Source organism: Acinetobacter dispersus (assembly GCF_009884975.1).
Taxonomy (GTDB): domain Bacteria; phylum Pseudomonadota; class Gammaproteobacteria; order Pseudomonadales; family Moraxellaceae; genus Acinetobacter; species Acinetobacter dispersus.
In genome coordinates this window covers 1,785,743-1,843,413 of record NZ_CP041970.1, presented here as the reverse complement: position 1 = coordinate 1,843,413, position 57,671 = coordinate 1,785,743, and the positions used below count along the sequence as shown (strand labels likewise).

Sequence of the window (57,671 nt, the reverse complement as noted above, 5' to 3'; positions counted from 1 at the left end):
ATGGGTCTAGCAAATCAGTAGCAGCACAAAATATATGATAAAGCTGAAAATAATGTAGAAAAACAGCACATTCCTTAGCAAAATAGAGCTATAAGAAAATCACTGTATTTTTGTAATTCAGCTTAAGATTAACTTTAGATCGAAGCACAAAAATTGAGCTGCATTTAAATGAATAAGGAATATTTGTGTTACTGAGCTTAGAGGCGTTTAAACAACAAAAATTTGATCAGATGGCGGCTAAAATTATGGCTGATCCTGAGCATTATCTGACTTTTGATTCGGTTTCAGACTTTTATAAAGCGGCTTGGTTAGATGAGTTTCCGCAAGGGACGATGTGGTCAGCCACAGGTTTGGATGATGGTGCAGAGCAATTTTATGCGGTGATTGAATATGGGGATCATTATCTCTATATCAGCCGTATGGAACGGGTCACGGTCAAATTAGGCATACGGCATCATTACAATAAAAATAACTAATCCGAGCAGTCATCCATTTTTGTCTGATCAGATTTAGAGATACAAATGAGAATGCTATACTTTTGCGCAATGATGAAATCCTAATAAAACGAAATGGACATTTAAAAATGGCACATCAATTTACGGTTAATGAAACAATTCATGGTGTTTCAATTGAGGACTTTTCAAGACTGGTCGCGGATACCTCATTGCATGAAGCAGTGTGTAAGCGTATTCCGGGTGAAAATTTGGAAATTATCGAATCAAATATTCAGGGTGATATTTATACCTTACGCCGTGAATATAATCTGGATGTTAATATTCCAGAGGTAGCGAAAAAATTATTAAAAAATGCGTTCCGTTTAAAACGTGCGGATATTACCCATTTGAAAAACTTAACCTCAACAGTTGAACTGGGCGCAAACCTGCCTTTGGAAGCGAAGGGTGAACGTAGTGTCACTGGTGACAGCGAAAAAGTGAATATCTCTTTAACGTGGACAGTGAAAGTTAAAGTGCCATTGATTGGCGGTATGTTAGAGAAACATGCGGAAGGTGAAATTCGTAAATTCAGCAATCTTGAAATCGAGATCGTTGCAGATGAATTAAAGAAACACCTATAATTTTTCGCAGAAAAGAAAGCTCTCCATTTGGGGAGTTTTTTGTTTTTAGAAGCGCAGGAAATAGGGAATAATCGAAAGCGCCACGCCAATGATACTGATCATGGCTGTGCTATCAATAAAATAGGTAAAGAGCATCAAGACTAAACCACAGACCAAAGGCACGGTCATTTTCTGCTTTTTGCCATACATAAAATAGCCTAAGCCAATTGAGCTAAAGATGACACCTAAAAACAGTTGAGTTGCATTCATGTGCTTTGCCATGCGTTATTTTTTTCGCGAATATATTATGACAAGATTCTTAAATGAAAATTATGGTAACGCGATAAAATATCCAATACGATAATATTCACTATTTGGTCAAAATAACGATAAGGGCGTGGGATGAGTGTAATTCTACCTGTAGCACAACGTGGTGAAGAAGTTTTAAAAATTAAAGCGGCAGCTGTCGCAAACGGGGAATTTAATAGTGAGTGGTTATTGCAATTGGCATCTGCCATGCATGCGACCATGTTGGAGCGTAATGGTGTTGGGATTGCTGCACCACAAGTTTATATTTCTAAACGCTTAATTATTGTGGCATCTCGTCCGAATCCGCGTTATCCCGATGCACCTGAAATGGATGCGGTAGTGATGGTCAATCCTGAGATTTTGGCATTTTCCCAAGAGTCTTGTTTAGGTGAAGAAGGCTGTTTAAGTGTGCCTGATGAGCGTGGGCAGGTCGAACGGGCGCAAGCAATCAAAGTACGTTACTACACCTTACAAGGTGAAGTGATTGAAACTGCTTTTGAGGGTTTTCCTGCACGGATTGTTCAGCATGAGGTGGACCATTTGGATGGGATATTATTTGTAGAACGTTTGAGTTAGTTGTGTATGTAAGCTCATAAAGTCATTACAAAAGCTATAATTTTAATATGATCGGTACTCTGTACTATAAGCGCTTATCTAAATTAAAACTTGAAACATTTAAAGGCTAGATGACCATGAAAACTCCACTTCCTGATTATTTGGCGCATGTGATTGATGCCTGTGATATCGATAACAGTGGGCATCTCGCTGATTATATTCCTGAGTTAGCCAACGCCAATCCCAACCGATTAGCGCTGGCATTGTCTACTGTTGATGGTGAAATTTATTCCGTTGGCGATGATGAAATTGAATTCACCATTCAGTCGATGTCTAAACCGTTTACTTATGCCTATGTGCTGCAACAGCTTGGCATTGATGCGGTATTAGAGAAAGTTGGGGTTGAACCTTCGGGTGAAGCCTTTAATGAAATTTCATTGGGTAAAGATCGCCGTCCTAAAAATCCGATGATTAACTCAGGTGCCATCACTACGCATTCATTGATTCCTGTCAAAGAAGACTTATCAGGTGTAGAGATTTTACGTCGATTTATGAGTGAGTTGGCTGGACGTGAACTGCAATTTGATGATGCAGTATATGAATCTGAGGTAAAAACGGCCTATCGGAACCTCTCGATTGGTTATATGTTGCGTACGGTTGGGATTTTGGAGTCTGATCCTGTCGATATTGTGAATGGTTATATTCGTCAATGTGCGATCTTGGTGACGGTTAAAGATCTGGTACGGATGGGCAGTGTTTTTGCCAATGGCGGGGTTGATCCTAAAACGGGTAAACGCTTATTGAATCGTGCGGTGGTACGTCAAGTTTTGAGTGTGATGATGAGCTGTGGTATGTATGATGCCGCGGGGGATTGGCTCACAACGGTTGGTATTCCTGCCAAAAGTGGCGTCGCAGGTGGAATCTTAGGTGTATTACCAGGACAGGTCAGTATTGCGGCTTTTTCTCCTCGACTTGATGAACATGGCAATAGTGTACGTGGCATTGATATTTTGGAACGACTCTCCCGTGATATGGGCTTGCATTTGATGGAAGGCACACCTTCCGCACAAACTATTGTGCAGAGCCATTATCGAACTGGAAAAGATGCTTCTTTGAGTGTGTATGTACTTCGCGGTGTATTGAAATTCACTGAAGCGGAAATGTTGTTACGGACTTTGCAATGTGAGCCAGTAGATAAAAGTTCTATTGTGATTGATTTAACCCAGATTTCATTGATTCATGATGTCGGAAAACGGATGTTTTTAGAGGGGATTGATCGCTTAATTGATGACGGGCATAGTTTGCTATTGGTTGATCCTGAGCAGCGTTTGGATCATGCGCGAACGCATAAAGATCGAGTATTGCATGTTTATCAGAATCTTGAGGATTTGATTGAGAAGTATAAAGAGCTGTAGGAGTAGAGAGCCTATATTTAATGGTATAGGCGCTAAATCGAGTTTATATTTTGTGCTAGAGATGCTTGAATCAGGTTAAGTATTTGTCTGTTTTAAAAGTAGGTATTAATGAAGCCCTATAATAAAAATTTAAAGCAAGCCTCCCGAAATTTAAGAAGTAATATGACAGATGCTGAGCAGCTGCTATGGCAAAGAATAAGACGTAAACAGGTTTTAGGATTACAGTTTTATCGACAAAAGCCTATTCTAAACTTTATTGTGGATTTCTATTGTCCAGCAGTGAATTTGGTCATTGAATGTGATGGTGGGCAACATTATACCGAAACAGGGTTGGAAGCTGATCAAAATCGTGATCATGCTTTAAGTGAATTAGGACTGATCACTTTAAGATTTAGTAATCATCAGATTTTGACTGAGATTGATGCTGTGGTAGAGCGGATTTATTATGTGGTTCGGCAAAGGTTAGAATCCCCCTCTTACGAGACGTAGTTTCTCACCTTTTTCAAAGAGGGACTTTACCGCGAATTGAATGTAGATATTGGATCCACGATACTCCCTCCTTTTTAAAGGAGGGTTGGGGAGGATTAAAAATTTCCTTCGTATTTTTTTTTAGCTTCTACTGCTTTATCTAGTTTTCGATGAATAAGAGAAATCATTGATAAAATATCAAGTGCATCTTGTTCATTGATCTCCCATGTTATTTTAGGAGCATGCGCTGTAGTGTTTCTAAAAGTTCCAAAAACCCCTTTTAACAAATTCATGAATCCTTTTTGCTCGCTTTCATGACTTGCAGTTGTTAGGTTGTTTAATGCTAAATAAGGAATTTTACCTTTATATGAAAAAGCATGATCTACTAATTCTGAACCGTCAGTAGTTAAGTCAGTTTTTATTCTAATTTTTTCTGCAATACTTTTAGTTGCTTCAAATACAGCATGGAAATAATTATCAACTAATAATTCAGCCTTACAAAAAATAAGAACATCATTGTGAATTTTTCTATCAATTAGAGTTTTCCTTAATTGAAGAGCTCGTTCTTCTGCCTCAGATAGTGTTTTTGTAGCTTTTATTTGTTTTATGAATCCTGTTTCCTCTAACTCTAAGCCTTCAAATGAGAGTATAAGATTTAGTTTTTTACGTATTTCTTTAAACCATTGTTGATCATCAAAGTGTCTTGATGGTTTCATTACATGTTGAATAAAGTTAATAATATTATTTGAGCATTTATCCTGATTTTGTTTAAGTTCAAGGGCATCATACAGTTTCTTTCGTTTAGTAGAATTAAGCTGGGGGTCATGAATATCACATTCAGATAAATATTTAGATATTTGATTGCCTGTTAATCCATTCTCAGTATCACCTAAAATTTTACAGATAGATTCTAAGCTTGCTAACTCAAATTTTTTAATTATTGCCATTTGATCATTTTCTAAAAATATTTATTTTATAAATTATATATTTTTTATTTAAATATCAATTTAATCCCTCCCAACCTCCCTTTTCAAAGGGAGGAGCTGTCACGTAATTCATTTGATACGCAAAAGATCCCCTCTTTTTAAAGAGGGGTTAGGGGAGATTAGAAGTCAAACTTAAGCAATCGAATCATCTAAATTTGGTGCTAACCAACGCTTCGCTTCATCCAGTGTCCAGCCTTTACGTTTCGCATAATCCTCAAGCTGATCTTGAGAAATCTTACCTACATTAAAGTATTCACTTTCAGGGTGCGAATAATAGAAACCACTGACAGAAGAAGGCGGCATCATCGCAAAGTGTTCAGTCAATTTGGTACCGATCTTCGCTTCCGAACCTAACCAATCAAATAACACCGCTTTTTCAGAATGCTCTGGGCAAGCAGGGTATCCTGGTGCAGGACGAATACCGACATACTTCTCTTTGATCAATTCTTCATTGCCTAAAGTCTCATCGGCTTTATAGCCCCAGAACTCTTTACGGATACGCTCATGCAAATGCTCAGCAAAGGCTTCGGCAAAACGATCTGCTAACGACTGAACCAAGATTGCTGAATAATCATCACCTTTGGCTTTATATTCATTTGCCAATTCTTCCGCACCAAAGATTGATACAGTGAAACCACCGAGATAATCGGTATTGTCTTTAGAAGTACTAATAAAGTCCGCTAAAGATAAATTTGGTTTGCCTGTGACTTTGTCTGACTGTTGACGAATATGCTCAAAGGTATGCGTAACCTTTTGGCCAGCTTCATCAAACACACTCACTGTATCCGCACCTGTACGTTGCGCAGGGTATAAACCAAATACAGCACGGGCATCGAAACGGTTATTCTCGATAATGTCTTTCAACATCGCTTGCGCTTGGTTATACAAATCAGTGGCTGCTTCACCCACAACTTCATCTGTCAGGATTTTCGGGAATTTACCCGCCAAGCTCCATGAGATAAAGAACGGCGTCCAGTCAAAATATTCAACCAGTGTTGCCAATGGATAGTTGGTAATGACTTGCGTACCTAAGGTATTTGGAATCGGTGGCACATAGTTGTCATCCACCTTAAAACCATTTTCAATCGATTCGGCATAGCTGAGTTTGGCTGCTTTTGGTTGCTTGTTAGCTAAACGCTCACGAATCTTGGCATATTCAGCACGATGTTCAGCAATAAAATTCCCACGCATTTCTTTCGAGAGCAGGGTAGTTGCAACACCCACTGCACGCGAAGCATCGGCCACATAGATCACTGCATCATTTTGATACTGAGGATCAATCTTCACCGCAGTATGTGCTTTCGATGTGGTTGCGCCACCAATTAACAGTGGAATGTCAAAGCCTTTACGTTGCATTTCTTTGGCAACAAATACCATTTCATCCAAAGATGGAGTGATCAAACCAGACAAACCGATGATGTCACATTTCTCATCAATCGCGGTTTGTAGAATTTTTTCCGCAGGTACCATCACACCAAGGTCAACGATGTCATAACCATTACAACCTAAGACCACACCCACGATATTTTTACCAATATCGTGTACATCGCCCTTAACAGTTGCCATCAACACTTTACCTTTAGACTGGCTACCTGTTTTTTCAGCTTCGATGTACGGATTCAGCCAAGCGACAGCTTGTTTCATTACACGCGCAGATTTCACTACTTGTGGCAGGAACATTTTACCTGAGCCGAACAGGTCACCGACCACGTTCATGCCATCCATCAATGCACCTTCAATTACATCAAGTGGACGCTTGGCCTTTAAACGGGCTTCTTCGGTATCTTCATCAATATAAGTGGTGATACCTTTGACTAAGGCATATTCGAGACGTTTTTCTACAGACTCATTGCGCCATTCAAGGTTTTCAGCTTCGCGTTGTGCGCCACTATGACCACGGAACTTTTCCGCGACTTCAAGCAGTTTTTCTGTAGCGTTTTGACCTGATTCACCTTGGTTTTGATTCAGAACAACATCTTCAACCGCATCTTTTAGTTCTTTTGGAATATCGTCATAAATCGCCATTTGACCAGCGTTCACGATCCCCATGGTCATGCCTTGTTTAATGGCATGGTAAAGGAATACCGAGTGAATCGCTTCACGCACAGGCTCATTACCACGGAAGGAGAACGAAACGTTAGAAACACCACCTGAAATCATAGCATGCGGCAAGTTCTGTTTGATCCAACCTGTAGCTTCAATAAAATCGACACCATAGTTGTTGTGTTCTTCGATTCCTGTTGCCACGGCAAACACGTTCGGGTCAAAAATAATATCTTCAGCAGGGAAGCCCACTTCATTGACTAGAACATCATAAGAACGTTTACAGATTTCACGTTTACGTGCAGCGGTATCTGCCTGACCTGTTTCATCAAAGGCCATTACAATAATCGCAGCACCGTACTGACGGCATAGGCGAGCTTTTTCGACAAACTCGTCATAACCTTCTTTCAATGAAATTGAGTTAACAACAGGTTTACCTTGCACACATTTTAAACCTGCTTCAATGATTTCCCATTTTGATGAGTCAATCATGATTGGCACACGAGAGATATCCGGCTCAGAAGCAACCAGATTGAGGAAATGTACCATCGCATTTTGCGAATCGAGCATGCCTTCATCCATGTTGATGTCGATGATCTGTGCACCGGCTTCAACTTGTTGCTGAGCTACTTCCAAAGCTTCGGCAAACTTTTCTTCACGGATAAGACGCAGGAATTTTTTTGAACCCGTGACGTTGGTACGTTCACCGACGTTAACGAACAGAGAATTTTCATCAATGTTAAATGGTTCTAAACCACTTAAACGGCAGGCAGGCTTGGTTTCAGGAATTTGACGTGGCTGAATATCTTTGACTGCATTATAGATGGCGCGAATATGATCTGGTGTGGTACCACAGCAACCACCTGTGATATTGATTAAACCACTTTCAGCAAATTCTTTGATGAATGCTGCGGTTTGTTCTGGAGTTTCATCATACTCACCGAAGGCATTCGGCAAACCAGCGTTTGGATGCGCAGAGACAAAAGTATCAGCAACATCAGCAATGGTTTTTACGTGTGGACGCATCGCGTCTGCACCCAAAGCACAGTTAAAACCAATTGAAAGTAAATCACCGTGACGTACTGAGTTCCAGAACGCTTCTGCGGTCTGGCCCGTTAAGGTACGGCCTGATGCATCGGTAATGGTGCCTGAAATCATCAACGGCAGTTCATGACCGATTTGTTTGAATACTTCTTTGACTGCAAAGATCGCGGCTTTACAGTTCAAGGTATCAAACACAGTTTCGATCAAGAGGATGTCAGCACCACCTTCAATCAAGGCGTGGGCAGCTTCAATATAGTTTTCTTTGAGTTCATCAAAGGTAATATTACGGAATGCAGGGTCGTTAACATTCGGTGAAATCGAACAGGTACGTGAGGTTGGGCCAAGGACACCTGCAACAAAACGTGGTTTCTCTGGGGTTGAATATTTTTCACATGCTGCTTTTGCTAATCGTGCTGCTTCACGGTTGATCTCAGGAACAAGATCTTCCATGTGATAATCCGACATTGAAACACGAGTGCCGTTAAAGCTGTTGGTTTCAATAATGTCAGCACCTGCATCCAAGTAAGCTTCATGGATGCCTTGAATAATCTGAGGTTGGGTTAGAACCAATAAATCGTTATTGCCTTTAAGGTCTGATGCCCAATCTGCAAAACGTTCACCACGATAATCTTCTTCTTCTAGTTTATGGCGTTGAATCATGGTTCCCATTGCACCATCAATAATCAGGATGCGTTGGGCAAGAAGTGATTGTAGGGTGGTAAGCGTGGACATTCAGAAACCCCAGTCGATGATCAAGATAAAAAGCAGGGGCATTGTAACAGAAGCTACGTCAAAGCGCGTATTTTCAGCAAGCTTGAACAGTGATTCATCGGGTCACTTAGAAAATGTCATAAAATGTTCATGAAGTTGTCACAATTGAATTGAATAATGCTTAAAAAGAAAACATCCAGTTCGAAATGTGACAGTTGAATGTCATATTTCGTAGCGTTTGTTGCAAAATCAGACAAACAGTTCTATCGCTGTTTTTGGTTTTATAATGCATTGTTTTTTATTGATTAAAATAAAAAATAAGGTGGATTTATTACTGAGAAATACAAAAAAATGTGATGAAAACATGAAATTTTGGCTTTATGTGACAGTCCTTTGTCATATAATTGTCATAATTTAATTAAACAATACAGGGGATTTTATTATCCTCTAACCGTCTACATGAATTCTAATCTTCCTCCTGTTTCGGATTCACCGCTTGCCAGCTCTCAGGCAAAATCGACGAATGTACATGTACCAACACCGAAATTCTTTATGCCGGTGTTTTTGACAATTATTGTTGCAACACTGATTTATATCGGTTTTCAGCTTAGTGCTGACTTGGCACATGTACCGCCTTTAAGTTTATATTCAGTTATTCTTTTATCGACGGCACTTTTCATTGCTTTAGGCTTTGAATTTGTAAATGGTTTTCACGATACGGCAAACGCTGTAGCGACGGTTATTTATACCAATGCATTGCCTGCTCCAGCAGCAGTGATGTGGGCTGGCTTCTGTAACTTCCTTGGGGTTATGGTGGCGAGTGGTGCGGTTGCATACGGTATTATTGCATTACTCCCTGTAGAAATGATCATGAATGTCGGCAGTGGAGCTGGCTTTGCGATGGTTTTTGCATTGTTAATCGCGGCAATCCTATGGAATTTAGGAACGTGGTTCTTGGGGATTCCTGCATCAAGTTCACATACCTTAATCGGATCGATTTTGGGTGTGGGCATCATGAACCATATCTTAAATGCTTCAGCTGGTGCGACCAGTAGTGGTATTGATATGGATCAGGTGATTAAAGTAGGTAAGGCACTATTATTCTCTCCATTGATTGGTTTTGCATTTGCAGCAATCCTATTCTTGTTGGTGAAGAAAGTATTTAAACGCCAAATGGAGCTGTTTCAGCCACCAGAAGGCAATAAGCCGCCACCACCGGTGATCCGTGCAATTCTAATTTTTACTTGTACGGGTGTGAGCTTTGCGCACGGTTCAAACGATGGTCAAAAAGGCATGGGCCTGATCATGTTGATCCTAATTGGCTTGGTTCCATTGGCTTATTCATTAAATAAAAACTTGGATGCACAGCATTTACAGTCTTTTGAACAGCTTTCTTCAAAAACAGCAACTGTTTTAAACGTTAATCAAAACGAGCTGACAGATGAGAAAGCGCGTGAAGTATTAACTAAATATATCCAAACCAAAGAACAAACGGCTGAAGTTGTACCTGCGCTCGCAAGTATGACAGAGCACTTGGGTACACGTGTTGCTGGCTATGGCGATCTTAAGGCGATTCCTGAGGCTGCTGTTAGTGAAATCCGCAATGACATGTATTTAAGTACTACAACGTTTAAGCGTTTAGATAAAGCTGAAGCTTTGCCAGAAATGGATAAAGACCAAGCTAAAGTTGTGAAAGAATACCGTAGTAGCTTGGATTCATTCCTTCAATACATTCCAAACTGGGTGAAAGTTGCGGTTGCTCTTGCGCTTGGTCTAGGTACCATGGTGGGCTGGAAGCGTATTGTTGTGACTGTCGGTGAGCGTATTGGTAAGAACCACATGACTTATGGTCAGGGCATGTCTGCTGAGCTTGTAGCGATGAGTACTATTGCAGCAGCGGATGGTCTTGGTATGCCAGTATCAACTACACACGTATTAAACAGTGCGGTTGCAGGTACTATGGTTGCCAATAAGTCAGGTCTAAACTTCGCAACGGTTAGAACAATTCTGTCTGCTTGGATCTTTACTTTACCAGCAACGATTACCTTATCTGGTGGTCTATATTGGTTGTTCTTACAGTTTGTTTCATGATCCTGAATACTTAAAAGATCAGATTTAAAGGCTTTGCTTCGGCAAAGCCTTTTTTTATGTGAGTCGGTTTATATGCCGTGATGAATCGGGGCTGATTTCACGCGTAGGCTTGTTGTTTTATGTTGTAGGGGAAATGCATTGAGCTAACCTTAACGTGCAGATAGTGGTTCCTGAAAGCGTATAGGAGGGTGTGATATTCACGACAAAGGGGAAGCTGAAAGTTGTTAAAATAGTCTCAATAAAATAGCTTTATTCCCCAAATGAGGAATAGTTTTTCCATGAGCTTATCCGTTAGTATCAATAGACAGATCGTGCTAGGTTGTGTTGTTTCATTATTATAATAAGTATCAAGCGTTGTTCTATTTACACTCCGCCATTCTCCGATATAGAGAGTGGCTTTTTTTAGTGTTGCTAAAAGCTGACCCATAAAAAAAGAGCTGTCGAAACAGCTCTTTTTGTTCAATCAAAGCAGTTAAGCTTGTTGAATACCCGCAACAACCCAATCTTGTTGTGAGCCAGCAGGCTTCACAAAATGCCAGATTTCAGCAAATGGTTGAGGCAAGCTGTTTAAGTCTTCACTCACAGTACCTGTAAAGCGTACGCTTACGACGTATTGACCATTTTCAGTAGAGCTTTCCACAACCATTGCATTGAGGTTGCTAAATTCAGCAACGTCTTGGTCTTGGTTCGCCATAATGTCGCTATACATTGAGCTATAAAGCTCAGGTGTTAAATAACGACGAATTTCCTCTACATTACTCGCACTGTTTACCGATTGGATATGGTTAAAACGTTGACGCGCAATACGTAAGAATGCAGCAGGTTCAGTACCATCTGGTAATTGGTTGCCGCTACTCATAGATGCAGCACCAAATGGCGCTTGCGGAGCAGCAGTACCGCCACCTACAGACTGACCAAAGATATTGGTGTTGTCAGTTGCTGTTTGACGTGCCGTAGGCTGAGGTGGAGTTTGACGACCAAAGTTATTTTGACCACCATTGTTCGGTGCATATGGATTATTGGTTGCTAATTTTTTTTTGCGCCTAATTTGCGGAAAACAAAGAAGGCGATCGCTGCAGCAAGAAGAACCCAAAGCCAGCTAGGAATGCCACCTTTTTCTTCCTGTTGCTGCGCTTGAGCATTAGCTTGTTGCTCAGTTGCTGTTGGATTGTGTTGCTTGTCATCTGCTAATGCATTGGCAGCAACAGCACCTACTGCAGCACCAGCTACACCCGCAGCAACCATCGTACCTACGCCTGGACCAGATCTCTGTGGTGCAGTTTGTTGTTGAGGTGCTGGAGTTGCTTGACGAGATGGCTGATAAGATTGGCTAGATGAACTAGATCTGCTCATGCCGTGGCTTTTACCGCCACCTGCACGTTTTGCTTCCGCAAGCGGTGCAGCAACCAAAGTTGCCATTAAAAGAGCTGCCATCAAGCCACGCTGATGTACTTGCATCGAAAATTCCTATTTAAATTCAGTTTGTAAATGTATTTATGCAGGTATTTCGATGTAATTTCAACTAGAAAAGTATGTTTTTTTATGTCAATGCATCAGAGCAACTCATCACTCAACTGCATGGCTTCTGTCAATGCTTCATGTAAACGGGCAACCGCAATGATTTGTACGCCTTCAATGGATTTTTGCGGTGCATTACCTCTTGGTAAGATCACATATTTAAAACCATGTTTTGCTGCTTCTTTCAGGCGTTCTTGACCATTGGGTACAGGGCGAATTTCACCAGAGAGTCCAACTTCACCGAAAACCGCTAACTGTTGCGGCAAGGCTTTACCTCTCAAACTGGATGCACAAGCAAGTAAAACGGCTAGGTCAGAACCTGTTTCAGTAATTTTCAAACCACCGACCACATTCACATAGACATCTTGCCCTGAGGTCTGTACACCACCATGTCGGTGCATTACTGCAAGCAACATATTTAACCGGTTTTGCTCCAAGCCCAATGCGACTCGACGGGGTTGTCCATGTGCATCATCAACCAGTGCCTGTACTTCGACCAGTAGGGGGCGAGTTCCTTCGCGACTAATCATCACAATAGAACCCGGAATGGCTTCATCATAGCGACTCAAGAAAATCGCTGATGGATTGGCAACCTCGCGTAGACCTTTATCGGTCATCGCAAATACTCCGAGTTCATTTACTGCACCAAAACGGTTCTTTACCGCACGTATCATGCGATAACGAGAGTCGGATTGTCCTTCAAAGTAAAGTACACAATCGACCATATGTTCTAAAACACGAGGACCTGCCAGCGCACCTTCTTTGGTAACATGACCCACAAGGAATAAAGCAGTGCCGCTATTTTTGGCAAACCGAGTCAGCAGGGCAGCAGATTCACGGATTTGTGAGACACCGCCAGGTGCTGATTGCAGTGTTTCAGTATATAAGGTTTGAATTGAGTCCAAAATTGCAACAGCAGGACGTTCTTGGGCGAGCACTTCGCAAATACGCTCGACACAGGTTTCTGCCATGACTTTAAGTGAATCTGTGGGAAGATCTAAACGTTGAGCCCGTAAGGCAACCTGTGAAAGTGACTCCTCACCCGTCACATAAAGTGCTGAGCTTTTTTTACTGGCCATGTGCGTTGCAGTTTGTAGCAGGATAGTCGATTTACCAATACCAGGATCACCACCAATCAGTACTACAGAGCCTGTCACCAAGCCGCCACCCAAGACACGATCAAACTCACTAATCCCCGTGTGCAGACGGGTTTCATTTGAGACCGAGATTTGATTGAGTGTGGTGATATTTGCGACTTGACCTGCATAACCGCCACCCATTTTAGGTTGACCACGATGGGTCACCACTGGTTCGACACGGACTTCTAGTAAACTATTCCATTCGCCGCATTCAGAACATTGCCCAGCCCATTTGGGATGATCTGCTCCACATTGTTCACATCTGTAAACGGATTTGATTTTTGCCATAAGATAAAATTGAAAACTTTCTTAAAATTAGATAAAAAAGAGTCAGGACGAAAATTTCTAACAACGCTGATCGTTCTTTATAAGGATAAAACAAGAAGACAGTACGGTTTCGTCACTGGTTGGTTAAAGGGAAGTGCTCAGGAAAATAACATGATATACAACTTATAGACAGTGTGTTTTTAGCATTCATTTTTTTGTTCAATTCACTTTTTCCATGGATGGTGTTGGTGTGTTCACTTATTTATTGTCATAAGATTTTGATCGAATGGCATAGATATTGCTCATGCTCAGACGAATGAAAATTTAGCAGTGACTATCTTTTCAAAATATATAATAAAGGTTGATGTCTATGAGTGCAGCAGAAATTGTAAATTGGGTCAATGGGATTATCTGGAGTCCAGCGCTGATCTATTTATGCCTCGGTGCAGGTTTATTTTTTTCTATTTTAACTCGGTTTGTACAGGTTCGCCAAATTAAGGAAATGGCGAAGCTATTGATTAATGGTTCATCTTCAGCACAAGGGATTTCATCATTCCAAGCGCTATCGGTCTCCTTATCTGGACGTGTTGGTGTTGGTAATATTGCAGGTGTTGCGGCAGCAATTGGTTTCGGTGGCCCAGGTGCTGTGTTTTGGATGTGGCTGGTTGCATTTCTTGGTGCAAGTACTGCTTATGTTGAATCAACACTTGGTCAAATCTATAAAGTGGAGTATCAAGGTGAATATCGTGGTGGTCCTGCTTTCTATTTCGATCGTGGACTAGGGCAACGTTGGTTAGGAATTCTATTTGCCATTGCTGCGATTATTTCTTGTGGTTTATTTTTACCAGGTATTCAAGCCAATGCCGTTGGTAATGCATTTACCCAAATTACGGGTGAAGGCGCTATCGTGTTTGGTAATGTGGGTGCGTATAAATTATTAGCGCTTGTTGTGATTGTAACCTTATTGGCTATCATTATTTTTGGTGGAATCAAACGTATTGCGCGTTTTGCAGAGTTGGTCGTGCCATTTATGGCATTAGGTTATATTCTGATGGCTGTCATTATTGTTGGGATGAACATTCAAGAATTACCTGGAGTAATCAAACTCATTTTTGAAGATGCCTTTTCTCCAATGGCAGGCTTAGGTGCTGCAATTGGTTGGGGGGTAAAACGTGGTGTTTATTCCAATGAAGCGGGACAAGGTACGGGGCCACATGCAGCAGCAGCGGCTGAGGTTCAACATCCAGCACAACAAGGTTTTGTCCAAGCCTTCTCGATTTATGTCGACACATTATTTGTATGTTCTGCTACAGCCTTTATGATTTTAATCACTGGTATGTATAACGTACAAGGTACTTTAGAAGCAGGGCAGTTTATTGTACAAAATGTTGCGGCCACTACTGAAATTGGTTCACCTGCATTTACACAAATGGCAGTGAGCACCGTATTTGGTGGCTTTGGTCAAATCTTTGTTGCATTGGCTGTATTCTTCTTCGCCTTTACGACGATCGTCGCCTATTACTATATTGCGGAAACCAATATTACCTATCTGAGTTATATCACCAAAGCGCCATCACTGCTGTTCATCACCAAATGTTTTATTATGATTTCTGTGGCTTATGGTGTTGTAAGCGCAACAGGTTACATTTGGGGGATTGGTGATATTGGCGTTGGCTTAATGGCATGGATCAATATTATTGGCATTATCGTCACTTATTTTATTTGGAAACCGACCATTAAAGCTTTACGTGACTATGAAGAACAACAAAAAGCAGGAGTTAAGGAGTTTACATTTGATCCAATTAAATTGGGTATCCGTAATGCAACTTTTTGGGAGGAGCGTCTCAAAAATAAACAGAAGTAAACTTCTAATGATTGAATTATAAATCAATATTTTCTCAAGTAGAAAAAGAGTGGCTTAAATTGCCACTCTTTAATTTTGAAGTGCCTTTTTATGACTGATGAGTTGCCCTCATAAGTTCATTGTATTGTTTTAACCTTGTGCGTATGATCGAATTCGATTGTATTTCACTTGAAAAAAATACAGGTAAAACATTTCTTAGCTAAAGCAAGCCAACTCATGAATAACGAGAAAAGATACTAAAAATGGTACGAATCGTTGTTCGGCGTTGTTTCAGCTAATGAACTAAAACACTGGAGAGTTTTTGTAAAATGTCGAATCAAAATCTGAGTGAGGCTGCTGAACAAAGCGGACTTCACCGTAGTCTATCTAATCGACATCTGCAGTTGATTGCGATTGGCGGTGCCATTGGAACAGGGTTGTTCATGGGATCTGGTAAAACCATTAGTTTAGCTGGACCATCAATTCTATTTATTTACATGACCATTGGTTTGATGGTGTTCTTCGTAATGCGTGCATTAGGAGAACTCTTACTATCAAATTTAAACTATAAATCTTTTATTGATTTATCGACGGATTTAATTGGCCCTTGGGCTGGCTATTTTGTAGGTTGGACTTACTGGCTCTGTTGGGTCACGATTGGTATCGCAGATTTATCAGCCATTATTTATTATCTTGAATTCTTCAATGGTGGTGAATCCTTCAGTGCTGCTGGTGGCCTGCTGATTAGTACCGTCGCCATTCTATTCGTACTTGGCTTGAATTTGGTCACCGTAAAGCTGTTTGGTGAAATGGAGTTCTGGTTTGCGATGGTGAAAATCACAGCGATCATTGTCTTGATTGCTGTTGGTTTGTGGATGATCTTTACTGGATTTACCAATGCTTCTGGTACTGTAGCAAGTGTGTCTAACTTATGGACACATGGTGGCATGTTCCCTAAAGGCTTAGATGGTTTCTTGGCGGGTTTCCAGATTGCAATTTTCGCTTTCGTCGGTGTGGAGTTGGTGGGTACAACTGCTGCTGAAACACAAGATCCAAAACGCAATTTACCAAAAGCGATTAACTCGATTCCAATTCGTATCATTATTTTCTATGTATTGGCATTGTTCGTGGTGATGTGTGTGACACCTTGGGATCAAATTAATCCTAAAGTCAGTCCATTCGTAAATATCTTCTCGCAAGCGGGGATTGCATCTGCTGCGATCATTATGAACCTGGTGGTGTTATCGTCAGTGATGTCATCAATGAACAGTGGTGTGTTCTCGACCAGTCGTATGTTGTTTGGTTTATCTGGAGATAATCAAGCACCTAAACTATTCGGAAAACTGTCTAAATCTGCAGTACCTGCAAAAGCTTTAATCTTCTCGTCAATCTGTATCTTTATCGGTGCATTCGTACAGTTCGTTTATAAATTACAAACGGGTACTAATGACGAAGTTACAGCATTTACTTTAGCGACGACTTTATCAACGATTCTGTTCATCTGTGTATGGATCATTATCATGTGGAGTTATATTAACTACCGCAAAAATCGTCCTGAACTGCATGCACAATCTACATTTAAATTGCCTGGTGGCGTGTTTACATGTTGGGTTGTGATTTTATTTTTCCTTGCAACAATTTACTTCCTAGCGTTGGATGAAACGACTTTAGAATCATTAAAAGTCAGCCCAATCTGGTTCATTATTTTGGCCATTGGTTATTTCTTTTATAAGAAAAAGTAAGCTTTTAGCTCAATGATGATGAAAACGTCGACTTTAAAGTCGGCGTTTTTTTATGGTTATTGTTTTATTCATTGAAGTTTAGACTTTAGCCAATCTGATGATCACGCTATACTGCTCCGAATTGTAAAAGTTAGGTGCTCAGATGCTTAAAGTCATTTGTTCAATCAGTTTATTGCTCAGCAGTGTCGTTTTAACTGCATGTGGTCAGTCAGGTGCATTGCAATTGCTATCTGATCCAAACTACGACAATCGTGCAAAATATCTGCTTTATAAAAATGAAGCATCTCAGGCGAAAGCATCGTCAGCAAGCAAAGCAGACGATGTAAAAATGGAAAGCCAAGCGACGTCTTCAATGACTCAATCACAGACCATCTCACCTTAAGTTTGTAAATAAGGACATCTTCATGAGTTTCACTCGCATTAATGGAGTATTGCATGCTGAGCAATGTTCACTGGATCAGCTCGCACAGCAATACGGCACGCCTTTGTATGTTTATTCAAAAGCAACTTTTGAAAAGCATTACTTGGATATGCACCGTGCTTTTGATTTTATCGATCATCAAATCTGTTTTGCAGTGAAGTCAAACTCAAACTTGGCTGTGTTGAATGTATTGGCAAAAGTAGGTGCAGGTTTTGACATCGTGACAGGTGGCGAATTGGCACGTGTACTGGCGGCAGGCGGTGAGCCTTCGAAAATTGTATTTTCTGGTTTAGGTAAATCTGAAGCAGATATCGAAAAAGCCTTAAATGTCGGGATTGCTTGCTTTAATGTCGAATCGCATGCTGAGCTGGATCGCATTCAAAAAGTTGCAGCAAAACTTGGCAAAAAGGCACCGATTTCGTTACGTGTAAATCCAGATGTAGATGCCAAAACTCATCCTTATATCTCAACGGGTTTGAAAGAAAACAAGTTTGGTATTCCAAGTGATACTGTTGATGAAACTTATCAATATGCTGCTTCATTACCAAATCTTGAGATTGTTGGGATTGATTGTCATATTGGTTCGCAATTGACCGAGACCAAGCCTTTTGTGGATGCACTTGATCGTGTGATTTTAATGATTGAGCAATTGAAAAGCTTGGGTATCAACCTCAAACATATTGATATTGGCGGCGGTTTAGGTGTGCGTTATAAAGATGAAACGCCGCCAAGTGTTGGAGAGTATGCCAATTCAATGCGTCCAGCTTTAGAAAAATTGGGTCTCAAAGTATATATGGAGCCGGGGCGTAGTATTTCTGCCAATGCAGGCGCATTATTAACCAAGGTGGATTTACTCAAACCGACTAATCATCGTAACTTCGCCATTATTGATGCAGCCATGAATGATTTAATCCGCCCAGCTTTATATGAAGCTTGGATGGATATTCAGTCGGTTAATCCAAATACTGACGTTGAAGTTAAAACTTGGGATTTAGTCGGTGCCATTTGCGAAACTGGTGATTTCTTGGGTAAAGAACGTGAGTTGGCGCTGCAGGAAAATGATGTATTGGCTGTGTTGGGTGCAGGCGCATACGGTTTTGTGATGAGTTCTAATTATAATACGCGTGGTCGTGCTGCTGAAGTTATGGTCAGTGGTGATCAAGCCTATTTAATTCGTGAGCGCGAAACCATAGAATCCCTTTGGGAAAAAGAGCGTTTGTTGCCTGAGGAGTAAATTGAGATGTATTTAGAATTTACCAAAATGCATGGGTTGGGCAATGATTTTATGGTTGTTGACCTTGTTACCCAACGAGCTTATTTAGATACAGTCACGATTCAGCGTTTAGCTGATCGTCATTTCGGTGTGGGTTTTGATCAACTATTGATTGTTGAGCCACCTGATTTGCCAGATGTCGATTTCAAATATCGAATCTTTAATGCTGATGGTTCTGAAGTCGAACAATGCGGTAATGGGGTGCGTTGTTTTGCTCGCTTTGTACATGAGCGTCAATTGACGACTAAAACCAAAATTCGTGTGCAAACCAAAGCAGGTATTGTTGAACCTGAATTGGGTGCAAATGGTTGGGTGCGCGTCAACATGGGGCCACCGAAATTTCTTCCAGAAGAAATTCCGTTTGTTACGCAAGAGCATGAAGATATTGAAGGTTTATATAAACTGGAACTTGCTGATAGTCAAAGCATTAACATTGATGTTGTGAATATGGGTAATCCGCATGCTGTGACCATCGTACCAGATGTGCTAACCGCTGATGTTGAGCGTATTGGTCCACAAGTGGAATCACATGCGCGTTTTCCTGCACGTGTGAATGCTGGATTTATGCAAATTCTGGATGAAAAGCATATTCGTCTACGTGTATTTGAGCGTGGTGTAGGTGAAACTTTGGCCTGTGGTACAGGTGCTTGCGCAGCAGCAGTCAGTGGTATGCGCCGTGGTTTGCTGGCGAATGAAGTTGAAGTTCAGCTTGCAGGTGGTAAGTTACATATCGCTTGGCGTGAAGGGGATGTGGTCTGGATGACAGGTCCAACCACGCATGTTTATGATGCTCGTTTGGATCTTAGATACTTTCAAGGCTGATGATCTAAGATTTAAAAAAAAGCGCGTTTTAATCAACGCGCTTTTTATTGCTTATCGTTTGCTGAATGCGAGTTTGAGTGCAAATAAAATGAAAATACTCCCTGTAATACGATCCATATAGAGAATGAATTTAGGTTGCTTTAAATAAGCTGAAATGGACTGCATCGTTGAGATCAAGAAGATTGACCAAATAAATCCAATCATGACATGAATCATCACCAGTCCCATAGTCCAGATGACTGGAGATGAGGACTGCGGGATAAATTGAGGTAAGAAGGAAATATAAAAAATACCAACTTTGGGATTGAGCAAATTGCCCCAGAAGCCTTTAATAAACCAGTTTTGAGTCGTTGTAGCGTCATTTAAACCCGCGAGTTGGTTGCGAGGTTTTAAAATAAGATTTAAGCCTAACCATGCTAAATAAATTGCACCCATCCATTTTAAAAGGTTAAAGGCAATATCTGAGGTCATCAATAAGGCACCTAAGCCACAAGCCACGATGATTCCCCACACAATACAACCTAGATTAATACCCAAAGCCGCTTGAAAAGCTTTGGCTTTACCTTCAAGTGTTGCGGTACGGATAATCAGTGTTGTATCTAAACCTGGCGTCAGTGTAAGCAGGGTAATTGCAACAAGATAGGGAATAAGCATTGTTGTCATGATGATGGCGCTACTTAAAACTTGAAATTTATTGTATTACACAGGCATCAATACTTCGATATTGGTTTAACGATAAATCGCAGTAAAATTTGCTAGACTGTAGCAGTAGCTATAGGCATAACACTGGAGAGCAATTTGGAAAGCCCTGAAAAACTGTTATCCATGTGGTTAAAAGAACGAACGATTCAAAATCAATCTGAACATACCATTGCTGCTTATCAACGCGATTTAGCGGATTTTTTTAAGTTCTGTGAATATAAGCAATTACAACTGCAAGATATTGAAGCATCGGATTTGAGAGAGTATCTGGCTAATCGGGTTGAACGAGATCAACTGAGTAGTAGTAGCTTGCAGCGTCATTTGACTTCAATTCGCCAATTTATGAAGTGGGCGAAACAAGGTCAATATTTGGAACAAAATCCATCCGAAGATTTTAAATTAAAGCGTCAACCACGACCTTTGCCGGGCATGATTGATATTGAGACTGTACATCAAATTTTAGATCAAGCAGCACCAGAAAAGCCGATCGAACAACAGTTATGGTTACGTGATAAAACCATACTTGAACTATTATATTCAAGTGGTTTGCGTTTAGCTGAACTACAAGGTTTAACAGTTAAAGATATTGATTTTAATCGACAGCTGTTACGTATTACAGGTAAAGGCAATAAAACTCGGATCGTTCCATTTGGTACTAAAGCCAAAGACAGCTTGGTTGAATGGCTAAAAATCTATCGAATTTGGCAAGGTGGTTTTAATGCTGATTCAGCTGTTTTTATCTCGCAGCGTGGTAATGCTTTAACGCCGCGTCAAATTGAAAATCGGGTCAAACTGCAAGCACAACGTCCAGGTGTGAATGTCGATTTACATCCTCATCTATTAAGGCATTGTTTTGCCAGTCATATGCTATCAGCCAGCGGTGATTTACGTTCTGTACAAGAGATGCTTGGGCACAGTAATTTGTCGACTACCCAGATTTATACCCATGTGGACTTTGAACAATTGGCCAAAGTGTATGATCAAACCCACCCAAGAGCGCAAAAAAGCTAAATTTTGATATATTATGTTGCAAATTTGAGCGTTTAATAGTCGACTACTTTTCCGCTTTATTAACGACATCTGTCGAATTGTTGTTCTTACTTAATTGCCACATTTTTGCAAAACCATAAAGCTGTCAATTTTTACGAGAAATGATCCGTTACAGAACATGCGCGAAAGATTGAAAAAGCCTGTTTTAGATCATTGAATTTTATAAAATATTAAAAAAATCAAAGTTTAATATTCATCCTTCTTGTTAACTAAATTTGTAAAATGAATAACTATTTTCAATATGTGAACTGAGCGTTTCATCTTTTTTATAGCCGTAGCGGAAATTGTGACTTGACCGAAATGCCAAATACATTGCAAGATAGGGCACCTAAAAAGTTTCGATCGAAGAGTTAGAATGCTCTTCATTACATTTACTTGCTTAGAACAGCCGAGGATTACATGAAGGCTCTTGTCGCTGTAAAACGTGTGGTTGATGCCAACGTAAAAGTTCGTGTTAAGCCGGACAATAGTGGGGTTGACCTTACCAACGTTAAGATGTCAATCAACCCATTCTGTGAAATCGCAGTGGAAGAAGCGGTTCGCTTAAAAGAAAAAGGAACAGTTTCTGAAATCGTTGTTGTTTCAGTGGGTTCTAAAGACGCTCAAGAACAAATTCGTTCTGCAATGGCTTTAGGTGCTGACCGCGGTATTTTAGTTGAAACTGCTGATGAAGTTGGCGCTTTAGAAGTTGCTAAAATCTTGAAAGGCGTTGTTGATGCTGAAAAACCAGAACTTATCCTTCTTGGTAAACAAGCAATTGATGATGACTCTAACCAAGTAGGTCAAATGCTCGGTGCTTTACTCGGTGCAGGTCAAGGTACTTTCGCATCTGAAGTTAAAGTAGATGGCGGTAAAGTTCAGGTTACTCGTGAAGTTGACGGCGGTTTGCAAACTGTTGAGCTTGCACTTCCAGCAATCATCACCACTGACTTACGTTTGAATGAGCCACGTTATGCTGCTCTTCCAAACATCATGAAAGCACGTAAAAAGCCACTTGATACAAAATCTCCTGCTGATTATGGCGTTGCAACTGGTACTAAACTTAAAACAATTAAAGTTGAAGCACCTGCTGAACGTAAAGCTGGCGTACAAGTGAAGTCTGTAGACGAGCTTGTTGAAAAATTGAAAAACGAAGCGAAAGTGATCTAATACAGAAGGATAAAATCATGAGTATTTTAGTTATCGCTGATCACAACAATCAGACACTTAACGGTGCAACTTTAAACGTTGTTGCGGCAGCTCAAAAAATCGGTGGTGATATTACTGTATTAGTTGCTGGTTCTGGCGCTCAAGCAGTTGCAGATGCTGCTGCTAAAGTTGCCGGTGTGAGCAAAGTATTACTTGCTGACAATGCTGCTTATGCAAACCAATTGGCTGAAAACGTTGCTGGCTTAGTTGCTGACATCGCGAAAGGCGGATACAAATACGTATTAGCTGCTTCTACAACGACGGGTAAGAACATTCTTCCACGTGTTGCTGCACTTCTTGACGTAAGCATGATTTCAGACATCATTGCTGTTGAATCTGCAAATACTTTCAAACGCCCAATCTATGCGGGTAACGCGATTGCAACAGTTCAATCTGACGAAGCAATCATCGTTGGTACAGTTCGTGGTACAGCATTTGATGCAGTTGCTGCTGAAGGTGGTTCTGCTGCGGTTGAAGCTGTTGCTGAAGCGAAAGACGCTGGTATTTCTACATTTGTAAACGAAGAAATCGTGAAACTTGATCGTCCAGAATTAACTGCTGCACGTATCGTTGTTTCTGGTGGTCGTGGTGTAGGTTCTGGTGAGAACTATCACAAAGTACTTGACCCATTAGCAGACAAGCTTGGTGCTGCTCAAGGTGCTTCACGTGCTGCGGTAGATGCTGGCTTCGTACCGAACGATTTCCAAGTTGGTCAAACTGGTAAAATCGTTGCTCCAGATCTTTATATGGCGATTGGTATCTCTGGTGCGATTCAGCACTTGGCAGGTATGAAAGATTCTAAAGTTATTGTTGCAATCAACAAAGACGAAGAAGCGCCAATCAACAGTGTTGCTGACTACTGGTTAGTGGGTGATTTGAACACTGTTGTACCTGAATTGGTAAGCAAGCTGTAATATTATAGCCTGATACTTATTCAAACAAACGCCCTTGTGCTATACATAGCTCAAGGGCGTTTTTATTTTTCATGGTTATGAGTATTAATTCTTCGGCTTCAATACAGGCTGATTATTTACATCGTTCACTGGTTAAATTAGCACACGCAGATATGGCGCGGGATTATTTGTGTATTCGGGCCAAGAACCAGCATGGACTGTCAAATATTAAAGTGAATCAGCTGCACATGGGGATTATTCTGCATGGGCAACAACGCTTGAATACTTATAATAAGCAAATAGAGCTCAACGCAGGCGATCTTTTTATTATTAAGCCAGATACCGTAGCAGATACGGTGAATATCCCAGATTCAGAGACAGGCGAATATTTGACAATTCTGGTACCGATGTGTGAAGAAGTGATTCATGCTGCATAGATGATTTGGGCCAAGCCGATTACGGATAAAACAGAATCTATCTTAAGATTTTCAATCACGGATTTTGCAGAGTCTCTGCTTGAGTGGCAAACGGCTTTATTTCAACAAGATTTGGTTAAGGCGCGCTTATCTATTGCTGCGATACTGGTACAGTTATGCCAACAGCATTGTGCAGATGTACTTATTCTCCCCCCACTGAAACTGGCAACGCAAATTTACCAATGGGTTATAGATGACCCGCAGCATCAATGGCAATCCAGTGAAATTGAAATGCGTTTAGGTCTAAGTAGTGCCACACTGCGCCGTAAACTGAGCCATGAACAGACTTCTTTGAGAGAAATCATTACTCAGGCAAGGCTTGCTTATGCATTGGAGTTGTTGTACTCAAATAAATTGCCTATGAAAACGATTGCAGCAAAATCTGGTTATCAATCTACTGCAACGTTTCGTGAACGGTTTATGCAGCGTTATGAAGTGGATCCCGCTGTTTTATCTTTGTAATAATCTAAATTGAGCGATTCACGTAGATGATTGAGCGATTTTCGTGACTAAAAATAGTTAGATTTAAATCAATCAAATATCAAGGTGATGAGTGTGAAATTATTAAAGCATATCCTAATAGCGTTACTGTTTAGTACCAGCACGACATATGCTGAATCTAATCCACAGGTACAACAGGTTGATGGGTATTTTTTACAGCCTGTCGGTAATCTAAAAGTTACGGCTTTGTTTGATGGGGAGTTGGGATTACCACGCAGTGATTTGTTGGGTATTTCAACAGAGAAAGCCAATCAGCTATTCAAAGAGAATTTTGTACCTGTCGATGAACATAATCATATTGTGACCGATTTTTCTGCTTATCTCGTACAAACACCAACACAAAATATCTTAATTGATGCGGGCACGGCAAAATGTTTTGGCCCGAGCTTGGGCTATGTCCCTGAAAATTTAAAAAAGGCGAGATTACAACCTGAGCAAATTGATACCATTCTAATTACCCACGCCCATCCTGATCATCTTTGTGGAATTACGCTAGATGGAACAATGGCTTATCCAAATGCCAAAGTTTATCTGGCCAAAGAGGATGTGGACTATTGGACATCGGCTGAGAACGAAGCAAAAGCCACTGATTTCTTTAAACCTTTATTTAAAATGACACGTGATGCATTAAAACCTTACCAGCAGGCTGGACAGTTGATTGCTTTCACCAAAGATTCGTTTAAGGTTCCGAATGTTGAATTAATTACGACACATGGTCATACCGAAGGCCATTCATCTTATTTGGTCGATGGTCAGAATGGACAAAAGTTTCTGGGCTTGGGCGATGTGGTGCATTACGCTGCTGTGCAATTTCCTTATCCTGAAGCCAGTTATAAACCTGATACCAATTCTCAACATGCAATTGCGGTTCGTAAAAATATTTTCGAGCAAGCTTATCAAAATCAATGGTGGATTGGTGCTGCACATGTTGCTTTCCCTGGGATTGGTCATATCGGAAAAAATAGTAAGGGTTACCAGTGGATTCCTACACAATATCGTCCAGACAAATGAATGTTAGATTCTAATGGGGAAGAAGAAGGGAGTCTTGTTCTGTCTTTATTCTTTGCTGAGAGTATGGAGCATCACCGTTTCGTTCATACATGGTTATTCGCTGATGTAATAAGTCTGGATATTGTAGAAGAGTTATATGAAACGCCTTTTATTTTAGCCCTATTCTTTATGGCCTTTTATTTTATGCAACATGATCAAGTCGAAGACCGAGTCAGAAACGCTTCCAATTGAAGCTAAGTCAGGTTCTTATTCTTGAGTGATTTAATGTGGCTCAGCTCAATTTTTGAGCTTGGGCCTAATTGAAATTAGTCCATTAAATTCGTTGTTTTTATCTCATCGTTTGACGATCTTTTGCCCAAAATGGGTAAGAATCGATTTTTATCTGTCGTTCTTGCATTTGATAATTTTAAGTTGTTAATTTATATATACTTTTTATTGTAAAAAAATGCTATTTTTCAAAGTTTAAACTCACAGTTGGTTTGTCCTTTATGCTATAATTTTTCGCTGTATTTTTTATTTTTAGTTCAAGCTCTTGAGCTAAATTTTTGCAATATTTAAGACATAAAAACAGGTAGAACTCTCTATCTGTAAACAAGGAGTATGCATGAGCGTATCGGAAATCAGACCGATTGCCATTGAGGACGAACTCAAGCATTCATATTTAGATTACGCGATGAGCGTAATTGTATCTCGTGCATTGCCAGATGTGAGAGACGGTCTAAAACCTGTTCATCGTCGTGTCTTATTTGCGATGCACGAATTGGGCAATGATTATAACAAAGCGTACAAAAAGTCTGCTCGTGTTGTCGGGGATGTGATCGGTAAATATCACCCTCATGGTGACATTGCAGTATACGAAACAATCGTTCGTATGGCGCAGAACTTCAGCTTACGTTATATGTTGGTTGATGGTCAGGGTAACTTCGGTTCAGTCGATGGTGATAGCGCAGCAGCAATGCGTTATACCGAAGTCCGTATGCAAAAGTTAACCCATGAAATTTTGGCAGACTTAGAAAAAGATACTGTTGATTGGGAAGATAACTACGACGGTTCTGAACGTATTCCTCAAGTGATGCCGACACGTATTCCAAATCTTTTGATTAATGGTACGACTGGTATTGCGGTAGGTATGGCGACCAACATGGCGCCGCATAACATGACTGAAGTCGTGAATGCATGTTTGGCTTATGCCAATAACCCGAATATTTCTATCGAAGGTTTGATGGAGCATATTACGGGCCCAGATTTCCCTACAGGCGGTATTATTTACGGTAAGTCAGGTATTGTTGATGCTTATCGTACTGGTAAAGGCCGTTTGCATATTCGTGGTAAATATCACTTCGAAGAAGACCAAAAAACAGGTCGTACCACGATCGTATTTACTGAAATTCCTTATCAAGTCAATAAAGCAAGAACCATTGAGCGTATTGCTGAATTAGTGAAAGAAAAGAAACTTGAAGGAATTTCTGAGCTACGTGATGAGTCAGATAAAGACGGTATGCGTATCGCGATCGACTTGAAGCGTGGTGAAAATGCAGAAGTTGCAGTAAATAATTTATTTTTACATACCCAATTGCAAAACTCGTTCAGTATCAACATGGTCTGCCTAGATAATGGTCAGCCTAAGTTGATGAACCTGAAAGATATTATTGCGGCATTTATTCGTCATCGCCAAGAAGTGGTGACTCGTCGTACCATGTTCGAGTTGCGTAAAGCACGTGAGCGTGGCCATATCTTAGAAGGTTTAACGGTTGCTTTGGCAAATATCGATGCCATTATTGAAACCATTAAAAGCTCTGCTAATCCAGCTGAAGCGCGTGAGCGTTTACAAGCAGGCGAGTGGGCTGGTGGTGGTGTGGTTGCATTGCTTGAAAAAGCAGGTGCGATTTCTGTTCGCCCAGATGAGATTGAAGGTGAAGATCCAGCACGTCCATTCGGACTGGTTGGTGATATTTATCGCTTGTCACCTACGCAAGTTGCAGCAATCTTAGAATTACGTTTGCACCGTTTAACCGGCTTAGAGCAAGACAAGTTACACGCTGAATATACTGAAATCTTAGGTCAAATTGCTGAATTAACTGCAATTTTGAATGATTTCAATTTGTTGATGAATGTGATTCGCGAAGAACTTGCTTTGATCTTGCAGCAATATGGTGATGGACGTCGCACAGAAATCGTAGAGTCTGGTGTTGATTTCTGCCGTGAAGATTTGATCCCTGAAGAGCAGGTTGTATTGACTGTTTCTCAAACGGGATATGCGAAAACTCAACCACTTTCTGATTATCAAGCACAGCGTCGTGGTGGTCGTGGTAAGTCAGCAACTTCAATGAAAGATGATGACATCATCCAACATTTAATTGTGGCATCAAACCATGCGACGGTTTTATGCTTTACCAATGTCGGTAAAGTGTATCGCTTAAGAGTATTCGAAGTACCTCAAGCGTCTCGTGGTGCGAAAGGTCGTCCGATTATTAATTTGCTTCCATTGGATGCAAATGAAACCGTGACTGCAATCTTGCCTTTGACAGAATTCCCTGAAAACCATTATGTCTTCATGGCAACAGCATCAGGCACAGTAAAACGTGTTGAGTTGGGGCAATTTAGTAACGTGCGTTCAAATGGTTTACGTGCGATCGAATTGAATGAAGAAGACACTCTGATTGGTGTTGCAATTACCGATGGTCAACAGCAAATCATGCTGTTCTCGAACGAAGGTAAAGCAATTCGTTTTGCTGAAACTGATGTTCGTGCAATGGGACGTACCGCGAAAGGTGTCCGTGGTATGCGTGTAAGTTTTGCAAGCAATACCATTGAAGCTGATGATGCAGACGTTGAAAATGATGATTCGGATGATAATGATGATTCGTCAGATTCAAATGTGCTTAGCCGCATTGTTTCGCTTGTGGTTGTACCTGAAACAGGTGAAGTGCTGTGTGCATGTGCTAACGGTTATGGTAAACGTACGCCAGTAGATGACTTCCCGACCAAGAAACGTGGTGGTAAGGGTGTAATTGCAATCAAGACCAGCGAACGTAATGGTGAGCTTGTTGGTGCAGTATCTATTGATGAAAGCAAAGAACTCATGCTGATTTCAGATGGCGGTACATTGGTACGTACCCGTGCAGCTGAAGTTGCAACCACCGGTCGTAATGCACAAGGTGTTCGTTTGATTCGTTTGAGCGATGCTGAAACCTTAGTTGGTGTTGTTTCGATTGAAGCTGTAGAAGATGACGAAGAGTTAGATGCTACAGAAGAAGTAGAAACTACCGAGGTTGGTGAGGTTGCAACTTCTGAAGAAGTGGCTGTAGAACCTAAAGATGATACGCCAGAAGCGTAAATATTCTGATCATAAAAAAGGAAGCTAATGAGCTTCCTTTTTTATTTAAAAATTTTGGTTGATTAGAAATACATCATAGTTGCGGTAATGCAGAACTTTAACGTTGGGATGATCTGGTTTGTAGCCGCCAGGGTTACTCACAACAACTACTGGCTGGTTCTGTTTTAACATGTTTTGGAGCTGCTGCTTATTCCATAAATATTGTTTACGCTCAGGTTCAAATAGCAAGCCATCTTTAAGTTCTAAAGATGAGTTATCTGTTTTTACACTATCCCAATCATTGACAATATAAACTGGTTTTTTTAAGTCTAATAAAAAAGGAATGTCGTAGAAGTAATTGTAATAAAAGACCACATCTGATTTGGGATTCATCGATTTTGCAAAGTCGACTTGGGCAGCATTGTTCTTAGTGTCTAGAACGCGCACTGCTGCTGAAATAGACGTACAAAATAGAATTAAGCTTAAGAAAATTGCGGTTAAATAATCTATTTTCTTCAGTTTAAATAACAGCATTAAGCTAAAAGGAACAATGCATAGAGTCGTGCCAATCATGTAAATTTGAATAGCGTGACTGGTATAAAAAGCATGATTATTCTTTATGAAATGTGGCACTAAAATGATCCCAAGCCCTAAAATAAAGATAAAGGTAGCAGGACCCCAGATTTGAAGTTTGCTCTTATCAAAATTATCTAGAATAGGGCGTACTGTGACAGCTAGTAAAATGGCTAAAGGTGGTACGGCAGGGAGGATATAACCAGCTAATTTTGAAGGGGGGATGGAAAAGAAAATACTCACCGATATAAACCACCAGAGGCAGAGAGCGAGCAAAGAAGAAGGCAGTGATGCTTGAAAAATACGTTTTGAGAATCTAAAACGATTCACAAACAACCACGGTAAAAAGCTTACAAATAGAATGAGATAGTAGAAAAACCAAGGTTGCTTATTATTAAATCCATTCGAACTAAAACGACTAAATTGTTGATCAATGAAGAAATAATGTAAAAATTGCGGGTATTTTAATTGAACCAGATAAACCCATGGTGCTGTCAGAGCAAGGAAGAACAGAATTGCAAATGGGTTGAGTAAGGCTGGAATTTGTTTCCATTGACGCGTGTAGAGTAGCCAAGGCAATAATACTAGTCCTGGGATCAAGACACCGATTAGACCTTTACTGAGAAAGCCTGCTGCAGCAGCAAAGTAGCCTAAAAATAGAACGGTTTTTTTACCTGAAAGGCTAAAGTCAACAAAACTCAGAATACAAACGGTTATCCATGAAGCGACTAGTAGATCATGGTTGATATATTCACTACTGCCATAGAACAAAAGACTGGTTGCTAAGATAATAATGGTTAACTGAGCAATATGTTCCGAAACATGCTTTTTTAAAAAGATAAAAAGACTGATCAGCATTATACTGCCAGCTAAAGTAGGAATAAGGCGTAATACCCAAGGATGAAGGCCAAATATCTCCATAAAAGCGGTAGAGAGCCAATGTAATAAAGGTGGTTTGTGCATAAAAGGTAAGCCGTTAATACGTGGAATCAGCCAGTCTCCTGATTCAAGCATTGCGCGACTAATATCCCCATATCGTCCTTCATCTGGTACAGATAGTGGACGAATCCATGAGCTCATCAATAACCAAACGGGTAAAAAGATAAGTAAAAATTTAGATGATCGTAGCCATTGTTGCATATGTTGAATCCTTATTATTGAAATGCAAAATAACGGTTGAGCAAAAAAGTAAAAATTGAAGTAATGCCAATACTAAAAATAATCAGTATGGAAATAGGGGTATCAAGGTAATGGTGGCTGATTAATAAAACAGATTCATTCAACATGAATCCCAGTCCAGCCACGACGATAAACTTCTTCAGTGTTTCCCTATGCTTAAGGTGTATGGCTTGAAAAGTAAAAATACGATGACCAAAGTAGCTGATCCAGAAAGCCGTGAGAAAGGCGAACAGATTTGCATATTTTAGTGACACTTGGTATTGAGGCCGAATCAGCAATATCACAAGAAAATAGTGTGAAAGTGCTGCAATCAAACCAACAATACCAAAACGAAAAAATTGTAGGACATGAGTTTGCATTAGAGAGAAACTACATTATTTTGCTTATCATGTACGAAAGGTTTAGCATGGCTATGTGAATACTCGGCAGAAACAATATATTTGGGACGGTTTTTAACTTCCGCATAAATACGCCCAATATATTCACCTAAAATCCCAATACAGAGTAGTTGGATACCACCTAAAAGTGTCATTCCAGCAGCCAACGTGGCCCAACCAGGTACACGGATACCTTCAATCATCGTTTCAATAATGATCCAGACGCCGTAACTCATTGCAAATAGTGCAAGTAATGCACCGAGATAAATACATAAGCGTAGTGGTAAATCGGAAAAGCCAGTCAATCCTGACATTGCCAGTTGAAGCAAGGCTTTAAAATTAAAACTTGATCGCCCATGTTGACGCTGTTGCTCCGTAAAGTGGATCCCAATACTCTTGAAACCAACCCATGCATACAACCCTTTCATATAACGGTTCTTTTCAGGAAGTTTTCTTACAGCTTCAACGACTTTTGCATCCAATAGGCGAAAATCACCCGCATTTTCAGGGATGTTGACCGAAGAACTTAAATTCAAAACGTGATAATAGCCTTGAGTAAAGACTTTTTTGAGCCATGATTCTGTGCTTCGATCCCGAATGCCATACACCATGTCATAGCCATCTTTCCAGAGTTGAATCATGGTTGGAATGGCATTTAAAGGATGCTGAAAATCGGCATCGATCAATAAGGTCGCGTCGCCTGTAACGTAGTCCAGACCTGCACTTAAGGCTGCTTCTTTACCAAAATTACGAGAGAGGGTGACTATTCTTAACGGGTAGTCCTCAAGCATATGCTGTAAAATGACTACGCTATCGTCCTGACTACCGTCATCAATAATAATGATCTCGTAGCGTAAATTTTGTTGTTCAAGTTGTTGTGCTAAAGCTGGAATAAACTTTTTAAGGTTTTCTGCTTCATTGTAGGCAGGGACTACGCAAGATAGAAATGGACTGTTTATCATAATAATGTATCCATTGGGCTCAGTGAGATGTGATAGCGCTGACAGTCAGAATGAAATTGGGCTGAATTCAAATAATGGAATTCTTGAACGCGTGCAACTGAAATGGGGTCATGTTGATCAATTACTTGCGTAGCAGGGTGGCACATGATCAGTAAGTTATCCTGAGCCTGCTGCAACCACTGTTGATTTAAAAGGGCATAGTTGTTGGATTCAAAATTATAGACCCCTGCAAAATATCGATTTTGCCGAATGTTCTGTTGCTGGCATATTGAGGCTAGCGTAGCTGCCCCTAGTCGTGACAGTAAGCGAGTTTTAATCAAATAGTGCGGAGCTGTGATTGAGTGTTGTAGGTTTCTAATCCAACCTTGAAAATTTTGTTGTTTAAGGAAAGTAACCAAAACATCCCGAATGATGGGAAATTGGTGAATATGTTGATGTCCATCGATAAAGTCAGGTTGTTTCCCCATGGCCTCAACAAATGCATTCCACTGTTGTTCAATACTTTGTTGAATAAGTCTGTTGTCTAGCTGTCGGCTCCATGCTTTAAGCATTAATATTGGCAATGAGAATATTGTGCTTGCTGAGCTAAATCTATGGGTGAAATTTAGGTGTAAGCCGACATCAATATTATTGGAGATTGGCTTGAGCTGTTGTGCTGCAATAGGCCAATGCTCCGCTTGTGTCATGCAAGAAGTTGCATGTAAAGCACCTGTTTTGATGAGCAATAGAATCGCATCTGAAATCTCAGGATTCATTGCGAAGTCATCAGCGCAATAGCATACTTTGGCCATATCCATGCCTCAATTCAGATGGATTAAAAGGTAAGCCCAATTTGGCCTTACCTTTTAATGTCTACGATTGAAGCAATATGCCAAGAGATCCTTAATATCAACTTAAAGCGAAAAATACTATTTTTTAACCAGACGATAATAAGAAATTGCCAATAATATTGCAGCGACTGTCGTAAGATAAATTAGTTTTGGCACCACAATTGCGGTGGGAACACCCATCTGATTAAGTTGTACAAAGAGTTGTACCCCATGGGTTGAAGGCAGTGTCCATGCAAACCATTGCATCCAATGCGGCATGGCTTCATGTGGCCATGCGGTACCAGTTAATAAGAACAATGGGACAGAGGTCACCACAATTAAATGACCAACCCGTTCTGGCATATCAACCAGTGAACCGACCAACATACCCAAACCAATCACACAGCTGACATAGATTGGTACAGCAAGCAGCATGCCCCAAAAATTGCCCCCATGTGGATATTCATATAACCAGAAGGTAAAGCCAAATAAGTACAGGCAACCTAAACAACCTGTAGTAAAGATGGCTGCAAAAGTGGCCCAGAATTCTACAGGTTTTGCTACCCAGTCTTGTTCACGGTAACTGGCAATCAGCATCGCCAGACCGAGCAGAATAGTCTGGTGAATAATTAAACTGGCCACAGCAGGGAAGATATAACTGCCATAACCAGACATTGTGTTAAACAATGGAATTTGGTGGATCGAAAGTTCAGGCTCAAAAGCAGAGGCATTGCCGAACTTTTCTAAGTGCTCTTTTAGCGTATATTCAATAGAACCTGCTAAACCTACACCTACTTCTTTGGTTCGAATGAAATAAGCCGTGCTCAAGTACAGGCCAATGCCGCCCATTTCACCGCGTTTTAAACTATTGGTCAGGTTTTCTGGTAATAACAAAATACCTTCAGCTTGCTGGTTTTTCACCATGCGCTGTGCTTCAAGAAAGTTATCTGTCACAGTGATGATTTTGATATGCGGACTATTAGACGCTTGGCTAATGATTTTTGAGGTCAAAATGCTCTGTTCTTCATCCACAATTACAATCGGAATATCTTCAGCGGTTTGTGCTTTATAGGCAGTTGGATAGAAAAAACTATAGAGCAAGATTGCGGCAATGAGCGTGGTAAACACCGAGCTATTGGCAAAAATATTTTTAAAGGTCTGTAAGTAATAACTGAAAAATGACTTCATGAACAAAGCTCCTGAGTATTTTTCTTTAACAGACGCACGCTCAACGCAAAGAATAACCCTGCAAAGATCAGTAATATACCAAATGGAACCAATGAAACATAAATATCACTGCCAATAATCCATTGCTCGGTCTGCAATTTAGCGTAAGGCGTGTAAGGAATAATCATCGACCAAAATTGAGTAAATGCGGGTGCATTATTGAGTGGTAATGTAATTCCAGAAAAGCTTGGTGATGATCCACCGTAGAGTGCGATAAAACCAAAGGTTTTAGGTAAATTCTGTGTTGCCAAAACCACAGTACTGCTAATCACGGCATAAGCAAAATACAGCAAAAACTGTGCAACAAGGATCAGTGTAAGTGAACCCGCGATAAAGTAACCACGAATATGTGCGAGCCAGAACATCCAGCACCAAGTCCAAGCGCAAAAAATAAAGACATAGAGCAGGACTTTACCAAGTAGGCTAGAGATAATTTGTTTTGAGTTTACCCATTCACCGACAGTCTTGCGTTTAAATTCCTGCCCGATAGCAAAAGCCACGCAACAGCACAGTAATAAATGTAAGACTGCTGGCACCATAAAAGGTTCCAGAAACAGTTCATAACTCATGCTTGGGTTATATAGAGTTGAGATCTTGATATGCGGTGTGGGCATATCTAAATAGGGAATAGTATTAGCTAAATAGCTTTGCCCCATATAATCCGCCATACCATTCAAGGTGCTGATCAACATAGCAGAGGAAATGGTATTACCAATACTAAAAAAGGATTGGTTATAGGCAATGCTGATCTGAGCATCTTGCGCTTTGACCAGGCGTTGCTCAGCCCCCTCAGGGATCATCACGAATCCCCAAGCTTCGGTTTTATTGATGAGTCGTTCAGCTTCATCTTGGCTGGCAGTAATGGTTTTTACTTTCAAGGTGTGATTGATGCTGAGTGCATGAATCACTTTACGGCTCATTTCACTTTGATCTTGATCAATCACCACAATAGGTAAATGTTCCGCTTTACCAGCGGAAAACATACTGCCAAATAACAGAATCACTAGCAAAGGGGCAATGACCGCCATAAAGAGATCAACTTTATGGCGTTTTAAATAGCGCAATTCCCGCAGCATCACTGCAAACATCGCTTATTTTGCCTCTTCAATTTTAAATAACACACTCATACCGACTTTTAAATCTGGAATACTTTGTTCTGGTACAAGGTGAAATTTGAAACTGCGAATATCATAACCGCCTGTTTGGCGTGTAGTTTTGATGGTTGCAAAGTCACCTTCAGCATCAATATTTTTGACTTTGAACGTTTCTTTACGATTGAGTGCAGGAATAAAGCCTTCAATCGTTTTCATTTTATAAACAGAGCTATACATGTCTTCGCGGACATTTAAGCTGACCCACAAATCATGATCTTCGATAATACTGACCACAGGCACAGCTGTCGCAACCAGTTCAGTCGGTTTGCCATAGGTTTTAGACACAGTACCATCTGTTGGTGAATACAGTTTAGTTTCCTCAGTCAAGGCATTGGCTTCTTTCACCGCTGCTTGTGCCATAGCAACCTGTGCATCAGCCGTTGATTTTTGCTGTTCTGTACTGCCACGTTTGGCACGCGCATATTGTTGGTACGATGCCTCGGCTGTTTCACGTGCAGAGGTTTGTGCTGCAAGCATTTCATCTCGACGTTGGCGAGAAATCACGCCTTGTTGAAATAAGGTTTCACCACGCTTGTAGGTTGTTGCTGCTAATTCAGCTTGGGTTTTCATCGCTTGCCAGTTGGCATAGAGCGTATCGATATTTTCTTGTTGTGCGCCACGATACACGGTTGAATGAAAAGCGGTCGCACTTTGTAATGCGGCTTGTGCCTGTTCTTTTTTAGCCTCTAATTCAGGGCTGACAAAACGAACTAAGGCCTGACCTTTTTTAACGGCCTGACCTTCAGACACATAGAACTCCTCAATACGGCTCGGTACTTTGGTGCTGATATGTACAGTTTCAGATTCAACCCGACCTTGTAATTCAATGGCTTGTGGTTGATAGGCTTTCCATAAACCAAAGGCAATCAGACCTAAAAGCAAAATTAAAATAATCAGGCCGATGATTTTTGCCTTGCCTTTTTTTGGTGGTTCTGTCGGAGGCTGTTGTTGATTTGAGTTTGATGTCTCAGCTTGTGGCTGTGCGACATTCTCAGTCGCGCTCACTTGTGCTTGAGGTGATTCAGATACTTGAGTTTCAGTTTTGTTGTCCACTTGATCTGTATCACGTTCTGAATTGGATGATGATTGATCTTGGCTCATAAATTTCTCCAATTAACGGATATAGTCTGTACGTGGTTGATTAACATAAAGCTTGAACTCATCAATCGAACCATAGCTTTGTAATAAGGTGGCTAAAGATAAGATGTATTTATATGAATTTATCGCCATCTCACTTCTTAATGCACTGAATGCATTTTGTGCATCAATCACTTGAGTCGCCGTGCCCATACCTTCTTTAAATGAAAGCTGTTGGATACGTAAGTTTTCTTGAGCAGCTTTGGTGTTCTGCGTTAATAGTTGATGGCTAGTCTGAGACGCGTTTAATTCGCTATATGATTTGTACAGCACGTTTTCGACTTCTTGCTTGGTACGTTCGGTCATCAATTCTGCTGCATATTTTTTCAGTTCGGCAGCACGGATATTTTTGTTGTTATCAATACCCGAGAATAAATTGTATTTCGCCATCACGCCGACAATCCAATTCTCTTTATTGTCTAACCCATATTCACCAAAGGCAAAAACACTTGGTTTCTTCGCAGATTGTTGAACTTTGACATTTTCATTGGCAAGTTGGGTATCCATTTGCAGCTTTTTAATCAAACTGGAGTTTTGATCATAATTTGCAAGTAGTTTATCCAAAGAATGATTTTGTGCATTATTTACAAATAGTGGGGTGGTGAGGTTTAGGCCTTCTTTAGTCTGTAATAGATTTTTTAGGCTAAACTGGCTCGCTTGCAGATTCGACTGCGCATTTTGATAGGTGCGTTCTGCATTATTCCGCGCCACTTCAAACTGCATGCGTTGCCCTTTATTAATAAAGCCTTGCTTCTCTAATTTAAGTGCATTGTTATAGTGTTCTTGCATCGCATTCAAATTAAACAGGCTAGCGTTGAGTAACTGTTGTTGTAATTGCACATTAAAATAGGATTGAATCATCTCGAAGCGTTGTGAATCTTGTTGTTGTTTTTCGCTGATATTTGAGCGTTGTGCTTGAATCGTCGCAATCTGTTTGGCACTACTAATTTTCCCGCCAGTATAGAGTGGCATCACCATTGAAATTGAAGTGCGCACATCATGGTCTTTCACCGTGACATCCAGATTATTGGGTACCTGATTTAAGCCATCTTGGACAGTTTGATCAAAACCTTGGCTGACTTGATCAATCACTTCTGGTGGAAGCACATTACCCCATTGCGACAATTTATCATCAAAGCCCCGCGTGAGGGAGTTTTCAAGCCGACGTTTACTCGATTCTAAAGGTACGCTAGTTTCGCTATGAAATGAGTAAGCACGTGCATTTAAGTCGATACGCGGTAAACCTAAATGCTTGACGGCTTCCATTTCAAGTTGTGAAGCTTGCTGTAGGGCCTGCTGTGCTTGCGTCCCGTAAGCATTTTCCACAACATATTGTTCAGCTTCGCTATAACTTAATGTTTGTGCAGATAATACTGTTGAAAATAGGGCACAGCTGATCAGGCTTATACTCAAGCTTAACTTTCTGGGAAACCGTTGGACCTTAAAACTCGGTCGATCATGTCGTTTCAACATAGGGGTAGGTCGCAATTTAATAATATCCTGAGGTAGTCTAAATTCTTTTTATAAAATTAAAATATTATGTTTTTAATTAAATAGTTATATCGCTTGGTTTGGTGTAGTGAATTTGTAAAAAGTAGAGTTTTTAATCTAATTAAAACGGGTGAAATTATGGTTTTTTGAACGAGTAAATATGAGCTGGTTATTCAACTAAAAATAAATGTAATGACAAAGACATGATAGAAAAATTAATACTATTTTCTCAATCAAATTGAAATATTTACTGGATAAGCTGCTGCAAGCTTCGCCAATCTATGGTTAAATTCCCATTCCAATTTGTTCCACTTTAACAAGGGAAAACTCATGCGTGCTTATAATTTCTGCGCTGGTCCTGCTGCATTACCTACGGCTGTTTTAGAAAAAGCTCAACAAGAATTGTTGGATTGGCAAGGTAAGGGTCTGTCGATCATGGAAATGAGTCATCGTAGCAATGACTATGTTGCTGTGGCAGAGAAAGCTGAAGCTGATTTACGTAAGCTCATGAATATTCCAGAGAACTATAAGGTCTTGTTTTTACAAGGTGGTGCATCCTTGCAATTCTCAGCGATACCTTTGAATCTGTTAGGTAAAAATAATAAGGCAGATTATATCCATACAGGTATTTGGTCTGAGAAAGCACTCAAAGAAGCAAAACGCTATGGTGATATTAATATCGTTGAAGCGGGAACTTTAATTGATGGTAAACATGCCATTACTGAACAAAGCAGCTGGAATCTTTCGGCTGACGCTGCCTATGTACATTATGCAGATAATGAAACCATTGGTGGTCTACAATTCGCGGGAATTCCAGATGTAAACGCACCATTGGTGTGTGATTATTCATCTAGTATCTTGTCTGCACCTTTAGATGTCAGTAAGTTTGGTCTGATCTATGCGGGCGCGCAAAAGAATATTGGCCCAGCAGGTTTAACTATTGTCATTATTCGTGATGACCTGTTAGATCAAGCAAAACCTGAGATTCCAAGTATCTTAAAATATGCCGATCAAGCCAAGAATGGTTCAATGGTGAATACTCCTGCGACTTATGCGTGGTATTTATCTGGTTTAGTATTTGAGTGGTTGCTTGAGCAGGGTGGGGTAGATGCGATCTATAAAGTGAATCAAGAGAAAGCAAAACTGCTTTATGGTTATATTGATTCAAGTGATTTCTATAACAATCCAATTGCCATTCCAAACCGTTCAATGATGAACGTACCATTCACTTTAGTTGATGAAGCACTGGAAAAGACCTTCTTAAAAGAAGCAGAGCAAAATCATTTGTTAAACTTAGCAGGCCACCGCTCAGTTGGTGGTATGCGTGCAAGTATTTACAATGCAGTCCCATTAGCAGGTGTGCAAGCGCTTGTAGACTTTATGGGTGAGTTTGCAAAACGTCATGGTTAAGCCATAATACGTAGCTAAAATAAAAGCCCTCAACATTGAGGGCTTTTATTTTTGAATAGGGTAGTGGTCAAAAATTTAAAAAAAGCCAATTTGATGAAACATGAGTGCTGCTAAAAACATACCAAGTAAAAAAAAGCAAAAAGCACCAACATCAAGTTTAAGACCTTGATCACTCGAGTGAATCAGACTGGTGGTCGTTTGTTCTGGTATAATTTTCATTAGAACGCCTAAAATGCCATTTATGTGATTTTTTGTCACTTATGTGCAGTTTTAGCATAAATATTCGCCTGAATCCATAGGTTACCGCGAATATATTGGCCAATGTTAAAGTTTTTATACAATTCATTCTTCGTTGCAATACGAATCAGGATTGCGGGTAAATCATCTTCTAATACCAGCGTCACATCATAAAGGGTATATTCTTCCTGCATAAACTGCATAGAAGTTTTACCTACGATATTACCTTGGAACCAAGCTTCATCTTCTTGACCTAATGTTTCACCAAATAAATAGGCCACCATTTTAGAAAAGTCGACAGTGACAGGTTCTTGATCTTCTGGTGTTTTTGGTTGCCAGTCATTAATCAATTCTTGTAAATTGTCTGGGGCAATTCCATTATGTTCAGTCAAAATTGCATTTAATGCGCGGTGATGTTTAATTGAAGCTGGATCATCAACAATGATTTTCTCATCAGCCGAAACCGTTTCTAATTCATATGCCCAAGCATTAAATTGAACTTGATAGGTTTGATTTTTGTCATATTGACAGCTATTTACACTGAATAAATTATCAAATGCATAAATAATGGTGTTTTTATTTAAGTTCAAACGTAATACTGCCTGAGTTGAAGAATCACAGGTAATAATTCGCTCGATTTGCGCATCATATTTATATGGGCTATCAAAACTGGGAAATGCTGTTTTTAATGCACGGGGTTTTTGATCTTCAACCGCAATAATTTGATTAATCGAAACAGCTTCGCCACTCGGACCTTGAATCAGCCAGAATGATTGATCCATTTCATGTTCATCCTGACAGAGACCCATCGGCATTACTGGTGCATCAAGAGCCAATCCTAACCATTTGGGAACATCCGTTTCGGGAGTATCTGTCAGTAAGTTCCAATGCTCGACATGATTACCGAAATTTTGATCTTGAATTTTAATGATTTCTGGACTGTTTTGATTTTTCATAAAGCGTAATGCTAAAAAGATTGAACTTACTCTATTAAATCGAGGGTAACTGTCATATTTCAAGTCTGAATCTGTAATTCTCTACAATTAATTTACTTTTTAGCTCGAAATATCAATATGCTGATTAAGTATGTCTTACAAGAACTGTCGATGTGAATAGTCAGATGATCTTCACTCTACTTTTCCAGTAATCTGTTACACTATATTTTTTACTTTCATGAGCTCTTGCCAACGTGCTGCCATTCAAATTGTGGGTAGATGCTGATGCTTTGCCTAAAATTTTACGTGAAGTTATTCTACGTGCTTCTGATCGTTATCAACTTGAAGTTATTTTTGTTGCCAATCAAAATGTTGGCATTACGCCGTCACTGCGGATTAAATCCATTCAAGTGATGAGTGGTGCCGATAAGGCCGACCAAGAAATTGTAGATCGGATGCAAGAAAATGACATTGTCATTACACAGGATATACCACTTGCAGCACAAGTGATTGAAAAGGGTGGGATCGCGATTCATCCGCGTGGTGAGATCTATACCACTGCAAATGTAAAAGCGCGTCTACATTTGCGAGATTTTATGGATACTTTACGTGGTGCAGGTGTGCAAACCGGTGGGCCGCCTCCGATCTCAGAAAGAGACAAGCGCGAGTTTTCAAGTTCACTGGATCAGACCATTTTAAAACAGAAACGTAAAACAGCTTCTTGAGTTGAATATGCCATCACGTATTAACTTAATGTTCACTTATGGATTATTGGTATTCATTTGGGCAACTACGCCTTTAGCCATTGTGTGGAGTGTTTCTGATTTACATCCCATGTGGGCATTGTTGATTCGTTTTTTTATTGCCTTACCTTTGGCTACAACCGTTTTATTGCTATTAAAAGTAAAATTTCCAACACATAAAATTGCCTTATTAAGTTATGCCGCAGGTTCATTAAGTCTGATCGGTTCGCAAATCTTTACTTATGCGGCAACTGCTTATCTCAGTTCGGGACTGATTGCGTTGATGTTTGGTTTGGCTCCGATTATGGCCGGCCTGATTGGTCGATTTGGCTTCCAGCAAAAACTGGCGGGTTTACAGTGGTTAGGTATGGCGACATCCATTATTGGGTTAGCGATGATCTGTCTCAGTGGCAGTCAAAAACATGTGCAACCGCTGGGTATTGTTTTAATGCTGATCAGCGTTTTTTCATACTCTCTATCAATTTTTCTGGTGAAAAAAATTAATGCTGATTTACCTGTGATGGCACAAGCGACAGGTTCAATTCTAGTTTCAACTATATTGGCAAGTATGTTGTTACCTTGGATTTGGCAATATGCACCCACGCATATCCCATCTGCTAAATCACTATTGGCACTGACCTATACGATTGTTATGGCATCTCTGATTGCGATGTTCTGTTACTTTAAACTAGTTCAAAATCTTCAAGCCACGACCTTGTCCCTGACGACAGTGATGACGCCAATGTTGGCAATCTTGATTGGGGCATACCTGAACCACGAGCAATTGTCAGTTCAGGTATTTGTTGGGGCAAGCATTATTCTCTTTGGTTTATTTCTCTATTTCTTTAGAGATCTACGTGCATATCGTCGATTAAAAGTATAAGCGTTAAGTGATCTTAGCTTGCTTGCTGGCTTTGTTGAACGCTGGCAGCCAATTTTGCACGATCTTGCGGGTTCAAAGTAATGAAATAGGCGCCGATACGGAACTTACCTTGTTCATCTGCACTACTATGTGCCACTTGGGCAGTCGCCGCAATATGGAAGAAGTTTTCAGGGTGACTCAAGGTGATATGAATATAAGTACCTTCATTAATATCTTGTGTACTGAAGAAGCTTAATCCGTTCTCTGAAAAATTCACCTGTTCAGGTACTGGCAACAAGGATTGCACGATATTGTCGTAAAAAGACCCTGTAATCAGATTCAATTTCTGGTTAAAAAGGGATAAGATGCGAGCAATTTGTTGATCTTTTTCATTTAATTGTTCTAATTCGTAGCGAAACGCGTGATCAAATTGATCTAATTCTGCAAGTAGTAGAAAATAGCGCGGTAATACGAAATGAGAGTCATAAGGATCATTCAGCGCAACATCATCTGGAATGATTTGATAGTTGATTCTCAACACGGCATCAATACGAGACATCACTCGACGTTCAGTGTTGTCGTCAACAAGATGATGTTGTGAATTTTCCATAATAAATCACCTCGGACTAGATGGTATGTTTAAGCCAATTTCGCTGTATATAGGGTTGAGATACACTCGTGCTAGGCGGAGTAATCATTTTATTTCTTTTATCGCCTTGGTTTCCATGATTGGTTTAACCCTTGGCGTTGCTGTCCTCATTACAGTGTTATCTGTCATGAATGGTTTTGATCGCGAATTAAAAACTCGTGTTCTAGGAATGGTTCCACAAGCCACTGTTTCTTCTACTCAAATTCTAACAGATTGGCCTGAGCTTGTAAAAAAAGTTGAGCATCATCCGCATGTCACTGGGGTTGCACCGTTTACCCAATTGCAGGGAATGTTAACTGCGCAAGGTCAAGTGGCAGGAATCATGGTCACAGGGATTGAACCAGAATATGAGAAAAAGGTTTCAATCATTCAAAATCACATGGTCTCAGGTGATTTAAATGCCTTGAAGAAAGGTGAGTTTGGTATTGTTCTAGGTAAGGACATGACCGATGCACTGGGTCTAGGTTTAAATGATAATGTGACTTTAGTGTTACCTGAAGCAACACCGTCACCAGCAGGTGTGGTGCCTCGCTTTAAACGTTTTAAAATCGTTGGTATTTTCAGTGTAGGTGCAGAAGTGGATTCAATGGTGGGTTATATCGCCTTGAATGATGCTTCTACTTTGTTACGCTTACCTGATGGTGCGCAAGGCGTACGTTTGAAACTGGATGATATTTTTGCTGCGCCAAAAGTGGCCAATGATATTGTCAGCCAGCTGCCAAGTAATTTCTATGCATCGAACTGGACTTATACCCATGGTAATTTGTTCAATGCGATTCAAATGGAAAAAACCTTAGTTGGTTTATTACTGGTGCTGATTATTGTCGTAGCCGCATTTAATATCGTTTCCTCATTAGTCATGGTCGTGACTGATAAAAAGTCTGATATTGCAATCCTCCGAACCTTAGGCGCGTCACCTTCGATGATTACCAAAATTTTCATGGTACAAGGAACTGTAATTGGGGTGATTGGGACCATTGCAGGTACGATTTTAGGTGTTACGTTGGCGCTTACAATCAGCGATATTATTTCTTGGTTTAATACCGTCTTAGGTTTGAATCTGTTTGATGCTTACTTTGTTCATTACCTGCCTTCATATCTCAGATGGCAAGATGTGGTTGTGATTGTAACGGTATCTTTGTTATTAAGTTTCTTAGCAACAGTTTACCCTGCATTGCGTGCAGCGAAAGTTCAACCTGCTGAGGCGTTACGTTATGAGTAAGATTGTCTTAGAAGCAAAAGATATCTACAAGCATTTTGATGATGGTAGAAGCAAAGTTGAAGTGATTAAAGGTTTATCACTTCAAGTGAAAGCAGGTGAGTTTGTCTCGATTGTCGGTTCAAGTGGTTCGGGTAAAAGTACACTACTGCATGCGTTAGGTGGCTTAGAGCAACCTTCACAAGGGCAAGTGTTTTTACAAGGACAGCGTTTTGATAATTTAGGTGAAGCTGAACGTGGCTATAAACGTAACCAATATTTAGGTTTTGTTTACCAGTTCCATCATTTGCTGCCTGAGTTTTCAGCCCTTGAAAATGTGGCAATGCCATTAATGATACGTGGTGAAAGCAATTTTAAAGATGTGAAAAAGCAGGTGGAATACCTACTGGATCGTGTCGGCTTATCTCATCGTATGGATCACAAACCAGGTGAATTGTCTGGTGGTGAGCGTCAGCGTGTGGCATTGGCACGTGCGTTGGTGACTCGGCCTGCGGTTGTTTTAGCAGATGAACCGACGGGTAATCTAGATCGTAAAACAGCGCTCAGCATTTTCGAATTACTGACAGATTTGAAAAAAGAGCTGAATATGGCCATGTTGATTGTGACCCATGATGAGCAGTTGGCACAGTCGGCTGACTCTGTTTTGCATATGCAAGATGGTTTATGGCTTGATCAATAATAAATATTTTGAATAAGCCCTTGTTAAAGCCCTGAAAACGGGCTTTAATTTTGTCTTTAGAATAATTAAAAAATTAATTTAGTAAAATGCTAAAAATTATTTTATTGGGCTGGATTACAGGAATTGCCTTTATGGGGCTGGACCTTCCTTTTGTGGCTACCACATGGTGGATGTGGTTGGTTCTCGCAATTTCAGTCCTTGCTTATGGGTTTTATGACAGACGACTATATTCTAATAATCCTATTTATAAAGCGCTGATTTTAATCAGTGTTGGTTGGGCATTATTTTGTACTGGCTTTCATTATGCCGATACAGCCTTAGAACAACGGCTGAAGTTTAGAGAAGTAAAGGCGCAGCCATTTGAAGCAGTTGTTTATATTAAAAAATTAGATGAGTTAAGCGATGAAGGACAAAAACAAATCGCTGAGGTACTCAATCGACATGAGCAACCAGTGGATTGGTTTCTTTATCTGAGTAAGGAAAAACAACAAGCGATTCAAGAACAAATTTTAGAGTTGGGTCATTATTATCGAATTGAAGGCGTTATCAAACCTGCACATAGTTATGCCGTTGCAGGTGCTTTTGATAAGGAGAAATGGTTTTTACAACAAAAAGTGATGTCGGCATTTTCGGTAAGACATATTCAGCCATTGAGTCGCGATGAAATTTATCGCCTAGGTTATCAGCAGCATCTTAAGCAGCAACAAAGCCTTCAAGCAATGTTGTTATTAAAAATTGAGGCCATGCGACTGTCATTTCGAAACATGTTTCAGGCTTCGGGGCTTCAACATAAAGGTTTACTTCTCGCATTGTTGACAGGGGATGAAAGTCTTTTATCAACTCGTTTAAAGCAACAATTTCAACAGTTGGGGATTTCACATCTATTGGCGATTTCAGGACCTCATGTGCTGATTTTTGCGTTGCTGTTGACATGGCTACTGAAGAATATCGTACAGCGTTACTGTCCAAAATTATATTTATGGCAACCGCGACAGATCTTGCTGTTATCGCCCTTTGTACTTAGCGTATTACTTTATGTGATCTTTGTCGGTTTTGAAATTCCAGCAATAAGAACATTTTTAACTGTCATCATTGCAAGCCTTTTTCTATTATTTCGTCAGTCGATTCAACCCTTATCGCTGTTGGTTTATAGTGCCAGTTTGTTACTTATCTATGATCCATTTAGCATTTTATCGGCTGCATTTTGGCTGTCTTATGGGGCGTGTTTTATTTTGCTGCGAATCTATCAAACTATTCAACAAGTACCGCAAGAATTGATTCTGACACCGGCACAAAAACTGGTTTTGACCGTCAATATTTTCATTGAATCACAGTGGAAGATCTTTATTGCACTACTGCCATTGCTGCTGATATTTTTCCAGCAAATTTCTTGGGCTGCGCCACTAAGTAATCTCATTGCAATCCCATTACTCAGCGGCTTGATTGTTCCCTTGGATATCATTGCAGCTTGTATTTGGCTGCTGATTCCTGCATTCGGGCAGTTTTTGTTTCAGTGTAATGATGTGCTGTTATCCGGTTTAATGTGGCTGCTAAATATACTTCAACATTTTTCACCCAGCTTATATGGTGTGAGTTACACACCTTTGATGATGTTGAGCTTAATTGTTGGTTTGATCATTTTATTTATATCTAGGGGAACAATCCCAAAGATGTGGGCTGGGATTTGTTTGTTGCCAATCATGTTAGGAGTAAAAGCTCAACCTACTATCTTGAATATCCTTGATGTAGGGCAAGGGCAATCGATCTTTTTACAGCATCCGCAGCAGACTTTGATGATTGATACTGGCGGTTCTTATGATGAAACCAAATTTAGTCTAGGTGAACGGGTGGTGATTCCCTTTTTAAGGCAGCAGGGCATCCGCACATTGGATCACGTCATTTTGTCCCATTTAGATCAAGATCATAGTGGTGCATTTCCCTCTATTCAAAACGCGTTTGATATTAATCAGGTTCAATCTAATGAACGGGGCGAGATGCCGTTCAAAGATAATTTTTCATTGTGTCGGCAAGGTCAAAATTGGTCTTATTCAAATCTAAAAATACAAATTCTATCACCCGATCTGGATGGTTTAGCACTTGCAAAACATCAGAAAAATGAACAGTCCTGCGTGCTATATCTGCAATTCCTCAATGCTCAACCTTATCAAAACTTTCTAATTATGGGTGATGCGGGTTGGGAAACCGAATATAAGCTATTACAGCAGTATCCTGACTTGAAAGTGGATGTACTAGTACTTGGTCATCATGGAAGCAAGAATAGTTCTGCATATGATTTTTTGGCAGTTTTAAGACCCAAACTGGCGATTGCCTCAGCAGGGTTTGATAATCGTTATGGCCATCCGAGTCGAGAGTTGCAAAGTCGTCTTCATGCCTTGAATATTCCTTTGCTGAATACAGCACAGACAGGCAGTCTGAGTTTTGTATTTGACCACTACACAGTAGAGTTGAAACAACAGCGCCAGCAGCGGAAATGGCTGCGACGAGAATAGCCTAAGTAGTTTCTCTTTGTTGTGCTTGCTGACGAACTTCTGCCACTTTTAACAGGGCTTCTTTTTCATCAATATCGTAGATTTTCTTTAAATCAGGGTTAGCCCGAAAACGTTTATAGCTCCAGTGATAATGTTCTGGATAACGTCGAATCAACTGTTCGAGTGTCTGATGAATAATTAAAGTCCCATCTTCTGCTGTACCTTCATAAATCTGAGGATTGATTGGTTCGATGTACATATCGAAACCATCTTGATCATTTCTTTTTGTATAGATGAGGAGGGCCTTCGCCTTGGTTTTTTGAATCAGTTTGGCACTGAGACTGCTAGAGGCAAGCGGAATACCAAAATAGTTGATCATGTCACCGCCATGGTCAGGGGTGTGGTCTGGTAAAATGGCCGTTGTTCCGCCTTGTTTCAAGGCCTTAAATATCTGTCGTACCCCACTTTCATCTGTAGGAACTAGATGGGCTTGTTCGCGACTACGTGCATCACGGACAAACTGGTCAGCATCGGGATTTTTAACTGGTTTATAGAGGATTGTCATTTGAGTGTATTTTGATAACCATGAGTTCATGACTTCCCATGTACCAAAATGAGGGATGACTAATACTAAACCTTTCTTTTCTGCGACAGCCTCATAGAAATAATGTTCACCCTGAATGCGATGAATACTTTTGATATTTTTTTCATTTGTTGAACCCCAAATACTCAAAAACTCGAAATAAGAGGTCAGTTCGTTCTGAATAGCTTGTTTGGTAAGTTGTTGTCTTTGTTGTTGTTCCATTTCAGGAAAAGCAATTTGTATATTCAATCTGATAATTTTTGAAAGCTTGGACAGCGGAAATGTATTGACTAAGGTGGCAACCAGGCGTGCAAAGAACCGTCCCAATTGAATTGGTTGACGACTAATAAGCTTGATAAGACGATAATTTGAACTGGTTGTTTTGGGCTGAGTCATGTATTAAAAGTTAGAAAAATTACAAAGGGAAGTATAAAGCAAAAAATAATTATAAGTTAAGACAAGTTATTTAAACAGTTTTGTGTAAATCCACGTATATAATAAAGCCACTTTAAAATATATTGGATTGGAATCTTATGTCCGATTGGCCACCAAAACCACAAAATGAATCTACAAATAGTAATAATGTGACAGGCAAAGAATGGCAAATTTTAGAAAAAGCTGTTTTAGCTTCTGTTGAAGAACAACGCCGTAGTCGTCGTTGGAGCATTTTTTTTAAATGCTTGGGCTTTGCGTATTTGCTGATTGTATTATTGGCAATGACCAAGAGCTGTACCTCGTCATCTGATAAAGCAACAACCAATATTAGTAGTAATCACTTAGCTGTTGTTGATATTGTGGGAACCATCGATTCATCTGCAGGTCAGTCTACAGTGAATAGTGAAGATACCAACAAAGCTTTAAAACGTGCATTTGAAGCCAGCGGCAGTAAAGCGGTTGCGTTAAATATCAATTCACCTGGCGGCTCACCAGTACAGTCTGATGAAATTTGGCAAGAAATCCGTTATCTGAAAAAACAACATCCAGATAAAAAAGTTTATGCCGTAATTGGTGATATGGGTGCATCAGGTGCGTATTATATTGCTTCAGCAGCAGATGAAATCATTGTGAATCCATCAAGCTTGGTCGGTTCAATCGGTGTGATCATGCCGAATTATGGCTTAAGTGGATTAGCACAAAAGCTGGGGATTGAAGACCGCACACTTACTGCGGGTAGCAATAAAGACATTTTAAGTATGACTAAACCACTTGATCCAGCACAGAAACAACATGTGCAGTCAGTGCTTGATAATGTGCATATTCATTTTATTAATGCAGTGAAAGAAGGGCGCGGTAAACGTTTGAAGTCAAATGACTCAGCTATTTTCTCAGGATTGTTCTGGACAGGTGAACAGGCTGTTGCTTTAGGTGTTGCTGATCGTAGTGGTAGTTTGACGACATTGATGCGTGATCTAAAAATCGAGCAAAAAGTGGACTATACGGTACAACGTAATCCATTAGAGTCAATCTTGGGACGCATGGGGGCACAGCTTGGTGCAGGTATTAGTAGTTCGCTTGCGGCACAGCTAGAAACTCAACAGAACGCAAAAATACAATAATATTTCAAAAAGGGTTGTGTTCATCACAACCCTTTTTTTATTCTAAAAATAACTGGACAGTTATCCTTTTAATTTGCAATACATATGTAGAGTAGGATAATTGACCAATCAGTGAAAATAAAAGACAAGCTTATGAAACCTTTGATTCATTTTGCCCATGCCAATGGTGTTCCATCTAAAGTTTATCAAAAGCTGTTTGATCAATTAAAAGATCAATACGACATTATTTATGTGGCAGAAATTGGAAATGACAAACGCTATCCAATTACCCATGGCTGGACGCACTTGGTCGATCAGATTATTGATAGCATTGTGCAGCAAGCACAAGGGCGTAAAGTAATTGGCTTGGGGCACTCTTTGGGTTCAGTTTTGACACTGATGGCTGCTTATCGTCGTCCGGAGTTATTTTCACAAGTCATCATGCTTGATCCACCACTTATTATTGGTAAAGCATCCTTTGTTTTTCATCTTGCTAAAATCTTTAAGCCGAAACTGGTGGATAAAATCACCCCAGCTGGTTTGTCGGTACGTCGTCGTGATCACTGGGATTCGCGCGAACAAGCTGCGGAACTGCTAGGTTCGAGAGGTTTTTATCAGTACTTTGATAAAGATTGTTTCCAAGCCTATATTGATCATGCTTTGACTAACGATCCGCAAAATGGTGGTGTAACCCTTACTATACCTAAAGATGATGAGGTGGCAATGTTTAGGACTACACCATCCATGTGGTGGTTACCGATGCCAAAACCACCAGTACCAGTGCATCTAGTCGTAGGTCGTGACAGTATTTTCTTAAAGGAAAAGTTTCCGCAAGTGGCGAAAAAGAAATTGGGTATTCCTTTTTCCGTAATGGATGGTGGACATATGTTCCCATTAGAGCATCCGATGGAAACAGTAGAGAAAATTAAAAGTTTAGTCGTTTAAATCAATAAAAAACGCATCCTAGGATGCGTTTTATTTTTTAGAATTGTGCAAACTGAATTGGCCGTTCTAAAGGTTTCTGATTGAAATAGGCTTGACCATTCTGCCAGGTCAGTTGACCTGTACAGAACCATTGTGCAACTTGAGGATAGATAAAATGCTCAAGTTCATGCACGCGTTGCGCCAAGCTTGTTACAGAATCATGCAAACCAACTTGAATTGCCGATTGCGCAATACTTTGTCCAGCATCGAGTTCGGCTGTGATAAAATGGACGGTACAACCATGCAAACGATCACCTGTATTTAATACACGTTGATGTGTATTCACACCTTTATAGAAAGGCAGCAGAGACGGATGAATGTTTAACATTTTACCTTGCCATTTGCTAACAAAGCTTGGTGTTAAAATACGCATGAAACCAGCAAGAATCACTAAATCTACTTGCCATGCTAACAATTGTTGATGCATAGCATCGTCAAAACTTTCTCGATTTGGATAATCTTTATGTGAAATAACAGCGGTCGCAATATTGGTTTCCTCAGCACGTTGCAATGCATAAGCATCTGCTTTATTCGAGAGTACACCAATGATTTGCCCTGACAGATTTGCATCTATCAGGGCCTGTAAGTTGCTACCGTTGCCAGAGACAAGGACAGCAATTCTCATTATGCAAAGATCACGCGAATTTTTTCGTCTGCGCCTTCAACTGATTCAGCATTTTCTTGGATATAACCAATTTTCCATGCTTTTTCGCCTTGGGCATTTAAGAGATCAATGGCTTTGTCCGCTTCACTTGCATCAACCGCAATCACCATGCCAACGCCACAGTTAAAGGTACGATACATTTCAAAACGTTCTACATTGCCTTCACGTTGTAGCAATTGGAATAACTCAGACCATTCCCAGCTAGATTCATCAATGACAGCTTGAGCACCATTGGAAGTACACGTGGTAAGTTACCAGGTAAACCACCACCAGTAATGTGCGCCATGGCATGGACATCAACTTGTTTGCAAAGTTCTAATACTGGTTTTACATAAATACGTGTTGGTTCCATTGCAACATCTGCAAGTGGGCGACCATCAACGATTTGAGTTAAGTCTACATTCTTAACATCTAGGATTTTACGCAGTAATGAGTAACCATTTGAGTGAGCACCGCTTGATGCAACACCAAGAAGTACATCACCAGACTTCACTTTAGTCCCATCAATAATTTTGCTGTGCTCAACCACACCCACTGCAAAACCAGCAAGATCGTAATCTTCGCCTTCATACATACCAGGCATTTCAGCAGTCTCACCGCCAACCAATGCACAGCCAGCTAGTTCACAACCTTTACCAATACCTGTCACTACATCTGCTGCAACATCAACATTCAAATGACCAGTTGCATAGTAGTCAAGGAAGAAAAGAGGTTCTGCACCGCAAACGAGTAAGTCGTTTACGCACATTGCAACAAGATCTTGACCGATGGTATCGTGACGATTGAGGTTTAACGCTAAACGTAATTTTGTACCTACGCCATCTGTTCCTGAAACCAATACAGGTTCTTCATAACCTTTTGGAATTTTGCATAGGGCACCGAAACCACCAAGGCCGCCCATAACTTCAGGACGAGTGGTGCGTTTAGCGACAGATTTGATACGATCGACTAATGCGTCGCCCGCTTCAATGTCGACGCCAGCATCTTTATAGCTTAAACCAGTATTTGGGGTAGAAGTTGAGTTGCTCATAGTGAAGTCTCCGCAGTGGCGGCAGATTATAACCTGAATATACGAAACTCTTATGTTATTTATGCTCGAAAATGCTATCTTTAATTAAATTTTTTTTCTTTTATAACGATTACACAAGAAAAGGCTAGATTTTATGCAAGATCAGGTACTACGTCGTATCTTTATCATCGCTGGGCTCGCATTATTTCTTTGGGTGCTCTATCTATTGAAGCCCATTGTGATTCCTTTTGTAGGTGCTTTTTTTATTGCCTATTTATTTAGTCCACTGGTCGATGTTCTTGTAAAAATTAAATTGCCGCGTTGGCTGGCCATCAGTATCGTATTTATTGGTATTGGTGTGACCTTGACCATGGTTTTGTGGTTCCTTGTACCGTTGATCTGGAAGCAATTAATGTATGCGCGGGATAGTATTCCTGCGGGTATCCATTGGATTAATGCAACTTTCTTGCCGTGGGTATCACATACTTTTAATGTTGTACCCATGGAAATTGATACAGAGCAGATTACCAAAGCATTGATGGATTATATTCAGACTAATTATAGTGCTGATAGTATTCAAACCATGGCATTAAAAGTTGCCCAATCTGGCTTGAACTTTATCCAAATTGGTGGGGTCGTTATCCTGATTCCAATTATTTCATTCTACTTCCTGCTAGACTGGGAGAGAATGCTGCAAAGCTTTAGACGTTTAATTCCACGTCCTTATGAAGCTTCAACTTTAACAATCGTTCGTGAATGCCACAGTGTGTTGGGTGCCTTTGTAAAAGGCCAATTCCTTGTAATGCTTTTATTGGGGATTGTTTATGCGGTTGGATTACAACTAATTGGTCTAGAAGTCGGTTTAATCATCGGTATGATTGCTGGTTTGGCAAGTATCATTCCTTATTTAGGTTTTGGTGTCGGAATTATCGCTGCCGTGATTGCAACATTGTTCCAGTTTGGGTTGGACTGGACGCAGCTTCTTCTGGTTGGAGTTGTGTTTATGATTGGGCAAATGGTTGAAGGCTATATTCTTCAACCATTCTTGTTGGGGGATAAAATTGGCTTATCTCCTGTAGCTGTTGTTTTCGCTGTATTGGCAGGCGCGCAGTTGGGTGGTTTCCTCGGTATGTTGATTGCATTGCCTGTAGCTGCTGTCATTGTTGTGCTATTAAAACATGCCCGTGATAATTATGAGAAAAGTCCCTTATATGGATTACCTGCTGAAGTTGTTTTAGCAGAAGGTGAAACTCAGCATATAAATGTTGAAACTAGTCATGTAGAGCTTGATATTCAAATTAAAAACTCTCAAGATACAGATACTTCAAACTCGAATGACTTAAAGTAATTGAGGAACTCATTAAATATATGCGTCAACTACAACTGGATATAGAACCACAACTCGATGCTCGAATCAGTGATTTTTCGGGTCCGGGTTGGGGACCTGTGGTTGATGCAGTCAGACAGTTACATGCAGGCTTAGTCAGCCGATTTTATGTATATGGTGGTGCTGGTACGGGGAAGAGCCATTTGCTTTCGGCAATTTGTGATTCATACCTAGAACTAGGCCGACCAGCAATTAAGGTCTCGTTATTAGAATTATTAGATGCGCCGATTGAAGCGATTACATCGTTAGAGTTTTATGATTTAGTTGCTCTAGATGATATTGACGCGATCAGTGGGGTTCCGCATTGGCAGAAGGCCGTTTTTCATTTAATGAATAATCATGAAGGACAGTTGGTCTTTTCATCTCGTGTTGCGCCAATCGAACTTAAGCTTGAATTGCCAGATTTACAATCTAGGTTAACCCAAGCCGTTAGTGTCAAAGTACCCAATGGTAGCTCGTATATCGATCGACAAGCTTTATTGCAATCGGTGATGACGCGTCGAGGGATTCATTTTGATCAACAAATTGTAGATTATCTACTCAGTAATGGACCGCATCAGGCATCAGTATTATTACAAACATTGGCTCAACTTGAGAAAATGCTAAAAGGCGAAAAAACTAAGCTTTCAAATACAACACTTAAGCAAATTTATGCCTTGATTGATGAATATCGCCAATAGCATAAAATTTCTTGAGTAATTTCGAGAGCTATGACAAAGTACGCACAAAGGAATGTGGTTGCAAACACCTAGTTTGTAATACGAAGAAAAATGAAAAAAGAAGGAGATCGGTATGCTCAAACGGACGCTTGCCTGCGCTTTATTTGCGATTACTGGACACGCATATTCTGCGGATATTCAAGTCACGACGTTACTCGATGAAGAGAATTATACCGGTTGCTCGTTACGAAATGCTGTAGAGTTTTTGAATCAAAGAAGTAAAAAAGAGTTTGAGAATGGTTATCACGGATGTGGTAGTAAAGATTCTTCTTCTGTGATTATTTTAAAGCGTAATCAGACTTATCAGCTGAACTCAGCATTAAATATTAAAGCTACAACAACTATTCAGTCAGAAGTAAGTACTGACTTTAACAGTACTAAAGGGCTTAATAATGCGACAATTAAGATGGTTGGAAAGGATCGTCTTTTTGTTATTGATGATGGTGATGTAGAAAAAGCTTTAATGGTCGTTAACTTTATAGAATTAGATCTGCAAGGTTCATCTACTAAAGTAAATGATGGGGGTTTAATTCTTAATCGTGAAGCATTATCAATCCAATATTCTAGGTTAGCGGGTGGTTTAGCCAATAAAGGTGGCGCAATTTATAACGTTGGTACTTCTGCTGATGTTAAAAATACTGCTGGATATGTTGCGATTAATAACAGTATCTTACAAGGAAATAAGGCTGATCAGGGTGCGATCATTTATAGCGAAATGCCAAGGTATGTGATCACACAATCTGTGATGCGTGATAATGAGGGGGCTGCAGGCCCAGCAGGTGCATTACTATATGTGCAAGAGGGACTTAATAATGACACAATAGGTGGAGCATTATTAACGGGCTTCGCTAGCATAAAAAATAGTACTATTTTTCATAATAAAGGTGGTTATGTTGCTAATATTCGTGAGGGTATGACTCTCAATAATAATACGATTATTAAAAATGCTGCAGGATTATATTTACAGTCGTTAAAGTGGAAGGTGACTACACAAACAGATGTAGATGGTGTGAAAAAAGATGTAGTAAAAGAGTATCCAAGTGCTTATATATCGAATAGTATTATTGTTTCGAATGGGAATAATGATTTTAGTAGCACATCCGATGATACTAGTATTGTACAAAGTAATTTTACAACATCTGAATGTAAAGGCTTTGAAACGACTAAATGTTTACCCAATGTAATCTGGAATCAAAATGATCCAGAGCAAAAATTGATTGCTGGTGGTACAAACGATGAAGGCTTGTGTGCAGCCCCACCTGCCAAAGGGTTACTTTGCCCATATTACACACCAAAAGAACAAATGTTAGGTTTTTTTAAACCACGATTATTAACATCTTATTTAAGTGCGGCTGACTCTCCGATAGTGAATAGAGGGAGAATTTATAGTGATGGAACAACATATAGTTTAGCGGCCTGTGAAGGTTCTGATCAACGTGGTAAGAAACGCAGTGGACTTGATGAGCTATGTGATTTGGGCGCAGTCGAATTACTGATTGATCGTAGCAATATCCCAACCAATGGTATGGATCTTCTTTATAATCAAATTGCAAAATTTAGTATTGTTGATAGTTTGGCTGATGGTGAACTACTTGATCCGGTTTCATGCGAAGCAAAGTTAGGTAAGCGTGCTGATGGGCAACCTTGGCAACCAGGTTGTTTAGAAATCGTTCAGAATCTTCATATACCTTCAAAAGGTAAGTTGACTCTAGATCAAGATGGCAATGTGACATACGTTCCTTATAGCAATTGGCATGGACAAGACATGTTTAAGTTAAGGGTTATGACAACGATCACACGTTTTAACGATGCGACTAGTTATTATATTGATATTCCGACAAATATTGATCAAGCTCCACCCAATGATTTCCAAAGTAAAACAGTAAATGTTGGTAGCTTTGGTGTGGGGGCGATTTTAATGTTATTAGGGTTAGTAGGAATACGCCGTTTTAAATCGTAATCAGGGATGTGATGAGATGAAACAACATTATAAAAAAACATTATTGGCGACGATGATGCTGGCAACAATGCCATTATTAGCTGCAACGAGTAGTATCCCAATAAAGGTCACAACTTTTGAAGATGAGGATGGCGGGAATCTAAATGCTTGTTCGTTAAGAGAGGCAATAAAAACGGCTGCTGAGCGAGTATCCTTTGGTGGTTGTCCAGTGACAGATATGTCACCGACAAGCCAAAAAGTTATTCAACTTGAAAAAGGAACATATACACTTAATAAAGAATTAACTCCAAGTGTCAATATTTCAATTATTGGAGCAAGCCCTGTGGATTGGCAGGGTAAAAATGTTTTATTAAATGATGTTGTGAATCAATATCCTGCGCAGATTCAATTACAAACAACAATTAAAGCTGAGAATAGTCGTATTTTTAATACAACTATTGGAAAGAGTGCCTTAACGTTAAGTAATCTGATTTTGACTGGGGGCAATACCACGGATCTAGGCGGTACAATTTATGCTGGAGCGGATGTCTTATTGCAAAGTACGCAAATTCTAAATTCACGTGCTAAAGAAGGCGGGGCTATCTTTTTAGCAGGACCATCTTCATCATTAACATTATCTAAAAGCTTAGTTCAAGGGAACCAGGCTGAAAATGGTAGTGTACTTGCCATGAGTTGTAAGAACGACCTTGGGTACTCAACACATGTAATAAGCCTTCTTGCGAATAGTTTTATTAATAACGGTTCTACCAACTCAAAAAATATGTTTGAATTTTGTGGAGTAGCTACAGTTGACGCAAGTAATAACACGATTGCTCAAAATACTGTAAATACAACCACTGGGAATCTCATTAAATTCTCAGGCGATACTAAAGCTGGTACAGATCCTAAACCAGATGATCCTTCTAGTATTTTGAGTGGTACCAGTAAATTGACGCTCACAAGTAATACAATTGTTGAGAATAATGCTTTTACTACACTGCTATACGATAAATTAGGTGATAAGACATTAGCATTTAATATCATTGCCTATAATGGAGGAGATAATAGTTATGCTTGCCGATATTTATTGGGTGCCGCAGCGGAACAAGAAAAAGTAGGTCTGAAGGTTCAATATAATGCTCTTGCATTAAGGGAAGAGAATTCAACACCGTTGATTAAAAACATATGTGATATACCAAAGGAATCACTAAAGGAGAATAAAACCAATATTAATTTGACACCAGTTGAGAATATTCGAACTGTATTGGGACCCTTACAAAAACCGACAGAACATACTGCATTTTTGCCTGTGTACTATCCTGAGAAAAATGCAATTCCTGTGAAGGATGGTGATAAGACAAAATTAGTTGGATTGTTAGACACAGGTGTTTCGAATTGTAGTCCAACAGATCAACGTGGTCTTGCTCGTATTACTGATGGGACTTTATATTATGATCCGAATGCGCGTAATACGTGTGATATTGGTTCAATTGAGTTGATGCGATTTGTTGCTGGTGATTTAACGGATTTATCAAATACCTCAATCAGTAATATGATTTCTGGGTATCAGGAACAATATGATTTCTTTGATAATATGGTGAAAAATCCCAATAATCCTGATTTTTTAACTTATTATAAGTCTCGGTTGGATCAATATAAGAAATTGTTGGATAGTTTTAATATTGAGGAAAAAAGAAAAGAGAGTTTGAAATATCGTGCCATTTATATTGGGTTGCAAAACTATCAATTACCCCTACCAGAAGATGTGAAGCAAACTGATGGGAGTTATAAGCTAAGATTTTTTACCCCTGACTTGTATCGTGTTACGACGGAACCATTGGGGAAAGGCCAAGTTAATGATGCTGTTACTGATATAGATAA

47 protein-coding genes and 3 pseudogenes (1 of these 50 cut by a window edge) are annotated in these 57,671 nt (G+C 40.1%); 30 read left to right on the top strand and 20 right to left on the bottom strand.

The features are described from left to right. The first annotated feature begins 185 nt into the window (after positions 1–185). Both FPL17_RS08505 and FPL17_RS08500 read left to right on the top strand, forming a co-directional pair. Positions 186–476, top strand: coding sequence for a hypothetical protein (locus tag FPL17_RS08505; protein WP_159884482.1), 291 nt, complete (start codon positions 186–188; stop codon positions 474–476). 107 nt (positions 477–583) lie between these two features. After that, positions 584–1,075 (top strand): DUF2505 family protein, encoded by a 492-nt coding sequence (locus FPL17_RS08500; RefSeq protein WP_005190300.1) that lies wholly within the window; start codon positions 584–586, stop codon positions 1,073–1,075. 45 nt (positions 1,076–1,120) lie between these two features. Here the strand turns inward: FPL17_RS08500 and FPL17_RS08495 are convergent, their stop codons facing one another. Continuing rightward, positions 1,121–1,324, bottom strand: coding sequence for an amino acid transport protein (locus tag FPL17_RS08495; RefSeq protein WP_159884480.1), 204 nt, complete (start codon positions 1,322–1,324; stop codon positions 1,121–1,123). Between the two features lie 132 nt (positions 1,325–1,456). Between FPL17_RS08495 and def the strand changes: the two genes are divergently transcribed. From def to FPL17_RS08480, 3 genes are all read left to right on the top strand, one after another. Further along, positions 1,457–1,939 carry a peptide deformylase gene (def, locus tag FPL17_RS08490; RefSeq protein WP_004805557.1) on the top strand — a complete coding sequence of 161 codons (483 nt, stop codon included), beginning with the start codon at positions 1,457–1,459 and terminating at the stop codon, positions 1,937–1,939. 116 nt (positions 1,940–2,055) lie between these two features. Beyond that, entirely contained in the window at positions 2,056–3,333 is a 1,278-nt protein-coding gene (locus FPL17_RS08485) for a glutaminase (RefSeq protein ID WP_159884478.1), read from the top strand. A gap of 108 nt (positions 3,334–3,441) precedes the next feature. Further along, positions 3,442–3,822 carry an endonuclease domain-containing protein gene (locus FPL17_RS08480; protein WP_159884476.1) on the top strand — a complete coding sequence of 127 codons (381 nt, stop codon included), beginning with the start codon at positions 3,442–3,444 and terminating at the stop codon, positions 3,820–3,822. 95 nt (positions 3,823–3,917) lie between these two features. Here FPL17_RS08480 and FPL17_RS08475 read toward each other — a convergent pair whose 3' ends face one another. Continuing rightward, positions 3,918–4,748 carry a TIGR02391 family protein gene (locus FPL17_RS08475; protein ID WP_159884474.1) on the bottom strand — a complete coding sequence of 277 codons (831 nt, stop codon included), beginning with the start codon at positions 4,746–4,748 and terminating at the stop codon, positions 3,918–3,920. Between the two features lie 171 nt (positions 4,749–4,919). Beyond that, complete coding sequence (gene metH, locus FPL17_RS08470) at positions 4,920–8,606, bottom strand: methionine synthase (protein ID WP_159884472.1); 3,687 nt, start codon at positions 8,604–8,606, stop codon at positions 4,920–4,922. 438 nt (positions 8,607–9,044) lie between these two features. On the opposite strand from metH, the gene FPL17_RS08465 reads away from it, so the two are divergent. Continuing rightward, on the top strand, positions 9,045–10,676 hold the full coding sequence (locus FPL17_RS08465; protein WP_005190284.1) for an inorganic phosphate transporter: 1,632 nt from the start codon (positions 9,045–9,047) through the stop codon (positions 10,674–10,676). A 472-nt stretch (positions 10,677–11,148) separates the two neighbouring features. On the opposite strand, the pseudogene FPL17_RS08460 reads toward FPL17_RS08465, so the two are convergent. Next, positions 11,149–12,134 (bottom strand): annotated as a pseudogene (locus FPL17_RS08460) (Tim44 domain-containing protein). 95 nt (positions 12,135–12,229) lie between these two features. Continuing rightward, positions 12,230–13,621, bottom strand: coding sequence for a DNA repair protein RadA (gene radA / locus FPL17_RS08455; RefSeq protein ID WP_159884470.1), 1,392 nt, complete (start codon positions 13,619–13,621; stop codon positions 12,230–12,232). 349 nt (positions 13,622–13,970) lie between these two features. Here radA and FPL17_RS08450 point away from each other — a divergent pair, with 349 nt between their 5' ends. From FPL17_RS08450 to dapF, 5 genes are all read left to right on the top strand, one after another. Then, on the top strand, positions 13,971–15,464 hold the full coding sequence (locus FPL17_RS08450) for an alanine/glycine:cation symporter family protein (protein WP_159884468.1): 1,494 nt from the start codon (positions 13,971–13,973) through the stop codon (positions 15,462–15,464). 308 nt (positions 15,465–15,772) lie between these two features. Further along, positions 15,773–17,185, top strand: coding sequence for an amino acid permease (locus tag FPL17_RS08445; RefSeq protein ID WP_151714784.1), 1,413 nt, complete (start codon positions 15,773–15,775; stop codon positions 17,183–17,185). A 142-nt stretch (positions 17,186–17,327) separates the two neighbouring features. After that, a complete protein-coding gene (gene lptM, locus FPL17_RS08440; protein ID WP_159884466.1) occupies positions 17,328–17,567 on the top strand; it encodes an LPS translocon maturation chaperone LptM in 240 nt (79 codons plus the stop codon). Between the two features lie 22 nt (positions 17,568–17,589). Beyond that, positions 17,590–18,840, top strand: a complete 1,251-nt coding sequence (gene lysA, locus FPL17_RS08435) for a diaminopimelate decarboxylase (protein WP_159884464.1) — start codon at positions 17,590–17,592, stop codon at positions 18,838–18,840. A 6-nt stretch (positions 18,841–18,846) separates the two neighbouring features. Further along, positions 18,847–19,701: a diaminopimelate epimerase gene (gene dapF, locus FPL17_RS08430; protein ID WP_005190264.1), complete on the top strand. Its 855-nt coding sequence runs from the start codon at positions 18,847–18,849 to the stop codon at positions 19,699–19,701. A 51-nt stretch (positions 19,702–19,752) separates the two neighbouring features. Here the strand turns inward: dapF and FPL17_RS08425 are convergent, their stop codons facing one another. After that, complete coding sequence (locus FPL17_RS08425) at positions 19,753–20,364, bottom strand: LysE family translocator (RefSeq protein WP_159884463.1); 612 nt, start codon at positions 20,362–20,364, stop codon at positions 19,753–19,755. Positions 20,365–20,526: 162 nt separating this feature from the next. On the opposite strand from FPL17_RS08425, the gene xerA reads away from it, so the two are divergent. The 7 genes and pseudogenes from xerA (at position 20,527) to gyrA (ending at position 28,859) form a co-directional block, all read left to right on the top strand. Next, positions 20,527–21,414, top strand: coding sequence for a site-specific tyrosine recombinase/integron integrase (gene xerA / locus FPL17_RS08420; RefSeq protein ID WP_167515405.1), 888 nt, complete (start codon positions 20,527–20,529; stop codon positions 21,412–21,414). Between the two features lie 438 nt (positions 21,415–21,852). Continuing rightward, on the top strand, positions 21,853–22,602 hold the full coding sequence (locus tag FPL17_RS08415) for an electron transfer flavoprotein subunit beta/FixA family protein (RefSeq protein ID WP_004654672.1): 750 nt from the start codon (positions 21,853–21,855) through the stop codon (positions 22,600–22,602). 17 nt (positions 22,603–22,619) lie between these two features. Then, positions 22,620–23,555, top strand: a complete 936-nt coding sequence (locus tag FPL17_RS08410; RefSeq protein ID WP_004771288.1) for an FAD-binding protein — start codon at positions 22,620–22,622, stop codon at positions 23,553–23,555. A gap of 77 nt (positions 23,556–23,632) precedes the next feature. Beyond that, positions 23,633–24,472: pseudogene (locus tag FPL17_RS08405) on the top strand (helix-turn-helix domain-containing protein). Between the two features lie 87 nt (positions 24,473–24,559). Beyond that, positions 24,560–25,522 (top strand): MBL fold metallo-hydrolase, encoded by a 963-nt coding sequence (locus FPL17_RS08400; RefSeq protein ID WP_159884459.1) that lies wholly within the window; start codon positions 24,560–24,562, stop codon positions 25,520–25,522. Then, on the top strand, positions 25,523–25,753 hold the full coding sequence (locus FPL17_RS08395) for a hypothetical protein (RefSeq protein WP_420867266.1): 231 nt from the start codon (positions 25,523–25,525) through the stop codon (positions 25,751–25,753). 373 nt (positions 25,754–26,126) lie between these two features. Further along, positions 26,127–28,859, top strand: a complete 2,733-nt coding sequence (gyrA, locus tag FPL17_RS08390) for a DNA gyrase subunit A (RefSeq protein ID WP_159884457.1) — start codon at positions 26,127–26,129, stop codon at positions 28,857–28,859. Positions 28,860–28,904: 45 nt separating this feature from the next. On the opposite strand, the gene FPL17_RS08385 is transcribed toward gyrA, so the two are convergent. The 8 genes from FPL17_RS08385 to FPL17_RS08350 all read right to left on the bottom strand — a co-directional run bounded on the left by FPL17_RS08385 (position 28,905) and on the right by FPL17_RS08350 (position 37,729). Further along, positions 28,905–30,551 (bottom strand): ArnT family glycosyltransferase, encoded by a 1,647-nt coding sequence (locus tag FPL17_RS08385; protein WP_159884455.1) that lies wholly within the window; start codon positions 30,549–30,551, stop codon positions 28,905–28,907. Between the two features lie 14 nt (positions 30,552–30,565). Then, positions 30,566–30,949, bottom strand: a complete 384-nt coding sequence (locus FPL17_RS08380; protein WP_159884453.1) for a GtrA family protein — start codon at positions 30,947–30,949, stop codon at positions 30,566–30,568. Then, a complete protein-coding gene (locus FPL17_RS08375) occupies positions 30,949–31,929 on the bottom strand; it encodes a glycosyltransferase family 2 protein (protein ID WP_159884451.1) in 981 nt (326 codons plus the stop codon). Before FPL17_RS08375 ends, FPL17_RS08380 begins: the two co-directional genes overlap by 1 nt. After that, positions 31,926–32,720, bottom strand: a complete 795-nt coding sequence (locus tag FPL17_RS08370) for a ChbG/HpnK family deacetylase (RefSeq protein WP_159884449.1) — start codon at positions 32,718–32,720, stop codon at positions 31,926–31,928. The genes FPL17_RS08375 and FPL17_RS08370 overlap by 4 nt, the downstream gene beginning before the upstream one ends. Before the next feature lie 117 nt (positions 32,721–32,837). After that, on the bottom strand, positions 32,838–33,926 hold the full coding sequence (locus FPL17_RS08365; protein WP_159884447.1) for an ABC transporter permease: 1,089 nt from the start codon (positions 33,924–33,926) through the stop codon (positions 32,838–32,840). Beyond that, positions 33,923–35,053, bottom strand: coding sequence for an ABC transporter permease (locus FPL17_RS08360; protein ID WP_159884445.1), 1,131 nt, complete (start codon positions 35,051–35,053; stop codon positions 33,923–33,925). The genes FPL17_RS08365 and FPL17_RS08360 overlap by 4 nt, the downstream gene beginning before the upstream one ends. 3 nt (positions 35,054–35,056) lie before the next feature. Then, complete coding sequence (locus tag FPL17_RS08355) at positions 35,057–36,220, bottom strand: HlyD family secretion protein (RefSeq protein WP_159884443.1); 1,164 nt, start codon at positions 36,218–36,220, stop codon at positions 35,057–35,059. A 12-nt stretch (positions 36,221–36,232) separates the two neighbouring features. Continuing rightward, a complete protein-coding gene (locus tag FPL17_RS08350) occupies positions 36,233–37,729 on the bottom strand; it encodes a TolC family protein (RefSeq protein WP_159884441.1) in 1,497 nt (498 codons plus the stop codon). A 348-nt stretch (positions 37,730–38,077) separates the two neighbouring features. Here FPL17_RS08350 and serC point away from each other — a divergent pair, with 348 nt between their 5' ends. After that, entirely contained in the window at positions 38,078–39,157 is a 1,080-nt protein-coding gene (gene serC / locus FPL17_RS08345; protein WP_159884439.1) for a 3-phosphoserine/phosphohydroxythreonine transaminase, read from the top strand. Between the two features lie 75 nt (positions 39,158–39,232). Here the strand turns inward: serC and FPL17_RS18760 are convergent, their stop codons facing one another. Together FPL17_RS18760 and FPL17_RS08340 are read right to left on the bottom strand one after the other, a co-directional pair. Continuing rightward, complete coding sequence (locus FPL17_RS18760; protein WP_005151747.1) at positions 39,233–39,376, bottom strand: hypothetical protein; 144 nt, start codon at positions 39,374–39,376, stop codon at positions 39,233–39,235. A gap of 35 nt (positions 39,377–39,411) precedes the next feature. Next, the gene (locus FPL17_RS08340) at positions 39,412–40,350 is read right to left on the bottom strand and encodes a hypothetical protein (RefSeq protein ID WP_005211446.1); all 939 of its coding nucleotides are present in this window, start codon (positions 40,348–40,350) and stop codon (positions 39,412–39,414) included. Positions 40,351–40,583: 233 nt separating this feature from the next. Between FPL17_RS08340 and FPL17_RS08335 the strand changes: the two genes are divergently transcribed. Then, complete coding sequence (locus FPL17_RS08335; RefSeq protein ID WP_005151751.1) at positions 40,584–41,054, top strand: YaiI/YqxD family protein; 471 nt, start codon at positions 40,584–40,586, stop codon at positions 41,052–41,054. 7 nt (positions 41,055–41,061) lie between these two features. Further along, positions 41,062–41,955 carry a DMT family transporter gene (locus FPL17_RS08330; protein WP_159884437.1) on the top strand — a complete coding sequence of 298 codons (894 nt, stop codon included), beginning with the start codon at positions 41,062–41,064 and terminating at the stop codon, positions 41,953–41,955. Positions 41,956–41,968: 13 nt separating this feature from the next. Here FPL17_RS08330 and FPL17_RS08325 read toward each other — a convergent pair whose 3' ends face one another. Continuing rightward, positions 41,969–42,544, bottom strand: coding sequence for a PilZ domain-containing protein (locus tag FPL17_RS08325; protein WP_005190032.1), 576 nt, complete (start codon positions 42,542–42,544; stop codon positions 41,969–41,971). A 25-nt stretch (positions 42,545–42,569) separates the two neighbouring features. Here FPL17_RS08325 and FPL17_RS08320 point away from each other — a divergent pair, with 25 nt between their 5' ends. From FPL17_RS08320 to FPL17_RS08310, 3 genes are all read left to right on the top strand, one after another. Beyond that, entirely contained in the window at positions 42,570–43,805 is a 1,236-nt protein-coding gene (locus FPL17_RS08320; RefSeq protein ID WP_005211449.1) for a lipoprotein-releasing ABC transporter permease subunit, read from the top strand. Then, positions 43,798–44,481, top strand: coding sequence for a lipoprotein-releasing ABC transporter ATP-binding protein LolD (gene lolD, locus FPL17_RS08315; RefSeq protein WP_159884435.1), 684 nt, complete (start codon positions 43,798–43,800; stop codon positions 44,479–44,481). The genes FPL17_RS08320 and lolD overlap by 8 nt, the downstream gene beginning before the upstream one ends. An 86-nt stretch (positions 44,482–44,567) precedes the next feature. After that, positions 44,568–46,991, top strand: coding sequence for a DNA internalization-related competence protein ComEC/Rec2 (locus FPL17_RS08310; RefSeq protein WP_159884433.1), 2,424 nt, complete (start codon positions 44,568–44,570; stop codon positions 46,989–46,991). Position 46,992: 1 nt separating this feature from the next. Here the strand turns inward: FPL17_RS08310 and FPL17_RS08305 are convergent, their stop codons facing one another. Further along, a complete protein-coding gene (locus FPL17_RS08305) occupies positions 46,993–47,949 on the bottom strand; it encodes a lysophospholipid acyltransferase family protein (protein WP_159884431.1) in 957 nt (318 codons plus the stop codon). A 137-nt stretch (positions 47,950–48,086) separates the two neighbouring features. Here FPL17_RS08305 and sppA point away from each other — a divergent pair, with 137 nt between their 5' ends. Continuing rightward, positions 48,087–49,109, top strand: a complete 1,023-nt coding sequence (gene sppA, locus FPL17_RS08300; protein WP_159884429.1) for a signal peptide peptidase SppA — start codon at positions 48,087–48,089, stop codon at positions 49,107–49,109. Between the two features lie 132 nt (positions 49,110–49,241). Further along, positions 49,242–50,033, top strand: coding sequence for an alpha/beta fold hydrolase (locus FPL17_RS08295; protein WP_159884427.1), 792 nt, complete (start codon positions 49,242–49,244; stop codon positions 50,031–50,033). Positions 50,034–50,070: 37 nt separating this feature from the next. On the opposite strand, the gene purN is transcribed toward FPL17_RS08295, so the two are convergent. Both purN and purM read right to left on the bottom strand, forming a co-directional pair. Next, complete coding sequence (gene purN, locus FPL17_RS08290; RefSeq protein ID WP_171519540.1) at positions 50,071–50,700, bottom strand: phosphoribosylglycinamide formyltransferase; 630 nt, start codon at positions 50,698–50,700, stop codon at positions 50,071–50,073. Beyond that, positions 50,697–51,766, bottom strand: a pseudogene (gene purM, locus FPL17_RS08285) (phosphoribosylformylglycinamidine cyclo-ligase). Before purM ends, purN begins: the two are co-directional and overlap by 4 nt. A 133-nt stretch (positions 51,767–51,899) precedes the next feature. Between purM and cxpE the strand changes: the two are divergent. From cxpE to FPL17_RS08265, 4 genes are all read left to right on the top strand, one after another. Beyond that, positions 51,900–53,093, top strand: a complete 1,194-nt coding sequence (gene cxpE / locus FPL17_RS08280) for a chloramphenicol efflux transporter CxpE (RefSeq protein ID WP_151714763.1) — start codon at positions 51,900–51,902, stop codon at positions 53,091–53,093. Positions 53,094–53,113: 20 nt separating this feature from the next. Beyond that, a complete protein-coding gene (gene hda / locus FPL17_RS08275) occupies positions 53,114–53,812 on the top strand; it encodes a DnaA regulatory inactivator Hda (RefSeq protein WP_005151777.1) in 699 nt (232 codons plus the stop codon). A gap of 112 nt (positions 53,813–53,924) precedes the next feature. Then, on the top strand, positions 53,925–55,811 hold the full coding sequence (gene rbtA, locus FPL17_RS08270) for a rhombotarget A (protein ID WP_159884423.1): 1,887 nt from the start codon (positions 53,925–53,927) through the stop codon (positions 55,809–55,811). A 16-nt stretch (positions 55,812–55,827) separates the two neighbouring features. Beyond that, on the top strand, positions 55,828–57,671 hold the 5' portion of the coding sequence (locus FPL17_RS08265; protein WP_159884421.1) for a CSLREA domain-containing protein. 682 nt of this gene lie beyond the right edge of the window; the window shows 1,844 of its 2,526 coding nt (coding positions 1–1,844); it begins with the start codon at positions 55,828–55,830; the stop codon falls past the right edge of the window.

What these genes read in the sequence shown, in the direction of transcription:
- FPL17_RS08500 (WP_005190300.1), top strand. Translation starts at nt 584, where the DNA reads ATGGCACATCAATTTACGGTTAATGAAACAATTCATGGTGTTTCAATT.
- FPL17_RS08495 (WP_159884480.1), bottom strand. Translation starts at nt 1,324, where the DNA reads ATGAATGCAACTCAACTGTTTTTAGGTGTCATCTTTAGCTCAATTGGC.
- def (WP_004805557.1), top strand. Translation starts at nt 1,457, where the DNA reads ATGAGTGTAATTCTACCTGTAGCACAACGTGGTGAAGAAGTTTTAAAA.
- FPL17_RS08485 (WP_159884478.1), top strand. Translation starts at nt 2,056, where the DNA reads ATGAAAACTCCACTTCCTGATTATTTGGCGCATGTGATTGATGCCTGT.
- FPL17_RS08480 (WP_159884476.1), top strand. Translation starts at nt 3,442, where the DNA reads ATGAAGCCCTATAATAAAAATTTAAAGCAAGCCTCCCGAAATTTAAGA.
- FPL17_RS08475 (WP_159884474.1), bottom strand. Translation starts at nt 4,748, where the DNA reads ATGGCAATAATTAAAAAATTTGAGTTAGCAAGCTTAGAATCTATCTGT.
- metH (WP_159884472.1), bottom strand. Translation starts at nt 8,606, where the DNA reads ATGTCCACGCTTACCACCCTACAATCACTTCTTGCCCAACGCATCCTG.
- FPL17_RS08465 (WP_005190284.1), top strand. Translation starts at nt 9,045, where the DNA reads ATGAATTCTAATCTTCCTCCTGTTTCGGATTCACCGCTTGCCAGCTCT.
- radA (WP_159884470.1), bottom strand. Translation starts at nt 13,621, where the DNA reads ATGGCAAAAATCAAATCCGTTTACAGATGTGAACAATGTGGAGCAGAT.
- FPL17_RS08450 (WP_159884468.1), top strand. Translation starts at nt 13,971, where the DNA reads ATGAGTGCAGCAGAAATTGTAAATTGGGTCAATGGGATTATCTGGAGT.
- FPL17_RS08445 (WP_151714784.1), top strand. Translation starts at nt 15,773, where the DNA reads ATGTCGAATCAAAATCTGAGTGAGGCTGCTGAACAAAGCGGACTTCAC.
- lptM (WP_159884466.1), top strand. Translation starts at nt 17,328, where the DNA reads ATGCTTAAAGTCATTTGTTCAATCAGTTTATTGCTCAGCAGTGTCGTT.
- lysA (WP_159884464.1), top strand. Translation starts at nt 17,590, where the DNA reads ATGAGTTTCACTCGCATTAATGGAGTATTGCATGCTGAGCAATGTTCA.
- dapF (WP_005190264.1), top strand. Translation starts at nt 18,847, where the DNA reads ATGTATTTAGAATTTACCAAAATGCATGGGTTGGGCAATGATTTTATG.
- FPL17_RS08425 (WP_159884463.1), bottom strand. Translation starts at nt 20,364, where the DNA reads ATGACAACAATGCTTATTCCCTATCTTGTTGCAATTACCCTGCTTACA.
- xerA (WP_167515405.1), top strand. Translation starts at nt 20,527, where the DNA reads ATGTGGTTAAAAGAACGAACGATTCAAAATCAATCTGAACATACCATT.
- FPL17_RS08415 (WP_004654672.1), top strand. Translation starts at nt 21,853, where the DNA reads ATGAAGGCTCTTGTCGCTGTAAAACGTGTGGTTGATGCCAACGTAAAA.
- FPL17_RS08410 (WP_004771288.1), top strand. Translation starts at nt 22,620, where the DNA reads ATGAGTATTTTAGTTATCGCTGATCACAACAATCAGACACTTAACGGT.
- FPL17_RS08400 (WP_159884459.1), top strand. Translation starts at nt 24,560, where the DNA reads ATGAGTGTGAAATTATTAAAGCATATCCTAATAGCGTTACTGTTTAGT.
- FPL17_RS08395 (WP_420867266.1), top strand. Translation starts at nt 25,523, where the DNA reads ATGTTAGATTCTAATGGGGAAGAAGAAGGGAGTCTTGTTCTGTCTTTA.
- gyrA (WP_159884457.1), top strand. Translation starts at nt 26,127, where the DNA reads ATGAGCGTATCGGAAATCAGACCGATTGCCATTGAGGACGAACTCAAG.
- FPL17_RS08385 (WP_159884455.1), bottom strand. Translation starts at nt 30,551, where the DNA reads ATGCAACAATGGCTACGATCATCTAAATTTTTACTTATCTTTTTACCC.
- FPL17_RS08380 (WP_159884453.1), bottom strand. Translation starts at nt 30,949, where the DNA reads ATGCAAACTCATGTCCTACAATTTTTTCGTTTTGGTATTGTTGGTTTG.
- FPL17_RS08375 (WP_159884451.1), bottom strand. Translation starts at nt 31,929, where the DNA reads ATGATAAACAGTCCATTTCTATCTTGCGTAGTCCCTGCCTACAATGAA.
- FPL17_RS08370 (WP_159884449.1), bottom strand. Translation starts at nt 32,720, where the DNA reads ATGGCCAAAGTATGCTATTGCGCTGATGACTTCGCAATGAATCCTGAG.
- FPL17_RS08365 (WP_159884447.1), bottom strand. Translation starts at nt 33,926, where the DNA reads ATGAAGTCATTTTTCAGTTATTACTTACAGACCTTTAAAAATATTTTT.
- FPL17_RS08360 (WP_159884445.1), bottom strand. Translation starts at nt 35,053, where the DNA reads ATGTTTGCAGTGATGCTGCGGGAATTGCGCTATTTAAAACGCCATAAA.
- FPL17_RS08355 (WP_159884443.1), bottom strand. Translation starts at nt 36,220, where the DNA reads ATGAGCCAAGATCAATCATCATCCAATTCAGAACGTGATACAGATCAA.
- FPL17_RS08350 (WP_159884441.1), bottom strand. Translation starts at nt 37,729, where the DNA reads ATGTTGAAACGACATGATCGACCGAGTTTTAAGGTCCAACGGTTTCCC.
- serC (WP_159884439.1), top strand. Translation starts at nt 38,078, where the DNA reads ATGCGTGCTTATAATTTCTGCGCTGGTCCTGCTGCATTACCTACGGCT.
- FPL17_RS18760 (WP_005151747.1), bottom strand. Translation starts at nt 39,376, where the DNA reads ATGAAAATTATACCAGAACAAACGACCACCAGTCTGATTCACTCGAGT.
- FPL17_RS08340 (WP_005211446.1), bottom strand. Translation starts at nt 40,350, where the DNA reads ATGAAAAATCAAAACAGTCCAGAAATCATTAAAATTCAAGATCAAAAT.
- FPL17_RS08330 (WP_159884437.1), top strand. Translation starts at nt 41,062, where the DNA reads ATGCCATCACGTATTAACTTAATGTTCACTTATGGATTATTGGTATTC.
- FPL17_RS08325 (WP_005190032.1), bottom strand. Translation starts at nt 42,544, where the DNA reads ATGGAAAATTCACAACATCATCTTGTTGACGACAACACTGAACGTCGA.
- FPL17_RS08320 (WP_005211449.1), top strand. Translation starts at nt 42,570, where the DNA reads ATGTTTAAGCCAATTTCGCTGTATATAGGGTTGAGATACACTCGTGCT.
- lolD (WP_159884435.1), top strand. Translation starts at nt 43,798, where the DNA reads ATGAGTAAGATTGTCTTAGAAGCAAAAGATATCTACAAGCATTTTGAT.
- FPL17_RS08310 (WP_159884433.1), top strand. Translation starts at nt 44,568, where the DNA reads ATGCTAAAAATTATTTTATTGGGCTGGATTACAGGAATTGCCTTTATG.
- FPL17_RS08305 (WP_159884431.1), bottom strand. Translation starts at nt 47,949, where the DNA reads ATGACTCAGCCCAAAACAACCAGTTCAAATTATCGTCTTATCAAGCTT.
- sppA (WP_159884429.1), top strand. Translation starts at nt 48,087, where the DNA reads ATGTCCGATTGGCCACCAAAACCACAAAATGAATCTACAAATAGTAAT.
- FPL17_RS08295 (WP_159884427.1), top strand. Translation starts at nt 49,242, where the DNA reads ATGAAACCTTTGATTCATTTTGCCCATGCCAATGGTGTTCCATCTAAA.
- cxpE (WP_151714763.1), top strand. Translation starts at nt 51,900, where the DNA reads ATGCAAGATCAGGTACTACGTCGTATCTTTATCATCGCTGGGCTCGCA.
- hda (WP_005151777.1), top strand. Translation starts at nt 53,114, where the DNA reads ATGCGTCAACTACAACTGGATATAGAACCACAACTCGATGCTCGAATC.
- rbtA (WP_159884423.1), top strand. Translation starts at nt 53,925, where the DNA reads ATGCTCAAACGGACGCTTGCCTGCGCTTTATTTGCGATTACTGGACAC.